Below are 57671 nucleotides of genomic sequence, written 5' to 3'. Positions count from 1 at the left end.
AGCACGTAGTAGTCGCGACGCCATGTTCGATATCAATCGCTCCGACGATCACGATTCCGACTACGAGGCCGCCAGGCGACGGATGGTCGAGACCGTCGCGCCGCGCGTGGACGACGAGCGCGTGCTCGAGGCGCTCGAGTCGGTGCCGCGCCACGAGTTCGTCCCGCCGGACCGCCGGGACAGCGCCTACGCCGATCGGCCGCTCCCGATCGGAGACGGCCAGACGATCAGCGCCCCGCACATGGTCGCGATCATGGCCGATCTGCTCGAGCCGGATTCCGGCGACGAGGTCCTCGAGATCGGCACCGGCTGCGGCTATCACGCGGCCGTCACGGCCGAGTTAGTCGGCGACGAAAACGTCTCCACCGTCGAGTACAGCGGGAGGCTCGCCGGCCAGGCGCGCGATCAGCTCGCGGAAATCGGCTACGACGAGATTGCGGTTCGCGTCGGCGACGGCCGCGAGGGCTGGCCCGACCGTGCGCCCTACGACGCCGCCTACTTCACCTGCGCCGCGGCCGAGTTCCCCGATTCGGTCGTCGGTCAGGTCCGGACCGGCGGGCAGTTGCTCGCACCGATCGGAGCCGGTCACCAGACGCTCGTCGAGGCCACGAAACGGGCGGACGGCTCGCTCGAACGGCGCACGCACGGCGGCGTCCGGTTCGTTCGGATGCGCGGGTGATCGACGAGCGCGATCGAGACCGTGCATAAAAACGGCCGCGGGAGCGGAGACGACGACTCCGCGCAAGCGCGCCATTCATAACCACCGGTGCGATAGCTGGCGTATGGATCCCGCGGTGCTGCGAGAGGACATGGTCGACGGCCTCGAATCCGCACCCAAGGAGGTGCTCGCGGACGAGGCCGTCTCCGTCGCGATGCGCGACGTCCCTCGCCACGAATTCCTCGACGACGAGCGGTCGGCCTACGCGGACCGTGAACACGAGGCCCTCGGTACCCGCGTCCTCGCGCCGAGTACGGTCGCGCGGCTGTTCCAGGCGCTCGCGCTCGAGGACGACGACGCCGTGCTGATCGTCGGCGCCGGCATCGGCTACACGGCCGCCGTCGCGGCTGAAATCGTCGGCGAAACCAGCGTCCACGCCGTCGACATCTCCCGCCCGCTGGTCATCGAAGCGCGTCGAAACCTCGCCGAGGCGGGCTACGAGGGCGTCCTCGTCGACCGCCGCGACGGCGAGAACGGCCTCCCCGAGTACGCGCCCTTCGATCGCATTCTGCTCGAGGCCGCCGCCGTCGAACCGCCGCGCGCGCTGCTCGACCAGCTGGCCGCGGACGGTCGCCTGGTCTTCCCGCGTGGCACGCAGCGCCAGCGGCTCGCGGCCGTCTCGCCCGACGGCGAGATCGACCGGTTCGATCCGGTCGCGTTCGATCCGCTGCTGGTCGAGGGCGAACAGTCGGGGGCCGTCGAACGCAACCGGATGACGCGCGAGGATCGCGAACGCGCTCAGCGACGCGCCGAGTCTCGCCGCGGATGGGAACAGGACTGGATCGAGTGGGACGAAGCCATCGACCGGCAATCGCAGCCTCGATCCCGACGGCGCCGATCGCGATAGCACGTTCCGGGTAGCCGAACTCGGCGGCTCTCGGCTCTTATTTCCGCACCGGTATCCGGTATGCCGTTCCGATAGTCGTCACTGGTGAACTGATAGCAACTGAAAGAGATGGGGTGGGGATTGGGGGTGGCGACAGTCTGTCTTTGATCGCCGGTTACGGATACGACTCGATGGGGGTTAAATATACTCTCTAATCATTTGCCCGTTTCAGTGATCTGTCTCTAAGTAATTAGTGTCGGATTGGGCCGCCGCGATGTGAACCCCCGCTGCGTCTGCCCGAGAGAACGCCGCCCGTCCCCGTCGACGACTGGCTTCGAGCGCGCCGCAACCGGCGAGGACGTCGCGGTCCGACCGAGAGCGTTCCGAGACGCTCCGTGTCGAATCGATCGCGACCCAGAGGAAGAGCCGTCGCTGTGTCCGAACGTTGTGGGAAAGCGATGGAGGCGTTCGCTACCTGCGTAGACCGTTCGAACGGAACACGCTACTCCTTCGATCCGCCCTCGAAGGCCAGGCCGACGAGCTTCCGTTCGGCCGCCCGCAAGTGGTAGTGATACGTCGGCGGCGACACGTCGAGCGCGTCCGCGAGGTCCTCCCCGGTACTCTCTCGGGGCCACTCGAAGAATCCGCTATAGTGAGCCGCCTGCATGGCCTCGAACTGCTTGTCGGTGAGTCGCTCCGCGAGGTAGGTATCGAGCTGTCTGGCCGTGCGGGTGTGTGTCGTCTCCCGCTTGGCGACCAGGTCAGTCTCGGGGTACTCCTCCCTGATCGCGTCGATCAATGATCGGGTTTCGACCCCTTGGGGGACCTCGAGGACGACCGTCGACGTCCCGTTCTCTGCCGTAGCCATCCGGACTTGAACGTCGTAGGTCCGAAGGACGTCGAGAAACGAGGTTGCCGTCACCGTCAGTTCGAAGAGCGCCTCCTCCTCGCCCTCGGAGATGACCGAGAGCGACTCGATCGACGCCCACTCCGTCGCCAGCGACGTGAGCGCCGCCGTCTCCGGTGCCCTGACGAACAGGACGATACCCGCCTCACCGCGGTCGACGACGCCCTCGAGCGTTATCGGTGCTGCATCCGGAATCCGACCCGAGAGCCGGTTGAACAACAGCCGCGAGTCCTCGACGGCGAGCTCGAGTTCGAGCCGGCTGTCGGTCACCATCGCCCGCGTCCGCTCGACGGATCGGATCGCGTGGCCGATCGTCTCCCCCAGTTCGGCCACCACGTCGCGTTCGCGCTCGCCGACCGAGTCGGTCCCCGTGATGTGGACGACCAGCACGCCGTACCGCCGGTCGTCGGCGACCAGCGGAACACCGAGTACCGTCTGGAAGCCGTAGGTCAACGCCTCCTTCCGCCGTGTGGTCCATCGAGCGTCTTCCAGGACGTTTCGAACCAACCGTATCTCGGCCGATTCGAGCGTGTCGCGGACCAGTCCGATTTCCGGCGCGCAATCGCCGTCATCGCGGATCCCGTCGATGTAAGCCGCGTCGATGCCGGCCCACGCGGTCGGTGCCGGCGGCTCGTCGTCGCTCGCGGCGATCCAGGCGAACCGGTATCGATCCGTCTCGGCCAGGCGGTCACACACCGTCTCCTCTATTTCCGCCCGCGTCGACGCCTGTGCGATGCCGTGGTTGATCTCGCGGACGATCTCGTTCGTGTGGTTGAGTCGCGTCAGCTCCTCGTTTTTCCGAGTGAGCGTCCGATCGTGATCGCGGAGTAACTGTTCGCGTTCGGCCCGATCCAGAGCGGCCTCGGTGTTGGCCGCCAAGATATGCACCAGCTCGATCATCGTCTCGTCGAACCCGTCGACGGCTTCGGTTCCCGTGAGTAACACGCCGTGGGTCCCCAACGGGACGATCAGTTCGCTTCGGCTCAGCGTCTCCGCAGCGTCGAGTCCATTCCCACACGTCACGTCCTCGTAGTAGGCGCTGTCTCCCTCCGAAAACACACCCCAGACCAGGCCGTCGCCCCGCTCGAACGTCAGCCTCGGATCGGCACGATCGGGCGCTCGCTGTACCGAGGCCGCGTGTTCGAGGACCCCGGCTGTTGGCTCGAACGCGTAGGACGCGGCGACCGTCACGTCGAGGATGTCGTCCGCCGTCTCGGTCGCAGCGCGATAGATTTCGTCTTTCGTCTCGGCGCGCATCAGGTCTCGCGTCGTCTCGTGTAACGCCGTCAGTATTCGCTCGTAGCGGCGCTCGCTCTCCCGAAGCTCCGATTCTGTTCGATACTGGGTGACGGCGTTCGTGATCTGATTCGCCAAGAGCGCGTACTGCTCCTTCCCAGACCCCTTCTGGAGATACTGGGTCACGCCCGCCGCGATCGCCTCGCTGGCGATCTCTTCCGACCCGCGTCCCGTAAAGAGAATGAAGGGGAGATCGGGATCGTCTTCGCGAACCTGCTCTAACAGCTCCAAGCCCGTCATCTCCGGCATCTCGTAATCGCTGACGATACAGTCGACGTCGCGACGCTCGTGAACCGATAGCGCTTCTCGGCCATCCGTCGCCGAAACGGCGACGATCGAGTCGCGCTCGCGCTCAAGCATCTCTCCGGCGAGATCCGCAACGCCCGGTTCGTTATCGACGACGAGTACGATAATCGACTGTGTCATGATCTACCCTTCGAGCGGTGTCCGTCGCTGATCGCACTACGACGACCAGAGGTGTCGATAACGTTACGAGTGAGACACGATCACTAAAGAATTCGGATCATTCGGATTCGACCGATTCGGGAGCGGATCGGTCGCGCGATTCACCCCGAAACACATTCGCGAGGAACACTGTTTTCGGACGCAGACCCTTGGGGTTACGCCCGGAACATACGCCTCCGCTGGAATCAGCGTGTCACTGCCTCAGCTGTTCGATTTCCGCCTCAACTCGGAACCGTGTAGAGCCATGGCCGTCGGTCGCTGGCCGATGTCCGTCTCGGATCGCGAGTGATCCATTCCCCCTGTCGACCGGTCGTCTCGCTCCGATCTCTTCTACTGGGGTACTGATCGCGGGCCAAATACCTCGTTTCGACGGCCGATACGCCGCAATACTATAACTGATCTGGCAATTATGTCACTTAAGTAGTACTCGGCCGTCTGGATTCCAGATAGAGCTGTAAATTTCAGTGAACTCGGGGCAAATTATGATATGTATCAAGAGATGGAGTCGGAAAATAACACCCTATATGATATTCTGAAACCCGCGTATATCGGCCTAATATCCCTTCTCGATCGGTTATAAAATATCATGAAATCATTCTCGTGCCTATGAATCCGAGTGAAATGGGCTGATCCAAGATAGACGGTTTCCACCCTTTAATACGACCTCGGCTCTGGAGCCGACTGTTCAATGAAATCGACACAACTCAGCGGTGGTGAGACCGAGGCGACCGCGATCGACGACGATGCCGATGTCGATCCGAACGCCGACACCGCGACCGAGGACGCTCTCCCAGCCGACGAAATCTTCCATCTCCTCCAAAACGAGCGCCGTCGCCTGGTCCTCAGATATCTCAGCGGCACCGAAGAGACCGTTCGCATGCGCGATGTCGCGGAGCAGGTCGCGGCCTGGGAACACGACACGACGGTCGCGGAGCTCACGTCCGACCAGCGTCAGCGCGTCTACATTCCGCTGTATCAGTCTCATCTTCCGAAGCTGGACAAGGCAGGCGTCATCGACTACCAACAGAGCCGCGGGCTCGTCGAGCGCAAACCGTTGGCCGACGAACTCGATCAGTATCTCGAGCCCGCGCCGACTGCGGACGCGGACACGGATGCGTCGGCCGAGCAGCCCTCTGGGAGCGTTACGTGGGACGATTACTCGATCGCTGTGACTGGACTCGGCGGTCTCCTGCTACTCGGATCGGTGCTCGAACTGCCCGGGATTTCGGTTCTCTCCGGGCTCAGCCTGAGTGCCGTTATTCTGCTGCTGTTTACGCTGCTGACTGCCGGCCGGTATATCGATTGAATCGAGACGGACCGCCGACCGCTCCCCGTGGCCGGGAGAGCGATCACGGGACGATGAACGCCGCCACCGCGGCTGTCACGATCACTGCGGTCGTGATCGGCGGCACTAGTTCGGCAAACAGTGCGATCGACAGAGCGAGCGAAACGCCCACGAACGCGGCCCGTGTTAGCCAGCCGCCGCTGGCAGGATTCGTGGCCGAGCGCTTCGACGGGGCGGTTACGACCCCTTGCGTCGCGTCGAATTCGACAAGATCCGCGGCGTCGAGCGCGGGAAGTCGCTGTTGGTGCAATCGTTCGTGGACTTCGGCCCACGTCTCGAGCGGCGGGCGTCGCGGTCGGACCAGTTGATCGGTGATTTCGTCGACGGTTACGGGTGTCTCCAACTGTGCAATCGTTTCGGCGAGTTCCGAATCGGAGTCGGGAATGAACTCCCCGACCGTGATTCCGTCCCCCCGTGAACTACTGATCGATGGCTCGTAATCGATCGTGATCTCAGAGAGAGGGTCAGGCTCCCCGTTTTCGCCTCGCTCGTCGGCCCCCTGACCCGACGAGCGAAACCATGACGGCGTCAGACGCATATTCCACGCAAGCCGGTTGTGGGATATAAGTATTGTCTCGGTTGACGGGTGTCCAACGGTATAAATGGATCTTATATTGGATTCAAAGCGCGAACGGCGATGATCGGCAGTCGTTGAGTCGTTGCAGTTTCGGAACGCAGGTACATTGATTATTAAATACCAGCAGAGCGGGGCTATAGCAGTCGAACTCCACCGTGTCACGCAACCTGACAATAGACGGGCGACGGCTGGGTACGCTACCTTTCACCTTGGTGAATATTGATCGCATCCCGACAGACAAGCGTGTCCCGAAGAATTGAATCGTGAGAAAGCGCCCGAGGCGGGATTTGAACCCGCGTCACGACCGTGACAGGGTCGTATGATGGGCCACTACACCACCCGGGCTTCCAACGCATTTCATCGTTTCTCGGTGATAGTATTAAGGATTGTGTTCTCCAGCGGTATCGAGTCGTGTTATCGTGCCGGTTCGTTCGATGGAATTTCAGTTCCACTGTAGTGCGCTGATCGGCCGCTACTACTCCGTCGAGCTCACCGCATCCGACGTCGGGCCACCGATTCCGTTTCCCTTCTCGATCAGATTTCGTTCGCGCGAATCTTTGCGAGCGCCTGTACTCATCACTCGTGCGCTTCGCGGATCGTTCCGAATCACTCGCTATTTTCTGTATTTCACAGCGGCCAGAATGAACACGTCGCTCATGAATTCGAGGTATAGAAACCGTTCGAAGTTGGAGTTTTCGCTAGCGACGGTGTGTTGTTTCCGGTATGCGCTGCGCTCGCGGATTACCGTCAGCAGAAAGCGCCCGAGGCGGGATTTGAACCCGCGTCACGACCGTGACAGGGTCGTATGATGGGCCACTACACCACCCGGGCTTCCAACGCATTTCATCGTTTCCCGGAGACGGTATTAAGGCTTTTCAATCGGAGATCGTCTGGTACGTTGGGACGCGCCACGAACGTCACTCGGAGACGCGCACAGACGGTATCGTGATATCGGATCACACGACCCACAAGGAATATAACCGATAACCGGCTACTCTCACGTGTGATCGTCCGCCCCGGTCAGGTTCGCCAGGCCGGATAGCCCTGCTTGTGCGTCGAGTTAGTAACCGTTAAATGGTTCCCGCCGCTATCTACCTGTAGTATCTCGTGACAGCCGCTTCTCTCCCGATAGCCGACACGCACACCCACATCAACCCATGGTAGACGTAAGCCAACACGAACTGGTTCCGGAGCATACCGTCCTTGAGGACGACACACTCGAGGAGGTGCTCGAGGAATACAACATCGATCGTACAGATTTACCGAAGATCAAGCGTAACGATCCTGCCCTGCCGGACGAGGCGGAGATCGGCGACGTCATCAAAATCGTCCGAGACTCGCGTACAACCGATCAAGCAGTCGTATACCGACTTGTGGTGGAATAAATGGCAATGGAACTCAATCGCGACGAACGGCGAGAGATCTCGCGCGAATACTTCTCGAAGGGACGGATCGCCGAACACCACTACCGCTCCTTCAACGCCTTCCTCAACCGGGGGATGCAGGAAGTCGTCGACGAGAAGGAAACGATCGACACGGACATCGGCGACAAGGAAGGCGAGGAGCCGGTCCACGTCGAACTGGGCGACGTTCGAGTCGTGACGCCGCGCGTTCGGGAGGCGGACGGCTCCGAGGAACTGCTCTACCCGCAGGAGGCGCGTCTTCGGAACATCACCTACTCCGCGCCGGTCTTCATGGAGATGTCCATCGTCAAGGGCGAGGAAGGCGACCAGCGGGTCGTCGACTCGACCGAGACGAAGATCGGTCGCATGCCGATCATGGTCGGCTCCGAGAAGTGTAACATCGCCGGCTTCTCCGACGAGGAACTCGTTGAGATCGGCGAAGACCCCGCCGACCCCGGCGGCTACTTCATCGTCAACGGCTCCGAGCGGGTGCTGATGACCAGCGAGGACCTCGCACCGAACAAGATTCTCGCCGAGTACGACACTAAGTACGGCGACGAGATCCAGGTCGCCAAGACCTTCTCGCAGCGCCGTGGCTACCGCGCGCTCGTCCTCTGTGAGCGCACCCGCGACGGCCTGCTCGAGGTCTCGTTCCCCTCGGTCTCCGGATCGATCAACTTCGTGACGCTCGTGCGTGCGCTCGGGCTCGAGTCGGACGAGGAGATCGTCCACAAGGTCTCGAACGACCCCGAAGTGGTCAAGTACATGCTCGAGAACCTCGAAGCGGCCGAGGTCCAGACCGAGGAGGAGGCAATCGAGGCGTTGGGTAAACGCGTCGCCTCCGGCCAGGGGAAGAACTACCAGCTCAAGCGGGCCAACTACGTCATCGATCGGTACCTCCTGCCGCACCTCCACGAGGACGGCGTCGAGGAGGAGGACGTCCGAATCAACAAGGCCCACTACCTCTGTCGGATGGCCGAGGCCTGTTTCGAACTCGCTCTCGGACGGCGCGAGGCCGACGACAAGGACCACTACGCGAACAAGCGGCTCAAGGTCTCGGGCGACCTGATGAGGGACCTGTTCCGGACTGCGCTGAACAAGCTGGCCCGCGACGTGAAGTACCAACTCGAGCGCGCGAATATGCGCAACCGTCAGCTGTCCGTGAACACGGTCGTTCGCTCTGACGTGCTCACCGAGCGCCTCGAGCACCCAATCGCGACGGGCAACTGGGTCGGCGGCCGTTCCGGCGTCTCCCAGCTCGTCGACCGAACCGACTTCATGGGTGTTCTCTCGCACCTGCGCCGACTCCGCAGTCCGCTCTCGCGGAGTCAGCCCCACTTCGAAGCACGGGACCTGCACGCGACCCAGTGGGGTCGCATTGGCCCCTCCGAAACGCCGGAGGGACCGAACTGTGGGCTGGTGAAGAACTTCGCGCAGTCGATGGAGCTATCCCAGAACGTCGAAGACGAACAGGAACTCAAGCGCGAACTAGCATCGATGGGGGTCGAGGGCATTCCCGGCCTCGAAGGGATCGAACGATCGACGTCGACCGCAGACGACTAATCTACTATGAGCAGCCAAGAACGAGAAGCCAAAGTCTACGTCAACGGGTCGCTGGTGGGGACACACCCGGACCCGCACGAGCTAGCCGAACAGATCCGCGAAGCGCGACGCATCGGCGACATCTCCGAGATGGTCAACGTCTCGGTGAAAAACCGCACTCGCGAAGTGATCGTCAACGCCGACGCCGGCCGTGCGCGGCGACCCCTGCTGGTCGTCGAAGACGGAGAGCCGCGCATCTCCGAGCAGGAGATCGAGGCGCTTCAGGACGGCGACCTCGAGTTCGAGGACCTGGTCGACCACGGCTACATCGAGTTCATCGACGCCGAGGAGGAAGAGGACATCCTCGTGGCCGTCGACGAGGACGACCTCACCGAGAAACACACCCACCTCGAGATCGACCCGTCGCTGATCTTCTCGATCGGTGCGGGGATGATCCCCTACCCCGAGCACAACGCCAGCCCGCGCATTACGATGGGGGCAGGGATGATCAAGCAGTCGCTGGGGCTGCCGTCCGCGAACTACCGAATCCGGCCGGACACGCGCCAGCACCTACTGCACTACCCGCAGCTCTCGATGGTCAAGACCCAGACCACCGAACAGATCGGCTACGACGAGCGTCCGGCGGCACAGAACTTCGTCGTCGCCGTGATGAGCTACGAGGGGTTCAACATCGAGGACGCGCTGGTCCTGAACAAGGCCAGCGTCGAGCGCGCGCTCGCCCGCTCGCACTTCTTCCGCACCTACGAGGGCGAGGAACGGCGCTACCCCGGCGGTCAGGAGGACCGCTTCGAGATCCCCTCTCAGGACGTCCGCGGAGCCCGCGGCGAAGAGGCCTACGCCCACCTCGACGAGGACGGCCTGGTCAACCCGGAGACGGCGGTCGACGAGAACTCCGTCCTGCTGGGCAAGACCTCGCCGCCGCGGTTCCTCGAGGAACCCGACGACATGGGCGGTCTCTCGCCCCAGAAGCGGCGTGAGACCTCCGTCACCATGCGCTCGGGCGAGTCGGGGATCGTCGACACCGTCACGCTCATGGAGGGCGAGGACGGCTCGAAGCTCTCGAAGGTCTCCGTGCGCGACGAGCGGATCCCCGAACTCGGGGACAAGTTCGCTAGCCGCCACGGTCAGAAGGGAGTCGTCGGCCACCTCGCACCCCAGGAGGACATGCCCTTCACCGAGGAGGGCGTCGTCCCCGACCTCGTTCTGAACCCCCACGCGCTGCCCTCGCGGATGACCGTCGGGCACATCTTGGAGATGATCGGCGGCAAGCTCGGTTCGATGGAGGGCCGCCGCGTCGACGGGACACCGTTCCTCGGCGAGGACAAAGACGAGCTCCGGGAGGGGCTCGAAGAGGTCGGCTTCGACTCCGCGGGCAAGGAGACCATGTACTCCGGGGTCACCGGCGAGAAGATCGAGGCGGAGATCTTCGTCGGCGTGATCTTCTATCAGAAGCTCTACCACATGGTCTCGAACAAGCTGCACGCCCGCTCGCGCGGGCCGGTGCAGGTGCTGACCCGCCAGCCGACGGAGGGTCGCGCCCGCGAGGGCGGCCTCCGTATCGGGGAGATGGAACGCGACGTGTTCATCGGCCACGGTGCGGCGATGACGCTGAAGGAACGACTGCTGGACGAGTCCGACCGCGAGTTCATCCACGTCTGTGCGAACTGCGGGATGAGCGCGGTCGAGAACGTCGAACAACGGCGTGTCTACTGTCCGAACTGCGACGAGGAGACCGATATCCACGAGATCGAGATGAGCTACGCGTTCAAGCTCCTGCTCGACGAGATGAAGGCGCTGGGTATCGCACCGCGACTCGAACTGGAGGACGCCGTCTAACCTGTCTATACCATGCAAGATACGACACCCAAAGACATCGGCTCGCTCTCCTTCGGGCTCATGGAGCCCGAGGAGTACCGAGAGATGAGCGCGACGAAGATCATCACCGCCGACACCTACGACGACGACGGGTTCCCCATCGATATGGGGCTAATGGACCCGCGACTCGGCGTGATCGACCCCGGACTGGAGTGTAAGACCTGCGGGAAGCACTCCGGGTCGTGTAACGGCCACTTCGGCCACATCGAACTGGCTGCCCCGGTCATCCACGTCGGCTTCACGAAGCTCATCCGGCGACTCCTGCGCGGTACCTGTCGGGAGTGCTCCCGGCTTCTCCTGACGGAGGACGAGCGCGACGAGTTCCGCGGACAGCTCGACCAAACCCGCAATCTCGGTCGGGATCTCAACGACGTGACCAAGGCCGCGATCCGCCAGGCCCGCAAGAAGGACCGGTGTCCGTTCTGCGGCGAAATCCAGTACGACATCGACCACGAGAAGCCGACGACCTACTACGAGGTCCAGCAGGTCCTGACCAGCGAGTACTCCCAGCGCATCGCGGGCGCGATGCAGGGCGACGAGGAGGCCGGTGTCGAGCGAACGACGCCGGACGAACTCGCCGAGGAGACGGACATCGACCTCACCCGGGTCAACGAGATCCTCTCGGGTTCGTTCCGTCCGCGAGAGAATCAGCGCAAGGCCATCGAGAAGGCGCTGGACATCGACCTCACTGAAGAGGACACGAACAAGCTGATGCCCTCGGACATCCGGGACTGGTTCGAAAACATTCCGGACGAGGACATCGAGGTCCTGGGAATCGATCCCGAGAAGTCTCGACCCGAGTGGATGATCCTGACGGTGCTGCCGGTCCCGCCCGTGACGGCGCGGCCGTCGATCACGCTCGACAACGGCCAGCGCTCGGAGGACGACCTCACCCACAAGCTGGTCGACATCATCCGGATCAACCAGCGGTTCATGGAGAACCGCGAGGCTGGCGCGCCCCAGCTGATCATCGAGGACCTCTGGGAACTCCTGCAGTACCACGTCACCACCTTCATGGACAACGAGATCTCGGGCACGCCGCCGGCGCGCCACCGCTCCGGCCGGCCGCTCAAGACCCTCTCTCAGCGACTCAAAGGCAAGGAGGGTCGCTTCCGTGGCTCGCTGTCCGGGAAGCGCGTGAACTTCTCCGCCCGGACCGTCATCTCCCCGGACCCGACCCTCTCGCTGAACGAGGTCGGCGTCCCGGACCGCGTCGCCAAGGAGATGACCCAGACGATGAACGTCACCGAGCGGAATCTAGAGGACGCCAGGCGGTTCGTCTCGAACGGCCCCGAGGGCCACCCGGGTGCGAACTACGTTCGGCGTCCCGACGGCCGTCGGCTGAAGGTGACCGAGAAGAACTGCGAGCAACTCGCCGAGAAGGTCGAAGCGGGTTGGGAGGTCAACCGCCACCTCATCGACGGCGACATCGTCATCTTCAACCGCCAGCCGTCGCTCCACCGGATGTCGATCATGGCCCACGAGGTCGTGGTCATGCCGTACAAAACCTTCCGGCTGAACACCGTCGTCTGTCCGCCGTACAACGCCGACTTCGACGGCGACGAGATGAACATGCACGCGCTCCAGAACGAGGAGGCTCGTGCCGAGGCGCGCGTGCTCATGCGCGTGCAGGAACAGATTCTCTCGCCGCGCTTCGGTGAGAACATCATTGGGGCCATTCAGGACCACATCTCCGGGATGTACCTGCTGACCCACGACAACCCTCGGTTCAACGAGACCCAAGCGCTGGACCTGCTGCGGGCGACTCGGATCGACGAACTGCCCGAACCCAGCGGCATCGACGACGAGGACGAGCCGTTCTGGACCGGCTACGACGTCTTCTCCGAGCTGCTGCCCGACGACCTCAACCTCGAGTTCACGGGGACCGTCGGCGACGAGGTCGTCATCGAGGACGGTCAGCTCATCCAGGGGACTGTCGCCGAGGACGAGGTCGGCGAGTTCGGCGGCGAGATCGTCGACACGATCACGAAGGTCTACGGCAACACCCGCGCCCGGATCTTCATCAACGAGGTCTCGACGCTGGCGATGCGTGCCATCATGCACTTCGGGTTCTCGATCGGCATCGACGACGAGACCATCCCGGAGGAAGCACAGGCCCGCATCGACGAGACGATCGAGGACGCAAACGACCGCGTCGAGGAGTTGATCGAGGCCTACGAGAACAACGAACTCGAGAGTCTGCCAGGCCGGACGATCGACGAGACCCTCGAGATGAAGATCATGCAGACGCTCTCGCGTGCGCGTGACAACGCCGGGAACATCGCCGACGAGCACTTCCAGGACGACAACCCTGCCGTCGTCATGGCGAACTCCGGTGCGCGTGGGTCGATGCTCAACCTGACCCAGATGGCCGGCGCAGTCGGCCAGCAGGCGGTTCGGGGCGAGCGCATCAACCGCGGTTACGAGGACCGCACCCTCAGCCACTACGAGCCCAACGACCTCTCGGCCGAAGCGCACGGCTTCGTCGAAAACTCCTACACCAGCGGCCTGACCCCGCGGGAGTTCTTCTTCCACGCGATGGGTGGCCGCGAGGGCCTGGTCGACACGGCAGTCCGGACGTCGAAGTCCGGCTACCTGCAGCGCCGGCTGATCAACGCCCTCTCCGAACTGGAGACCCAGTACGACGGCACCGTCCGCGACACGTCGGACACCATCGTCCAGTTCGAGTTCGGCGAGGACGGCACCTCGCCGGTCAAGGTCTCCTCCGACGACGACAACACCATCGACGTCGCGCAGATCGCCGACCGCGTGCTCGACTCCGAGTTCGACTCCGAGGAAGAGAAACAGGAGTTCCTCGGCTCCAGACCGCGGCCGACGAACCTCTCGGAGTACGCCGACGATCGCCTCGCCGGCAGCAGCACGGAGGTGAGCTCCGATGACTGAGGTCGACTACGACGTCACCGACGACACGATCGCCGTCGTCGAGGACACCGACCTTCCCCGCCGGCTCAAGAACGAGGTCTACGCGGAACTCGAGGGCCGCGCCGATGCGACCGTCGAGGACGCAGACGAGCTCGCAAAGGCCGTCGAGACGCGCTATCTCGACACGCGCGTCGACCCGCTCGACCCCGTCGGGACGGTCTCGGCTCAGTCGATCGGCGAACCCGGGACCCAGCTGACGATGAACACGTTCCACTACGCGGGGGTCGCCGAGATCGACGTGACCCAGGGGCTGCCGCGGCTGATCGAGCTGGTCGACGCCCGGAAGACCCCGGACACGCCGATGATGACCGTCTACCTCGAGGGCGAGTACGCCACCGAGCGCGAGAAGGCCCACGAGGTCGTCTGGAACATCGAGGCCACCAAGATCCTCGCGCTGGGCGACGTCTCGACGAACGTCGCGGACATGCGCGTCCAGATCTCGCTCAACGAGGACACTCTCCGCGAGCGGATGATCACTCCAGAGGAGGTCGCCGAGATCATCGAGGACTCCCTGGGCGTCCAGACGGTCCAGCAGGGCACTCAGATCGAGTTCGGCCCCGAGGAACCGTCCTATCGCGACCTGCTGCAGCTTGTCGAAGAGCTTCGCGACATCACGTTCAAAGGGATCGAGGACATCTCCCGGGTCGTCATCCGCCGCGAGGAAATGGACGACGGCAGCGAGGAATTCGTCCTCTACACCGAGGGATCGGCCTTCGGGGACGTCTTGGAGATCGAGGGCGTCGACGCCTCGCGGACGACGTGTAACAACATCCACGAGATCCGGCGCAACCTCGGCATCGAGGCGGCTCGCGAGGCCATCATCGAGGAGACGAACAACACGCTGGCCGAACAGGGTCTGGACGACGTCAACGTCCGGCACCTGATGCTCGTCTCGGACATCATGACCAACCGCGGCGAGATCGAGTCGATCGGTCGCCACGGCATCTCCGGCTCGAAGGAGTCCGTGCTCGCCCGCGCGGCGTTCGAGGTGACGGTCAACCACCTGCTCAACGCCGCGATCCACGGCGAGATCGACGACTTAGACGGCGTCACGGAGAACGTCATCGTCGGCAAACCGATCAAGCTCGGCACCGGCGACGTCGACCTCCGGATGGGATCGACCAGCCCCGGCGGCAGCCAGGCCGACTGATCGATGGGCGTTACCCTCGACGACGACGCTCGGCAGTACCTCGGCGCATTCGAGGACGTGACTGGCGTGGACGGTCGGGACTGTCTCGTTACCGAGGGCGGCGACAAGCTGCTCATCGTCGTCGAAGCCGGCGAGATGAGCGAGGCGATCGGCCCCGGCGGCCGGACGGTCAAGCGGTTCGAGGATCACGCCGACGCTCGGGTTCGCCTGGTCGAGGACGCGGACGATCCGGAGGCGTTCGTCGCGAACGCGCTCGCGCCGGCGGCGGTGTACAACGTCACGATCAGCGAGAACAACGATACGGTCGCCTACGTCGAGGTCGCGGAGGACGACCGCGGCGTCGCGATCGGGTCAAACGGGCGGACGATCGACGCCGCGCGACGGCTCGCCAACCGTCACTTCGGGATCGACGACGTGCAGCTCATCTGACCGCTGACCGTCAGTTCGCCGTTCCGTGTCGGTGTTTCCGACCGAACTCACTGTCGGTCGAGCAGTTCTCTTTCGGTAATCGGTACGACTTGCATACGCTGGCTGACGCCGTACGCATTTCCCAGTGGAAACAATGGCCAGTTTGTCGTCCAGCCGGCGTCGGCAACTGAGACGCCATCGCGTAGCTAGGTCTGAACTTTGTTCTGAAATATGATGTATAACGCGAACGCTGACTGACGAAAAAACAGCGCGCTCAACCTTGCTACGGCCATAAGATGCGTCGACTAGTTCTCAGCCGTGAATTTCATAACCAAACCAATAAGCGGAGTCCACCGCTAGGGAGGGTCGTATGACGGATGCAAGTACGTTATCTGCCGAAGAGATAGACGTGGACGCGCTCGACATCGCGCCGGAAACCGGGTGGAACGGCCTGTATCTCGATGGAGAGTGGGTTCCTGCCGGCGACCGGGACCTGATCGACGTCGAAAACCCCGCGACGCGGACGACCCTGGCGTCGGTTCCCTCGGGGACCGAGGACGACGTCGACGAGGCGTACGCAATCGCAGAGGAGGCCCAGTCGGAGTGGGCGGAGCGACCGCCACAGGAACGGGCCGCGATCGTGTCCGAGGCCTGCGAGCTACTCGGCGAGTACGCTGACGACCTCGCGACGCTGTTCGCGGTCGAATGTGGCGGCGTGCAGCTGAAAGCCGATTTCGAGATCCAGCTCGCACAAGGGACGATGGAGGTCGGCGCCGGCCTGGCGATGCGCGACGGCGGTCGCCGCAAGGATTCGGTCACGCCGGGCAAGGAGAACCTGCTCGTGCGCGAACCGGCCGGCGTCGTCGGCGTCATCACCCCCTGGAACTTCCCGCTGTACCTCTCCAGTCGAGTCGTCGCGCCCGCCATCGCGCTGGGCAACAGCGTGGTGTTGAAGCCCGACGAACACACCCCGCTGACGGGCGGGCTCGTGCTCGCGAAGATCTTCGAGGAGGCCGGCCTTCCCGAGGGCGTCCTGAACGTCGTCCCCGGCTACGGCCACGAAATCGGGGATCACTTCTCGGGGCACTCGGTTCCGTCGGTGATGTCGTTTACCGGTTCCTCGGAAGTCGGACGGGGCGTCGGCCAGCGCGCCGTCGGTTCGTACACGGAACCCGCGCTCGAACTGGGCGGGAACAACGCGCACGTCGTGCTCGAAGACGCCGACCTCGAACGCGCGATCGACGCCGGTGCGTTCGGGTCGTTTACCCATCAGGGTCAGGAGTGCATCTCGATCAACCGTCACCTGGTCCACGAGTCGCTGTACGACGAGTACGTGGCGGGCCTGGCCGACCGCGCCGAGCAGCTTCCCATCGGTAATCCGCTCGAGGAGGGGACCCTCGTCGGTCCGGTCATCAACGAGAGCCAGCGTGACAAGATCGTCGGGTTCGTCGAAGAGTCGGTTGAGCGCGGCGCGACGGTCGAGACCGGCGGCGACCACGACGGCCTGTTCATCGAGCCCACGGTGCTGTCGGACGTCACCAGCGACATGCCGGCAGCCTGCAACGAGCACTTCGGGCCGGTCGCGCCGGTCATCCCCTTCGAGACCGACGAAGAAGCGATTCGGATCGCCAACGACACCGAGTACGGCCTCTCCGGGTCGGTTCACTCGACGGACGTTGCCCGGGCGCGCGACGTGGCCGACGCGATGGAGACGGGCATGGTCCACATCAACGATCAGCCGTTGAACGACGAACCGCACGTCGCGTTCGGCGGCGTCGGCGCGTCGGGAATGGGTCGGTACAACGACGAGTGGATCCTAGAAACCTTGACGACGGTGAAGTGGATCTCGATCCAGCGCGAGCCCCGAGAGTATCCGTACTGATCCGGGCGTCGCTCACGGCTTCGAATCGTTTTGAAGGTAACTGACGCCTGTCACGTTGTGGACGCGATCAGAACCACTCGATGCGATACTCGCAGCGGTGATCGCCGTCCGCTCGGCACTGGTCGCCGACTTCCTCGACCTGCACGGGGTTGTCTGCGAACTTCTTCGCGACGCCTCTGATGAGTCCCTTATCGAATTCACACGGGTAGGGGTTTTCACAGATCATACTGGCCTCGTTCGGCCCTTCTTTTTTGAACTCGTAGGAACCGATTTCGCCGCCACGGTGGTTCTGGTGGTATGCCTGATCGATCGCTCGTAACGCGTTGTCGACCTCGGAAAGCTCTGGCGGGAATTCGACGTTTTTGGGGACGTTCTGTCCCATATTCCGCATTCTGACGCCGCCGTACTCGTCGCGCATATCGTACAGCATGGCGAGCGGAATTGCGAGTGGATACCAGTCTTCGGGCTCGATGTCCTCGAGTCCGTATTCGGCGAGTTTACTGGTGATCTCTTTCCCCACGAACGACGAGACCGATTCGCCCGCAGCGATGTACGAGAGGGGACTCCGACCGATCACTTCCGACCCCTCGAGTGACCCTTCGAATCCGGTTCGATCGTCTACCGACGGCAGTTCGTTGACGGAATGGGACTCTCCGTCGGAACGGCCGATGAATCGCTTGAACCAGGAAGTAGTGATGAACACCGTATTGACTATCGCCATAACGAGTGCAGAATGCGACCCATTTGACTAATAACTTCTAGGTGATTATAAGCTCTGATAGCGGGGGTCGAATCGCCGTTTCTGGATCAAAATAGCCGGGAAGCGTCGGGATCGTCCCAACAAGCCCTCCGATGCCTGCCCGCCGTTTCATCGTATCCTTCACATGTCTCGGTAACTCTAATGCCGCGTCAAAGCGTTCGTCACCATCCATAGAGAGAGTGACGGAGTAGCTACCGTGTTGAACCGTGGCGGACGGCCCGAGAACTGTTATTTGGAGGTGAAACCCGCTCAGATTCCTTCGTCGACCCCAATCGAGCGCTCTCGCGCCGTAACGCCGACTCGAAACGGGTCGCTTAAGTGCCTTCGTCGGATAGCGACGGGTACTATGGCAAACGGCAAGTACGCCGCGCGCAAGCTCAAGAAGGACCGCCAGGAGCAGCGGTGGTCCGACTCGGACTACGCGCGCCGCGCCCGTGGACTTCGCGAGAAGTCCGACCCTCTCGAGGGGGCGCCCCAGGCTCGCGGTATCGTACTCGAAAAGGTTGGCATCGAGGCCAAGCAGCCCAACTCGGCAATCCGGAAGTGCGTCCGGGTGCAGCTGATCAAGAACGGGAAGCAGGTCACCGCGTTCTGTCCCGGTGACGGCGCCATCTCGTTCATCGACGAACACGACGAAGTCACCATCGCCGGTATCGGTGGGGCGAAGGGTCGTGCGATGGGCGACCTCTCCGGCGTCAACTACAAGGTCGACAAGGTCAACGGCGTCGCGCTCAAGGAACTCGTTCGCGGGAACGCGGAGAAACCGGTGCGCTAACCATGGCTGCAGAAGATCAACCTGACCCGGACGCTCCGGCCGGCGGCGCTGACGTCTCGGCGAAGCTCTTCGGTGAGTGGGAAATCGGCGAAATCGAGTACGCCGACCCCTCGACCGAGCGCTACATCACGGTGACCCCCGTTGCACACACCGCGGGTCGCCACGCCAGCAAGCAGTTCAAGAAGTCCCAGGTCTCCATCGTCGAGCGGTTCATCAACCGTCTGATGCAGACCGAGGAGAACACGGGCAAGAAACAGCAGACGCTCAACTACGTCCGTGACGCGTTCGACCTCATCAACGAGCGCACCGAGGAGAACCCGATTCAGGTGCTCGTGACGGCCGTCGAGAACGCGGCCCCGCGGGAGGAGACCGTTCGTCTGAAGTACGGTGGTATTTCGGTCCCGAAGGCCGTCGACGTCGCCCCGCAGCGCCGGGTCGACCAGGCCCTGAAGTTCCTGGCGGAAGGCGTCCAAAACGCCTCGTTCAAGACGGCGACGCCCGTCGAAGAGGCCATCGCCAGCCAGCTCATCGGCGCGGCCAACTACGACGTCCAGACCTACGCGGTCAGCCAGAAAGAAGAGAAAGAGCGCGTCGCGGCAGCCGCACGCTAACGCGAACCGCCGATTCTCGAGTCGCCGAGTTCCGATTCTGTCGGTTCGGCGTTCGATTCCCTCTCCGTTCTCTTCGGACTCGATACCGGTATTCCTATTCCTATCCCTATTGCTAGCGGTTAGCAGTCGTTTCCGCGTCACGCCATGACCCAGTCGAGTCCGCTCGGAACCGTCCAACGAGTTGTCCGTCCGTAGTCTGCGGTCCGATCGACGGATCGAGAGCACACGGTGACGAACCGGTCGGAGTGAAACTACCGACGGAGCCGGGACTAGTCCGGGCCGACCGAGAGCCAGCCGGAACAGTGATCACCGTCGCTGACCGTCCACCGTTCCTGGGAAACCCCGTTCCGTTCTCGGAGTTCGACGATGACGTCGAACAGCGGCGAGAGGGTCGGGACGGTCCGATCGTCTCGCTCGACCGGGAGGTGATAGTGGGCCAGGCCGTTGGCGGCTCGCGTGCGTCCGTTGATCAAGTGGAGGAACTTGAACACCGGTTGCCGGCCGTATCCCTCGAGCAGCGGGAGCAGCGAGTCGACCCCCACTCTAAGCTCCGCGGGCTCGAGGCCGCTCGCGTCGCGCTCGAAGGATTCGATCGCACGCGAGATGGCGATGCCGAGGTCCGCGAGAGTGGTGACCTCCGCGGTGACCGCCGACCCGATCGACGGGTCGGTCGATGGGGCCGCCGATCCCGTGCGCGCAGTGCTGCGGGGCTGACCGTCGTAGCTGATGACCGACAGCGTTTCCGTCTCGGCATCGGCGTCGATATCGACGAACGGCGAACTGTGTCCGTGGTCGTGGTCGCCGGTCGTCGTGACGAGGACGCGGCGGCGGGTCGCGTCTGCCGTCTGCCCCATGAGCCGCCGACAGGCATCCCACTGCTGGGCGGCGGAGACGGGACCGACCACGAGCACGCTCGCCCCCTGGCGTTTCAGGCGCGCTAGCTCGTCGGCGAACCCGTCACCGCTCGCATCCACGCGCTCCATTCCCGACAACATCCCTTGTATGTTCCACCGATTTATGATCTCAAACAATAAGCGTTCGGGTTGAACTGTACTGCCTCAGGGGCCGTCGCCTGAAACGAGGCGCTACAGCGGTGGTCGGTCGTGCCGAGTCAGTCGGCGGCGCGAGTTGCGCCGCCGCCGACGTACGACCGGGTCGCGTCGACTAGCACCTGCCGGTAGGTGCTCGCGTCGGGTTCCCGGGCGAGTTCCCGGAACCGGCGTTTGAACTCTTCGAAGTCGACTTCGGGCGCGTCCATCGCGGCCGCGTACGCGAGGTCGTACAGGCGGTGGTCCTCGTCGACGAGGTCGTGTCGCTCCGCCAGCGCCAGCGCGAAGGCCGCGTTCACCGCCGTGATCTCCGGATCGGCGCTCGCGGAGAGTCGCTGCAGGCCCGGTCGGGACGGTGTCTCGGGCCGATCCGCGACGGCTGCCGCCAGGCCGGACTCGAGAAACGAGAGCAGTTTCTCGCCGGGGCCGACCGAGAGCGTGATGTCGTCGGCGTAGATGTCTTTCATGTGGTTGGCGATCTGGTAGCAGTGCGAGAGTTTTCGCCGCTCGACGCTCTTGCCGGCCAGCGCCAGATAGAGCACCTCTTCGGTCGACTGCGTGTGGGAGGGGTGTTCCTGTTCGTGGCGGGCCATGTGGGCGAACTCGTGGAGGGCGAGTTCGCGGGCCATCGCCGACGAGGCGGCCTGGCGGGAGATGTTTAGCACGTGGCGATCGTCGTAGTGGGCAGCCCAGGTCCGTTCGTCGGGATCGTCCCGCAACTGGACGTGGACCGGTAGTGAGAGGTCGTGTTCGGTCTCGAAGAGGTCGCGGGCGCTGAGGAATGGAGAAGTTGGACCCGGACCGAGTACGCGTATGTCCATGTGTTCTGATACCAAGGGCTGTTGCTGTATGGCTCTTACGCCTGGCCGCAGTTCGGGACGCGGCCGGCCGCCGATCGGTCGCGACCGAGGTTTGGGCAAGGGATTCCGGGACCGATAGCGGCCGTCGGGACACCTACTGCGTGGCATTCACTCACGCAAATTGGACATTCAAGCGCGCGAGCCGGGAAATGCGACGGATTCCGGCGGCGACGAAACACTACCCTTTTGACCCCGCTGGCGGTAATGGGGGGTATATGGGCCGACGCAAGAAGATCGTCCAAGAGTGTGAACGGCTGATGGACGAACCGGAGAACATCCGGAACATCGCCATCGCCGCTCACGTCGACCACGGGAAGACGACGCTCTCCGACAATCTGCTGGCTGGTGCCGGCATGATCTCCGACGAGACCGCGGGCGAACAGCTCGCGATGGACACGGAGGAAGACGAGCAGGAACGTGGGATCACCATCGACGCGGCGAACGTGTCGATGACCCACGAGTACGAGGGTGAAAACCACCTCATCAACCTCATCGACACGCCGGGCCACGTCGACTTCGGTGGCGACGTGACCCGCGCGATGCGCGCCGTCGACGGTGCGCTGGTCGTCGTCGACGCCGTCGAAGGGGCCATGCCCCAGACCGAGACGGTGCTTCGCCAGGCGCTCCGCGAGGGCGTCAAGCCGACCCTGTTCATCAACAAGGTCGACCGCCTGATCTCCGAGCTCCAGGAAGGTCCCGAGGAGATGCAGAAGCGACTCCTCTCGGTCATCCACGACGTCAACGAACTCATCCGCGGCATGACCGAGGACATGGACGACATCGACGACTGGACCGTCTCCGTCGAGGACGGCACCGTCGGCTTCGGCTCCGCGCTGTACAAGTGGGGCGTCTCGATGCCCTCGATGCAGCGCACCGGAATGGACTTCGGCGACATCATGGAGCTCGAGCGCAACGACAAGCGCCAGGAGCTCCACGAGCGCACGCCGCTGTCGGACGTCGTGCTCGACATGGTCTGTGAGCACTTCCCGAATCCCGTCGACGCACAGCCCCGCCGTATCCCGCGCATCTGGCGCGGCGACGACGACACCGAACTCGCCGAGGGCATGCGCCTGGTCGACGAGGACGGCGACGTCGTCTTCATGGTCACGGACATCTCGATGGACCCCCACGCGGGCGAGATCGCCTCCGGTCGCGTCTTCTCCGGAACGCTCGAGAAGGGCCAGGAGCTGTACGTCTCCGGGACCGCGGGCAAGAACCGCGTCCAGTCCGTCGGGATCTTCATGGGCGGCGAGCGCGAGGAGGTCGACGAGGTTCCCGCCGGGAACATCGCCGCCCTCACCGGTCTCAAGGACGCCATCGCCGGTTCGACCGTCTCGAGCGTCGAGATGACGCCGTTCGAGTCGATCGAGCACATCTCCGAGCCGGTGATCACGAAGTCCGTCGAGGCCCAGAACATGGACGACCTGCCGAAGCTGATCGAGACGCTGCGCCAGGTCTCCAAGGAGGACCCGACGATCCAGATCAACATCAACGAGGACACCGGCGAGCACCTGATCTCCGGGCAGGGTGAGCTTCACCTCGAAGTCATCACCCAGCGCATCGAGAAGAACCAGGGCATTCCGGTCAACACCGGTGAGCCGATCGTCGTCTACCGCGAGCAGCCCCAGCAGCCCAGCGACGAGGTCGAGGGCATCTCGCCGAACCGCCACAACCGGTTCTACATCTCCATCGAGCCGATGACGGACGAACTCGTCGAGACGATCAAGCTCGGCGAGGCGTCGATGGACATGCCCGAGCAGGAACGGCGCGAGGCCCTGCAGGAGGCCGGCATGGACAAGGACACGTCCCAGAACGTCGAGCACATCCACGGGACGAACATCCTCATCGACGACACGAAGGGTATCCAGCACCTGAACGAGACGATGGAACTCGTCATCGAGGGGCTCGAGGAGGCTCTGGACAACGGTCCGCTCGCGAACGAGCCGGTTCAGGGGACGCTCATCCGCCTGCACGACGCCAAGCTCCACGAGGACACCATCCACCGCGGTCCGGCGCAGGTCATCCCCGCGACCCGCGAGGCCGTCCACAAGGCGCTGATCGACGGCAAGATCAAGATGCTCGAGCCGATGCAGGACGTCCGCATCGACGTGCCCAACGACCACATGGGCGCCGCCTCCGGCGAGATCCAGGGTCGGCGTGGCCGCGTCGACGACATGTACCAGGAGGGTGACCTCATGGTCGTCGAAGGCATCGCGCCCGTCGGCGAGATGATCGGCTTCGCCAGCGACATCCGCTCCGCGACCGAGGGTCGCGCGTCGTGGAACACGGAGAACGCCGGCTTCGAGGTCATGTCCGACTCGCTCCAGCGCGAGAAGATCATGGAGATCCGCGAGCGCAAGGGCATGAAGCTCGAACTGGCCGAGAGCATCACCTACCTGTAAGCGACCGACTCGCCGAACCCTCGCGTTCGGTTTCTCTTCGCTTTCCTTTCGTGCCAGCGCCGCCAGTGGTCGGCGAAGCGATCGCTCAGGACCGTACCGACGCGGCCGTAGCCGTCGCTTCGCTGTCGGTCGACGAGCACAGACAGAGAACGGACCGGAACGAAACGCGGTCGAGCGTATCAGCAGTCGCGACGGAAAGCGCGCCCGCCAGGCGAGAACAACGAGAACGCCTTCACGTGCAGCGGGACGGAATCGGCGACGCTACTCGCGCTCGCCCGCACCTAACGCGCTTTCGCCGACCTTTTCGTGGCCCTCGATGACCTCCTGGCCGCCCATGTACGGCCGGAGGGGCTCGGGGACCGTCACCGTGCCGTCCTCGTTCTGGTAGTACTCGAGGATCGCCACCATCACGCGCGGAACCGCGAGCCCGGAGGCGTTGAGCGTGTGGAGGTACTCCGCCGATTCGTGGCGCTCGGGTCGGTAGCGCAGGCCGGCCCGTCGCGCCTGATAGTCCTCGAAGTTCGAGGCCGAGGAGACCTCGAGCCAGCGCCCGCCCTGCTCGGGGCCGTCCTCCATGTCGTCGCCAGGCGCCCAGACCTCGATGTCGTAGGTCTTCGCCGAGGCGAAGGTTAGGTCGCCGGTACAGAGTTCGAGGATGCGGTAGGGGAGATCGAGCCGCTTGAGAATTTCCTCGGCTTCGCCGAGCAGTTCCTCGAGGCGGTCGTAGCTGTCCTCGGGTTCGACGAAGTTGACGAGTTCGACCTTGTTGAACTGGTGGACGCGGACGATCCCGCGGGTCTCGGTGCCGTGCTCGCCGGCCTCGCGCCGGAAGTTGGGCGTGTAGGCCTGGTGTTTGAGCGGGAGGTCGTCCTGCAGGAGGATCTCGTTGGCGTACATGTTGGTGACCGGCACCTCCGCGGTGGGGCAGAGCCAGAGGTCCTCATCGTCGTACGCCTCCTCGTTGTTGCCGCCCAGGCGGTAGGCGTCGTCGGCAAACTTCGGGAGCTGGCCGGTGCCGCGCATGGACGCGCTCTTGACCGGGATCGGCGGGAAGAGATCGACGTACCCCTGTTCGCGGTGGACGTCCAGCATAAACTGGATCAGGGCGTGTTCGAGGCGCGCGCCCTCGCCCTTGACGAAGTAGAAGCCGGAGCCGGTGACCTTGGCGGCGCGCTCCTCGTCGATGATGTCGAGGTCCTCGCCCAGATCGTAGTGGGGGGTCACTTCCGCGGGAAGGTCGCGCAGGTCGTCGAAGCCCCAGCGACGGTCTTCGACGTTGTGGCGCTCGTCGACGCCGAGCGGGACGCTCTCGTGGGGGACTTGGGGGATCTCGAGCAGCCGATCCTGGAGCTCCTCCTGGAGGTCGTCGGCCTCCGCTTCGACGTCCTCGATCTCGTCTTTGAGCTCTCTGGACTGTTCGATCGCTTCCTCGCGTTCCTCGTCTTTCCCCTGGGCGACGAGTTCCCCGATCTGTTGGGTGATCTGGTTGCGCTCGTGGCGGAGTTCGTCGCCGCGGGCCTTCAGTTCGCGCCACCGTTCGTCGATCTCGAGCACCTCGTCTATGTCGACGTCGGCGCCCCGGTTGTCGAGGGCGTCGCGCACCTCGTCGGGATTCTCGCGCAGGTAGGTCCGGTCGAGCATTGGTATTGCTCGTGCGTTCTTTGCGCCCCGGCAAAACCGTGTCGGAAGGCGGACTCGCCGTCGGAGCCGACCGTCGGCGGGAAACGTTTTTTTCGTCGGCGAGTCGACTCTCGGGTATGGACCCGCTCGAGGGCGAGACGTCGTCGGCGCCGATCGAGTACGAGCCCGTCAGCGTCAAGGACGTGCTGGTCGAGATGAAAGACACCGCGGAGCTGCTGATCGACCTCTCCTATTCGGCGGTCCTCCACCGCAGCGAGGAGCTCGCGACGGAGGTGCTCCGCTTGGAGGAGCGAATGGACGTCCTCGAGTTGCGCGCGCGAATGAGTCTCCTGATGGCCGCCCGGAAGCCGGCCGACGCGGAACAGCTCGCGCCGGTGCTGGGCATCGTCGGCGCCGCGGACGGCATCAGCGATGCCGCCGGCGACATCGCGAAGATCGTCCTCGAGGACATGGGCCTGCCCGAGGCGATGCGGGCGGCCCTGCCCGACGCCGCCGAGAGCCTGCTCCGGGGCGTCGTCTCGGCGGACTCGTCGTACGCCGGCCGGACTCTCCAGGATATCGACCTCGAGTCCGAGACGGGCGTGCGCGTGATCGCGCTCCGCCGGGGTAGCGACTGGTTGCTCAACCCGGGCCCGACGACGCGCATCGAGGCCGACGACGTCGCCTTCCTCCGTGGCCCCGACGCGGCGATCGGCGACGTCTGCGAGATGCTGACCGGGGACCCCTACGAGGCACCCGCCGTCGCGACGCCCGATCTCGACGACTTAGAACGGGCCGTAGACACGATCATCCACATGAAGGACTTCTCCGAGCTGGCGGTCGACCTAGCCTACAGCAGCGTCCTCTTCGACAGCGAGGAACTGGCCGAAGAGGTCCGCAGCCTCGAGGTCGAAGTCGACGCGATGCAGTCGCGGTTCGAGGCCTGGACGCTCCGGGCGGCCGCCGACGCGGACGATCCGATCGTCCTGCGCGGACTGATTCAACTCGGCAGCAGCACGGAGCGGATCAGCGATACCGCGATCGAGATCAGCGAGGGCGTCCTCCGGGACATCGACGTCCACCCGGTCGTTCAAGTCGCGGTTCAGGAGAGCGACGAGATCATCACTCGCGTCGAGGTCGACGAGGGTAGCGGCCTCGACGGCACGTCGGTGACCGAGGGCGTGCCCGACGCCGATTCGACGATGTCGGTGATCGCCATCCGCCGGCCAGGCGAGGGCTGGCTGCTGGTTGCGGACGCCGACGCCGAACTCCGCGGCGGCGACATGCTCATCTCGAAGGGGACCCGGACGGCCGCGGCCGCCTTCCGCGACCTCGCGTCCGGGTCGGCGAGCCAGTAGCCGCACTCGTATCCGGTGGTCTCTCCTCCCGTTCGTCGTTTAAGTATCTCTGGTCACAAGATAGAGCTATGACGGGAAGTCGTCCGTTCTCACGCACTCACGTTCGCCAGTTATATCGATAGCGCTCGATCGCCTCGCCTGACGGCGCTGCCGATCTCGGCTCGAAGTATCTTTTACGTGGTTCTGGTCACAAGGTGAAGCTACGACGGGAGATCGGTTCTTCTCGCGCTTCTCGAAGCTCCGGAGGCCCACTCGCGACCTGCGGGTCTACGGTTCTCGCTCGCGACCATTTCGCGGGTCGGCTTCAGTTCAGGACGACGATCGCGACTCCCGAGAGGACGATCACGCCGAGGATGTCACAGACGTTTGTAACGACCGGAATCGTCGTGTCGTCCGGGTCCAGCCCGTACGCGTAGGAGACGTAGGTCGCGACGAGGCTGAGCACGATCGCCAGGCCCGCGAGCAGCATGCCGCTGATGACCGAGATGAGAAACAGGTCCGCCAGCGGCATCGGATGAGCGATGAGTCGACTGACGAGCCAGGCGATGACGCCCAGTGCCGAGAAGATCGTCGCCGCCAGGCCGAGGATCGCGACGATGTTCGTCCACAGCACCGTGTCCCGGGGATCGAACTCGAGGAGACCGAGGTGGAGCCGCGTCGAGAGTCGCGAGGCGAGGATCGCGCCGAGGTTACCGCCCATGCCGATCATCACGGGGACGAGCACCAGCAGCGTCGGGTTCCCGAGGTAGGTTTCCTCGAGTTCTTCGAGGACGTACCCCGACCCCATCTCGAGGACCGAGAGGGCGATCAGGATCGGAAACATCGTCCCGACGATGCTGCGGATCGACCAGGCGTCGAGCGACTCGTCGGGGTCGGTGCCCCCCATCAGAACGCCACCCCCACGACGGTGACGGCGACGAACAGGAAGACGACGCCGAAGATGTCTCCGAGCGTGGTCACGATTGGGCCGATCAGGTTGTCCGGATCGAGCCCGTACTCGTAGCTCGCGAAGACCAGCGCCAGCAGTCCGAAGATCAGTGCGGCGGACGTCAGGACCCCGGAGACCAGCATGATCCCGAGGAGTTCGATCAGCCTGGCCGATTCGCGGCCGAGGACCTCTAAAATGGCCCACGAGAGGACGGCGATAAACACCGAGATTCCGATCCCGTTGATGAACGACGCCGCGACCGCGTTGACCAGGCGCCGATCCCACGAGAACGACGGGTCGATCATCCCCTGATGGAGACCGCTTGAGATGCGCGCTCCGAGCGCGCCGTAGACGTTCCCTCGGGTCGCGAGAAACGCCGGAAGCAACAACAACAGCCCGGGGAACCGTTCGAATCCCGCCGTCATCCCGTCCGAACTGAGCACCGTCCCCGAGAAGATCCCACCAGCGAGGCTGACCGCGAGGATCGGCAATGACTCGCGGTAGATGCGCCACGCCTCTTGGCGAGCCTCCATAGCGGCATATAACCCAGTCTGGACATAAACCTACCGTGGGTCGAACGCGAACGGATCGCGCGATGCCGTGCGGGTTGGTACCGTTCCTGATCGTTCGCTAATGTATCGAGGCCGTCGCCGATGTGACCGCGACTCGGCGCGCTCGCAGCGCTCAGAGGGACCCGACGGCGACGAGGCTCCACGCCAGGCCGATCGCCGCGAGCGAGGCGAGGAGGTTGGCTGCGGCGTTGGCGACCGCGAGGGCGCGGTCGCCGCGTTCGTAGCGTCGCACCGTCTCGACCGAGAACGAGGAGAAGGTCGTAAACGAGCCGCAGATCCCGGTGCCGACCAGGCGAAGCGTCGACTCGCCGGCGCCCGCGAAGACGGCCAGGCCGAAGACGAAACTGCCGACGACGTTGACGAGGAACGTCGACAGCGGAAACCCGTCGCCGGCCACTCGTTGGGAGACCCAGTACCGGAGGAGCGCCCCGATCGCGCCGCCCGTGCCGACGACGTGGGCCGGGTCGGGGTCGAACGTGACGAGTGCCGCGAGGTGCCACGCGGTCTCGCCCGCGCTCGCACTCCAGCTCACGCCGTCTCACCGCCAGCGGCTGGCACGTGACTGAGCCGGCGTGCGAGCCCGCGTCCCGCGAGGACCCCGGTGAACCCGAGCCCGTAATTGGCGGCAACGATTCCAAGCATCGCGAGCGGGGACGACGCGAACGCGGTCTGGAGCGCGAACGTGCTGTAGGTCGTCAGCGACGAGAGGAATCCGGTGGTAAAGACCAGGCGGCTCCGCGAGCCGACCAGGCCGGTGTACTCGGCCTCGTAGACCAGCAGTCCGAGGACGGCGCTCCCGACGGCGTTGACGAGGACGATCGAGGGAACGTCCGGGAGCAGGTCCATCGCGAACAGGCGGAGGTTCGAGCCGGCGAAGCCGCCGACGGCGATCAAGGCGAGCGTTTCGAGTCGAACGAGCGGGTGATCGGCGGTCATGGTCGTGACTGGGTCGTCACAGGGACCGTCAGCCGACTTCCGCTCGGCGCGGACGGCGAGACGACGATACTGCCGTCGTCCTCGCCCGGCCGGCGGTCTCGTCCGGCGGTTGGAGCAGGCGGGCCCCATCGCCCGATCGCGTAATTGCGGTCGTATCCGTCCTCTCGCGCGGTCGCAATGAGCGTTGCGAAAGCTGGTCCGATTCGCTCGCCGGCGCCGAGCCGCGGAAGGAAAAGACCCAAGTTTAGACTGCCTCTAAACCGACCTATGTCCGACGACGTCGCCGCTGACGGCGGCCGGAGCGCGTTCACACGAGCCTCGTGGGTGAACGTCGTCGGCAACATCGCCAAGATCATCGTCGAGGGGGGCGCGGGCTACCTCTTCGGGAGCATCGCCCTGCTCGCGGACGCGGCCCACTCGTTGGCCGATCTCGTCGCCAGCGTCGTCGTCCTCGTCTGGGGCCGGAGCGCGTTCGACGAACCCGACGCCACCCATCCCCACGGCCACGACCGGATCGAACCCCTGACGGCGCTGTTCGTCGGGGCCATGATCGCGCTCCTCGGGTTGTATCTGCTCTACGACTCCGGCCAGAGCCTGGTCGACCGTGCATTTCCCACGGCCAGTCCCCTGTTGCTCGCGGCGCTCGGGTTCGCAATCGTCGATATGTACGCGGTCTACCGCTACACCGTGGGGATCAACGACCAGTTGCAGTCGACCGCGCTCGCGGCGCTCGCGAAGGACTGCTTGAACGACATCTACACCTCGATGGCTGCCATCGTCGGCGTCCTCGGGGTGGTCGCGGGCTACCCGCTACTCGATCCTCTCGCCGGCGGCCTGGTGAGCGTGCTGGTCGTCTACCAGGGCGTCGAAATCGCCAACGAGAACGTCGACTACCTGATCGGCGCCGCGCCGGGCACCGAGAAGCGCGCGCAGATCACCGACGCCTTACGGAGCCATCCGGCGGTGGAAGGCGTCCACGACCTGGCGGTCTTCTACGACGGGACCGTCCTCGAGGTCGAGGTCCACGTCGAGGTCGACGGCGACATGCCGTTCCGGGAGGCCCACGACATCGAGTCGGAACTCGTCGAACGCCTCCGGAGGCTCGACGACGTAGGAGACGCGCACGTCCATCTCGATCCGTCGGGAATCGGGGAGTGGAAGGAGTCAGCCGACGAGTACTGACGGACGTTCCGACGAGCGCCGGGCCTCAGATGGCCGTCTCGAACTCGTCCCGTTCGTCCGGTTCGTCGGCATCTGGCGACGCGTGCGGCAACGTCACGACGAAGACGCTGCCGTCCGGGCCCGTCTCGTCGAGCTCGACGGTCCCGCCGTATCTGTCCGCCAGGATGCGCGAGAGGTAGAGCCCGAGCCCGTGGTTCTTGGACTTGCGCTCGAACAGCGTTTCCCTGGTCTTCTCGGGGATACCGGATCCGTTGTCGGCGATCGTGACGGTCACGGTTCCCGTTTCGGGCTTGGTCTCGGCCGCCGACGCTGTCTCGACGGTCACGCGAACGCGAGGCGACTCGCTGTCGTTGTGCTCGATCGCGTTCTCGAGGAGGTTGGCGAAGACCCACGTGAGCCCTTCGTTTCCGCTGACGGGTGCCGAATCGGGAAGCTCCGTCTTGAAGACGGCGTCGCCGAATCGGGCGCGATACGCCGCCACCTGATCCTCGATGACGTCGGTGAGGTCGACGACGGCGGCGGTTTCGGGGCCGCGATTCGCGTTCAGCATCGCCCGGACGTCCTCGATGACGTCGATGAGGTCGTCGCTCTTGCGTTCGATCGTCGTCAGCCGATTGCGGACCCGGTCGTCGTCGCACTCCTCGCGCAGCAGCGTCGCGTGGCCGCCGATGATCTGGGCGGAGTTCAGCACCTCGTGACGGAGGAGATCGTTCAGGTAGGTCAGCAGTTCGCGTTCGTCCTCGAGCTGATTGGCGCGGACGGTAGCGGCCGTCGCCTCGACTTCGCGCTGGATCGCCCGCGCTTCGACGTAGCCGACGGCGAAGCCGCCGACCGCGCCCGTCGTCACCGCGAAGTGAGCCCACGAGATGGTCCCCGCGAGGTCGTACCAGGGGAAGACGATCATCGTCGGGAGGTTGATTGCCAGGAAGCCGATCGCCCCGCCGAAACACCACTTGCAGACCCGCGCGTACCGGTGGGCATCGACGTCGCTTCGCGCGAGTCGAACCCCGCCCCAGCCCAGTCCGAGCGACGGAATGCCGGTCGAGACGATGCTGAGGGCGAACCCGGTCGCGGTGTGCTGATCGGGAAACGCGAACCACCAGGCGACCAGCACGCAGACCGAGAGGCCGCCGAACCCGCTGACGAACCAGGGACCGCACTCCCGGCGACGCCGCGACCCGGACGGAGACGACTGGTCCCGGTTCCGTTCCGACGCGGTGCGATCCGGATCCGACGTCTCGTGGCTCATCTCGGATCGTCCGAGGGGATTCGGCCGGAGACGATTCGAATCATCTACTAGATGCAAGAGAGTTGGGCGTAAAGTCTGTACCGGCTGCCCGCTCGTTTCCCGGCGTCGGTCTCGGCGTCAGGCTCATCTCGAGCGTCCTCGACGGACGCGATCGCTCGAGGTCGCCGGGACGCGAGCTTTTATCTCACGTGGTGACGGGCTACCGATATGGCCATGGAAGTCGGAGACGTCCGCGAAGTCACGACCGGTGACTGTTCGGACCTCTACTACCTCGACACGGGGATGTACGGGACGAACGAGTACGGCGCCGTCTACATCATCGACGACGAGCGACCCGCCGTCGTCGACACCGGCATCGGGTCCAACTACGACCTGCTTCGTCAGGCCCTCGACGAGGTCGGTATCGGCGAGGACGACCTCGAAGTTATCGCGGTGACCCACATCCACCTCGACCACGCCGGCGGCGCGGGCTTTCTCGCCGCCGACTACCCGAACGCCGACGTCTACGTCCCCGCGATCGGCGCCGACCACCTGGTCGATCCCTCGCGCCTGGTCGCGGGGACGAAGCAGGCCGTCGGCGATCAGTGGGAGTACTACGTGGAACCGGAGCCGATCCCCGAGGAGCGGATCGTCGAAATCGGAGACGGTGACGTCGTCGACCTCGGCACGCACGACCTACGCGTCCACGAAGCGCCCGGCCACGCGCCCCACCAGGTGGTCTTCGAGGATCCGGCGAACGACGCGGTCTTCACCGCCGACGCCGCCGGGATCTGGGTCCCAGAGACCGAGGAGATCAGGGAAACGTCCCCGCCGTCGCAGTTCGACCTCGAGGCGTGTCTCGAGGACGTCGAGACGCTCAAGGATCTCGACCCGGACGTGTTCTGCTATCCCCACTTCGGTCCGCGCGAGGTCGGCGACGACGCCGCTGCGGCGCTCGACGAGTACGCGACCGTTCTCGAAGCGTGGGTCGAGGCGGTCGCGGAGAAGCGCGCGGAACTCGAAGACGACGCGGCCGTGATCGGCCACTTCGCCGAGACGTCGGAGATGACCGACGTCTGGGGCGAGGAGAAAGCCGCCGCGGAGGCAGCGATGAACGCGCGCGGCGTTCTGGGCTACCTGGACCGGCGCGAGTGACCGAGGACGGCCGGCCACGGCCGCCGGTCGGATCGCCGCGCATCGACTTCGCGAAACGGCGCTCGCGCTTGCTTGCTCCGTTTTCCCCCTGCGCGGCGGTTTGCGGCTTCGATAAACGGTTGTGCGTCTGAAACCAGTTTCATCATATTTTATCGCACGGGAGATGCTCTCACACGCATATGGACTGGCGGGACGCCGAACGAGAGTACGAGGACGCGGTCATCGGGGAGACGACCCTCGCACGGCTGTTTGAGGAGTCGGCCGATCGGAACAAAAATCGGCCGGCGCAGCAGTACAAGGGTGGCATTTACGAGCGGTCACTGACCGAGTCCGTCCTGCCCGCCGCGACGCCAGGCGAGTTCCGATCGCTCTCCTACGCCGAATTGCGCGATCTCGTCCGGACGCTCTCGGCCGGCTTTCGCGAGTTGGGCATCGAGCACGGGGATCGGGTCGGTCTCTTCTCGGCCACTCGGATGGAGTGGGCCCAGTCCGACTTCGCCCTCCTCGCGGCCGGGGCCGTCGTTACCACCGTTTACACGAGTTCCTCGCCCGACCAAGTTCGGTACCTGCTCGACGATCCCGGCGCGACCGGCGTCATCGTCGAAAACCAAACGCTCCTCGAACGGGTCCTCGAGGTCGAGGACGACCTCGACCTCGAGTTTATCGTCTCGATCGACGCCCTCGACGGCTACGACGACCGCGACGACGTACTGACGCTTGCCGACGTCTACGCCCGCGGCGAGGAGACGTTCGACCGCGAAACTTACGAGGCGCGGCTCGACGAAATCGACGTGGACGACCTGGCGAGTCTGGTCTACACCAGCGGGACGACGGGCCAGCCGAAGGGGGTAAAACTCACCCACTGGAACTTCCGGTCGAACGTCAACGCGATCCGGAAGCGGTTCGCGCCGCGGCCGGACAGGGACGACGACGCGCCGACGCTCGACGAGGAGTCGCTGGCGATGTCGTACCTGCCGCTGGCCCACGTCTTCGAGCGGACGGCGGGCCACTTCGCCCTGTTCGCCAACGGGGCCTGCGTCGCGTACGCGGAGAGTCCGGACACGCTTCAGGAGGATTTCGGCATCGTGCAGCCGACGACGACGACGAGCGTTCCCCGCGTCTACGAGAAGATCTACGACGCGATCCGGGACCAGGCCGGCGAGTCCCCGGCCAAGCGGCGGATCTTCGAGTGGGCCACGGACGTCGGCGTCGAGTACCAGCGGGCCGACTCGCCGGGCCCGGTCCTGAAAGCCAAGCAGGCGCTGGCGGACAGACTCGTCTTCTCGACGGTCCGCGAGGCCTTGGGCGGCGAACTCGAACTCCTCATCAGCGGCGGGGGGAGCCTCTCGCCGGAACTGTGCCGGCTCTACCACGCCATGGGCCTGCCCATCCACGAAGGGTACGGCCTGACCGAGACCGCGCCGGTCGTATCGACGAATCCGCCGGAGGCGGTGAAGATCGGGACCATCGGCCCCTCGCTTTCCAACGTCGATATCGCGGTCGACGAGTCCGTCGCCGACCAGGCGGCCTTCGCCGACGACCCCGGCGAGGTCGGCGAACTCCTCGTGAGCGGGCCGAACGTCACCGAGGGCTACTGGAACCGGCCTGGCGCGACCGAGAGCGCCTTTACTGAAGACGTCCCCGGGCGCGAATCGACCGGCGGATCGGACGACGAGTCGGCCGGCCGGTGGTTCCGGACCGGCGACATCGTCCACGTCCGGCCCGACGGCTACCTCGAATTCCGCGACCGCGCTAAGCAGCTCATCGTGCTCTCGACGGGGAAGAACGTCGCGCCTGGTCCGATCGAGGATGCCTTCGCCGCGAGCGACGTCGTCGAGCAGTGCATGGTCGTCGGCGACGGCGAGAAGTTCATCGGGGCGCTGATCGTGCCCAACACGGACCGGGTTCGCGAGTGGGCCGACGGGGAGGGGATCGACCTCCCCGACGATCCCGAGGCGATGTGTACCGACGACCGCGTCCGCGAGCACATCCAGCGGGAGGTCGACCGGGCCAACGAGACCTTCGAAAAACACGAGCGGATCAAGCGGTTCGAACTCGTTCCACAGGAGTTCACCGAGGAAAACGACATGCTGACGCCGACGATGAAGAAGAAACGCCGCGTCATCCTCGACGAGTTCGCGGATCGGGTCGACCGGATCTACGACGACGCGTAATCGCCGGGGACGGGGAACGTCGGAGTCCGTCACGTGGCGCTTTCGGGGCTGCGTTCGGCCGATCCGCAACGACCGTCTCCGACCGTCGTTCACCGCGTTCTCGCAGGAGTTAACAGCGTGGAGTGACTGCAGTGAGGACAATGGCCGTTCCAGTAACGTCGTGCCGACCGCGCGTCGACCGCCGATCGCGACGATGACCGGGGCGGAGGCGAGCGGCGACCTGCTCGTGTTGGTCGCGGCAATCGTCGGGCTCGGCGTCGTCTCGCAGCTTCTGGCGGAGCGGTTTCGCGTTCCGAGCGTTCTCTTTCTCATCGTCGCCGGGATCGCCATCGGGCCGGAGGGCCTCGGCGTGTTGACCGTCGAGTCGTTCGGCGGGAGCAGCGGCCTCTCGACGATCGTCGGCCTGAGCGTCGCGATCATCGTCTTCGAGGGCGCGTTCCACCTCAAAGTCGAGAAGATCAAGGAGGCTCCGGCGGCCGTGTTGCGGCTGACGACGGCCGGCGCGGCGATCGCACTGCTCGGGACCGCCGGCGCGGTCCGGGTCTTCCTCGGGGCCGACTGGGATATCGCGCTGTTGATCGGCGCGCTCCTGGTTGCGACGGGACCGACGGTCGTCACGCCGATCCTGAAGGTCGTCCCCGTCCGCGACCGGGTCGCCGCGACCCTCGAGACCGAAGGGATCGTCAATGACGTGACGGCGGCGATCCTGGCGATCGTGCTGTTCAAGGCGATGACCGTCCGGGAACTGACCGCCGACGTCTACCTGCAGCTGTTCGCCGAGCGGCTCGGAACGGGGCTGCTCGTCGGCGTCCTCGTCGCCGCGGTCGTCTGGTCGGTGCTCCAGTACGTCGACATCTCGCCGGACGACGCGCCGCGGAACGCGCGGCTGCTGACGCTGGCGGGCGCGATCGTCGCCTTCGGTACGGCCGACTACGTCTTCGCCGAGGCGGGGGTCGCGGCCGCGGCGACGGCCGGACTGATCCTGGGCAACGCCAACCTCCCCTACGAGGAGGAGATCGAGGCGTTCAAAGGCGACGTGACGCTGCTCGTCCTCTCGTTCGTCTTCATCACGCTCGCGGCCCTGCTGGAGTTCGACCAGCTGTTCGCGCTCGGGCTCACCGGCCTGGCCGTCGTCGCAGTTATCATGCTCGTCCTCCGACCTCTGTTGGTCTTCCTCTCGACTCGCGGCGATCGCTTCACGTTCCGGGAGCGACTCTTCATGAGCGCCGTTGGCCCGCGGGGGATCATTCCGGCATCGGTCGCGACCCTGTTCGCGATTCGGTTGCAGACCCCCGCAGCGCCGACGAACGAGGCCGGCGCGGACCTGCTCGTCGGGACGGTCTTTCTCGTCATCTTCGTGACGGTAGTGCTGGAGGGCGGGTTCGCCAGGCAGATCGCGGAACGACTGGACGTGATACCCATGCGTGTACTCATCGTCGGCGGCGGCCGGGTCGGTCGCTCGCTGGCAGAACGACTGGAAGCGCGCGGCGAAAACGTAGTCATCATCGAGGAGGACCGCGCGGTCCTCGAGGACCTTCGCAACGAGGGCTTTACCGCCCGCGACGGCGACGGGACCGACGTCGAGGTGTTGCGCGGGGCGGGCGCGGAGAACGCCCGGACCGTCGTCGCGGCGACCGGCGACGACGACGCGAACCTCCTCGTGGCCCAGCTCGCGAAGTCGAACTTCGACGTCGAGAAGGTGATCGCGAGAGCGAACGAGCCCTCGAACGCGGCGGCGTTCAAAGAACTCGGCGTCGAGACGATCTCGGCGGCCGAGTCGACCGCGTGGGCGATCGACAACGAGATCGAGCGCCCGGCGCTGTCGAACTGGATGTCCGAACTCGGCCGCTCTGGCGACGTCCAGGAGATCGAGGTGACCGACAGCGCGCTCGCCGGTGAGCGGATCGCCGACGTCGGGAGTGAGCTCCCGAACGGCGTCCTCATCGCGCTGGTGAGCCGGAACGGAACCAGCGAGGTGCCGACCCCGGACGTCGAACTGCAGCGAGGCGATCACGTCACGCTCATCGGGCGGACCGAAGCGGTCGACGAGGCGATCGAGCGGTGCGGGAAACCGGTGTAGCGTCACAGCGGACGGTCCCGAGCGTTGCGACGCGGCCGCGTCACAGCACGACCGCGACCACCGCAAAGAGGATGAGCACGCCGGTGATGTCACAGACGTTCGTGACCACCGGGATCGTCGTGTCGTCGGGATCGTAGCCGAGCCGGTAGGAGGCGTAGACCGCGGTCGAACTGACGATGACGACCCAGACCGCTAGCAGCATACCGCTGACGATCGTGATGACCAACAGCCTGGGGAGTCCGAGGGTCCCGCCCAGGGCGCGGCCGATCGCCCACGAGGCGATCCCCAGTAGGACGAACACCGTCGCCGCCAGGCCCATGATCGCGCCGACGTTGGCCCGGACGTTCGGGTTCGACGGCGAGAACTCCAGGGTTCCCAGGTGCAACTGCGTCGAGAGCCGCGCGCACATGATCGAGCCGAGGTTGCCGGCGGTGCCGATCATCACCGGGACGAGCACGAGCAACGACGGGTTCTCGAGCAACTGCTCCTCGAAGCTCTCGAGGACGGCCCCCGAGACCATCTGCAGGACCGAGAGGACCGCCAGCAGGGGCACGAGCGTCGTGACGATGTTCCGGACTGCCCACTCATCGCTGATCTCGTCCTCGAGCTCCTCCCCGTGCAGGAGGTCGCCGCCGGCGCTCACAGGATCACCCCCGCGACACCGATGCCGATCAGCAGGAAGACGACCCCGAACACGTCACCGACGGTCGTCACGACGGGCCCGATGACGTTGTCCGGATCCAGGCCTCGTCGGTAGCCCTTGAAGATCACGGTCAGCAACACGCCCAGCATCGCGACGGCGCTCAGCAGGGCCGCGACGATCAGGACGATGACCAGTTCGGCCAGGCTCGCCGAGCGCCCGAGGACGAGCATGACGCCCCAGGCGAGCACGGCGATGAAGACGGAGACGATCATCCCGTTGAGGAAGGAGGCGACGACGGCGTTGCGCAGCCGCTCGTTCCACTCGAAGCGGGGGTCGATCAGGCCCTGGTGGAGCCCGCTCGAGAGCCGCGCGCCGAGCGATCCGTAGACGCCGCCGCGAGTGGCCAGGAACGCGGGCAGCAACAGCAGGATTCCGGGGACGCTCTCGATCCCCTCGCGCATCGTCTCGGTGCCTAACAGCGTGCCGGCGAACAGGCCCGCCACGAGGCTGACGAGGATAACCGGCAGCGCCTGGCGGTAGACGTCGAGGGCGGAATCGTGGCCACGCATCTAGCCGATGGTCCCGGTCCGATACATTAAGCGTTGGTCCGACGGCGGCCGGCTGGTCGCTCTCCGGGCGTTGCGGGCCCGATCCGGCCAAATCTTGATTACGACCGCACGCGACGGGAGGGGTGATGCGGGAAATCGCCTACGAGCCCCGGAACGTCCGGGAGATTCTCGTCGAGCTCAAGGACTCCCCCGAGCTCGCGGTCGACCTCGCCTACTCCGCCGCACGCGACGACGCGGCGCTGGCCGACGAGGTGCTCGAACTCGAGTCGCGGGTCGACTACCTCCAGTATCACGCGCGCAGCAGGTGCACGCGCTGGAGGACGAGTCCGACGACCAGAAGACGCGCCTCGAGACGTGGGTGATCGAGGCCGGCGACGACGTCGGCAGCGCCGACCAGCTCCGGGGGTTGCTTCACCTGACGGCGGCCTCCGAGGCGATCTGCGACGCCGCGGCCGATATCGCCGAGGTCGTCCTCCGCGAGGTCGAACTCCCGCCGGTGTTCGGCCAGGCGCTCGAGGACAGCGAGGAGGCGATCGCGGCCGTCGCGGTCGGGTCGGGTAGCGACCTCGACGGGACGACGGTCGCCGGCGGCGTCGAGGAGCTCTAGCCGCGAGCGCCGCCCCGCGAGCCAGATCGGAGGCCGCTACCAGCGCGCGGCGATCGCGGTGTTCCACTGACACGGATCACAGGGACCGTCCTGTCGGCGGCCGAACCTGCTCGAAAAACCGGTACCGTTTTGCGACAGTGACTCTCACAGTGGTACTATGAGACACGTACGGGGGCCGCTGTGTTCGATCGACGTCGGCGAGCGCACGGCTGAGACCGAAGAGATCGACGACGTCCTCGAGTCGTACGTCGGGGGCCGGGCGCTCGGGACGAAACTCGCCCACGACCGGATCCCGTTCGACGCCGATCCGCTGGGGCCGGACAACCGGCTGTACTTCGCGACGGGGCCGCTCCAGCACTCCACGATGAGCTTTACGGGCCGGATGTCGGCGACCGGTATCTCGCCGCTGACCGACGGGCTGCTCTCCTCGAACGCCGGCGGGTTCCTCTCGCGGAACTTCACCGGAACGGGCTACAGCGCCGTCGAGATCACCGGCGCGAGCGACGAACTCGTCATCGTCCACGTCACCGACGACGGCGTCGAGTTCGAAGCGGTGCCGGACCTCGCCGAGGCGACCGTCTCCGAGACCTGCGAGTACATCGAGGACGAGCACGATCTGGGGTCGGAACACACCACGGTCATCGGCCCGGCCGGCGAGAACCGGGTCCGGTTCGCTTCGATCATGACCTCGAAGGAGCGGGCCTTCGGCCGCGGCGGCCTCGGCGCCGTCCTCGGCGCGAAGAACGTCAAGGCGATCACCTTCGACGGCGACTCGACTCACGAAGTCGAGATCCCGCCGATCCAGATGGAGATCCATGGCGAGGCCGCCCAGTCCGACAGCCCGATGAAAGATCAGGGGACGACCTCGGTCGCGGAGTACGCGAACATGGTCGAGGCCCTGCCGACGCACTACTTCTCGGAGCTGTCCTTCGAGGGCATCGAGGGGGTTAACGGCGACCGCGTCGAGGAGAAGAAGTACAAGAAGGGGACCTGCTCGGCTTGCGCGTTCGCCTGCAAGCTGCCGACCCGCGACGAGGAGACGGGCCTCGAAACCGAGGGGCCGGAGTACGAGACGCTGATGGCCTTCGGGCCGAACTCGGGCGTCGACGACATCGTCGATGTGATGCAGTCGAACAAGCTCTGCGACGAACTCGGGATGGACACCATCTCCTGTGGCGACACCGTCGCGGCCTACCTCGCCAGCGAGGACGAGTTCGGCAACGTCGAGCTGATCCACGACCTCGTCGAGAAGATCGCCTACCGCGAAGACGTCGGCGATTCGCTCGCCGAGGGCGTCGACCGCGTTCACGACGAACTCGGCGTCGAGAACTGGTCGGTCAAGGGTATGGAGTTCGCCGCCCACGACGGCCGCACCCTGAACGGCCAGGGCCTGGCCTTCGCCACCTCGAACCGCGGGGCCGATCACATGTACGCCGAGTTCTACCCCTACGAGTACCCGCTGGTCGACGCCGAGGACGCCTTCGACAAGGAGGGACTCGAGGGCAAGCCGCCGAAAGTGGTCGAACTCGAGAACGTCAACGCGATCAAGGACAGCGCCGTCGTCTGCAAGTTCTCCCGGGACTTCATGACTCCGGAGCGCATTTCGACGCTGCTCGACGCCGACTACGAGGACCTGCTCGGAGTCGGCGCTCGGGTCGTCTCGATGGAGCGCCACTTCAACAACCAGCGCGGCTTCGACCGCGGTGACGATCAGCTTCCCTACGAGATCCCGGACTTCGAGCGGGGGCTCGACGAGTACTACGCGGAGCGCGGCTGGAACGACGACGGGACGGTCCCCGAGGAGCTGCTCGAGACCGAGAGCAGCAGTCCCGCGCCGGCCGACGACTGAGTCCGTCGACCGCCGGTCCCCGTTTTTCGATTCTCCGTCTTCGGTCTCGTTCTGTGCGTTTCCTGCGAGTTAGTCCGACGCCATCGTAACCGTCGGCGCCGTCGCCGTCCCGGTCCACAGCCAGGTGCCCGCGATCGTGACGAACAGCACGCCGGCGATGGCGACGGCCAGCCACAGCGCCTGGCCGATACCGTATAGCTCCGCGAGCACGCCGACGACGGCCGGACCGACGGCGATCCCCGTGTAGGTCGCGCCGGTCGTCAACGCGTTGAGCGGCCCGGTGTACGCCGGGGCGGCCTCGACGGCGTAGGCCGACAGGATCGGGAACCCGCTCGAGAGACCCGCACCGGCGACGAAGACGGCGAGGAAGAGGACGGGACCCGCCTGGCCGGAGACGGTGAGGACGACGACCAGCGCCGGAATCGCGGGGAGAACGACGGCGAGCACCAGCGCGAGGTACGGAACGCGATCGACGGCGAGCGTGTACCCGAATCGGGCAGGGATGTACGCGAGCAGGTACGCCGAAAGCAGGAGGTTCGCCGTCGTCGTCGCGGCGAACTGGCTGGCGTAGTAGGAGAGCCAGGTGAACATGATTCCCTCGACGGCGCCGAAGAGCAACAGCCCGGTACAGGAGCCGACGACAGACGGCCGTCGGAGCAGGGTCCCGAACGCGCTCAGGGAGAGCGACCGCTCGGCGGTCATCTCGGGCAGGTCGACGCGGCCGGCGACGACGGCGGTCGGCACGAAGCTGAAGACGAGGACGAGGAAGACGGCCCGCCAGTCGGCGACCGCCAGGACGGCGCTGACGAGCTGGGGTCCGGCGACCGCGCCGACGGCCCACATGAGCGCGTACGCGGTGTACACCCGTCCGCGACGGCCGGCGTAAAGGTGGCTCAACACGACGCGGTCGACGCCGCGGAACGCGCCGGCCGCGGCCCCCTGGGCGAGCAACGCGAGCAGGAAGACGACGTACAGGGGCGCGGCCGCCATCGCGACGAGCGCGACGGCGACGGCGACGACGCTGACCAACAGCGTCCGCTGAACGCTGATCCGACCCGCGAGCAGCCCCGTCGCGACCACCACCACGACGAAGCCGGCGGTCCCGGCGGGCGCGACCAGGCCGAGGACGCTCTCCGAGACGCCGAACGTGCGCTCGAGCGGTGCGAGAATCGGGCCGCGCGCCTGCATCGCCATCGCGTCGCCGAAGACGAACAGGAAGATCGCGGCCGTCCAGAGACGGACCCGGTCCATAGTCGGGCTCCAGTCGCCCGGCTAAAAACCCTACCCGTTCCGGTAAAACGCCGGTCGCGTCGTCAGAGACGCCGCCGGCGTCTCCGATTCGCCGACCCGAGAAAACGTATCATCTATAATTTAGTTCAGGCGTCGTCTCCGTCTCCCTCCTCCCGCCCGTCCCCCGCCGAGCCCCGGTCGTCCTCGCGGGACGGCAGCGACGTGTCGTCGGCCCGGGAGGGATGGATGTTGACGTTGTGTCCTCGGTAGGGATCGCTCTCCGGGTCGTAGGAGAGTTCGCTGCGCTCGAACAGGTAGATGAAAAAGCCGATCAGCGGGAGACAGAATGTGATCGCCGCCCATTTCCACGGCGGCTCGAGGCCGACCCGCCCGGCGTCGTAGTAGGCCACCGCGGTCAGCCCGAGGTGCCAGGCGATCGGAATGCCCACGATCACCGCCAGTAGGTGTCGGCTCATGCCACGTCGTACGGCCCGCCGATATAAAACGCCGACACCCGCGGCCCCCATCCGGTGACCGCTCGAGTCCGAGATCGGGCGCTGATGGATAGGTGAGTCTCCGTCGCTCGTAACCGGTTCGACACGATCGGTCGGTAGGGTCGCAATACGGCCATCCGGACCCGTCTCTAGGCGCGGGCTTTCGATCCGTTGCCGGTCGCTACGCTCGTTCGCTGTCCCGGTCTTATCGCCGAAACCTGCCGTTCGATCGGTGAACGGTTCTGTCAATTTATTGCCGCTACTGCTGGCAACTGTCATTGCCCATCGTGGCAGAATACCAATGAATCGGATCGGAACACTCCTCGTCGCGATTGCGGTCTGCCTGCTGGCGATCAGCGCCGGCGCAGGCACAGTCGCGGCCCAGTCAACGACCGAAACGGACCAGACGACCGAAGAAGTAGACTCGGAAACGATCGAACGCGAATCGGTCAACGAAGTCTCCCAGGATTCGACCGACGTGTCGGAAGAGTTCGTCGAGGACGAGCTCCCGATTGATATCGAGCTCCCAGACGAACCAACCGACGAACCAGCTGACGAGCCGTCCGACGAACCAGCCGATGACCCGTCCGACGAACCTGCTGACGAACCCGACGAACCTGCTGACGAGCCGTCCGACGACTCCGACGTGCCCGTCGATCTGATCAACGAGCTCGTCGACATCCCCGAGGATCCGCTCGGTGACGTCCTCGACGGCAGCCTCGGGGACCTGCTCTAACGCGCCCTACCGCTCTCGTACCGTGTTTCACCGCACGGCGACGGTCGTGCTCGGCCCGATTGCAGTTCGTCCGGGCCGACCGAGCAGTCGGCGCATCGTCGACGACCGCCGCGCGCTCTCCGACGGGGTCGATCGGAGGAGCGTCGAACCGAGTAGAATGGGGCGGGTGGGGCGGACGGACGCCCCACACCGCGCTGCTTCTCGCTTCCGAACGCGGTACCGTGCCCGCGCTCGATGCCTCAGTTGACGTCGAACTCGATCGCCGCGCCCTGACCGAAGCCGACACAGAGCGTCGCCAGGCCGAGGCCGCCACCGCGCCGCCGAAGTTCGTTGATTAGCGTCACCGGCAGACGAGCGCCAGAGGCGCCCAGCGGGTGGCCGAGCGCGATGGCGCCGCCGTTGACGTTGAAGATCTCGGGGTCGACCCCGAGCTGGTCGCGCGAGTAGATCGTCTGGCTGGCGAAGGCCTCATTGAGTTCGACCTGGTCGTACTCGTCGATGTCGCGGCCGTTGCGCTCGAGCAGCCCCTCAGTCGCCGGGACCGGGCCGATCCCCATGACCGTGGGGTCGACGCCGGCGACGTTGTTCATGCCGACCTCGGCCATGATCTCGAGGTCGTGCTCCTCCGCGAAGGCCTCGCTCGTGACGAGCAGGGCGGCAGCGCCGTCGGAGATCTGGGAGGCGTTGCCGGGCGTGACGGTGCCGTCGGACTTGAACACGGTCGGCAGTTCGGCGAGCTTCTCCGTCGTCGTGCCCGGTCGGATGCCCTCGTCCTCGGAGACGGTGCCGTCTCCGGTCTCGATAGGGACGATCTCGTCGTCGAAGCGGCCCTCCTCAGTCGCCTCGGCGGCTCGCTGTTGACTGCGGGCGGCGTACTCGTCCTGTTCCTCGCGGCTGACGCCGTACTCCTCGGCGACCTTCTCGGCGGTCATCCCCATCTGGAGCTCGCCGATGTTGTACAGTTCGGCCAGGCGCGGGTGGACGTTCTGGGTGTTCTCGCCCATCGGGACGCGGCTCATGCTTTCGACGCCGCCGGCGATGACGGCGTCGCGGTTGCCCGCCGCGATGGCGTCGGACGCGGAGATGACCGACTGCATCGAGGACGCACACCAGCGGTTGATCGTCGTTGCGGGGACGTTCTCGCCCAGTTCGGAGAGCAGGGCGATGACCCGAGCCAGGTTGTTCCCCTGCTCGCCGCGCTGCTGGGCACAGCCCCACATCAGATCGTCGATCTCGTCGCCGGAGAGCCCCGTCTCGGCCAGGATCTCGTCGATCAGCGGCACCGAGAGGTCCTCGCTTCGCAGATCGGCGAACACGCCGTCTTCTTTCCCCTGGGGCGTCCGTACTGCCTTCACCACGACTGGCGTCTGTGACATATACTACCGAAGGTCCCTCACGAACTTAAATCCGATACAACTGCCAGGGGTAGAATAGCCGTTTATACGACCGCCGAGCGGCCGATCGTCCGGTATTCGGTCGGTGAAAGCCTCGTTTCAGCTAGCGCCGACGCCTTAGTACAGTCCCATGTCTACGCGGACATGACAGCACGAACTGAGCGGACCAGGCTGCTCGCGGTCGCCCTCGCGGCGCTGCTCGTGGGGGCGGCCGTCGGCACCGGACTGACGGGACTGTTCGACGGGCACACTGCCGACGCCGTCGACCGGGAGGCCAGGCCGATCGAGGGCGTGAGCGATCCCGAGTTGGTGACCTTCGAATCGGACGCGGCCTTCGCCGAGTACCTCGACGGCCGGCCGGACGACGCGTGGACCGGGCCGGCTACAACCGCTCTAACCGGCGGCGACGACGCGGCGGTCGAGGAGGACCTCGACGACACCGAGACGGCCGCGGACGGGTCGGCTGCCGTCGAGTCGGACGCGGCGACGGCACCGTCGGGCGGCGACGGCGGTTCCGCTCCCGACTCCGAACCGCGACACTCCGAGACGAACGTCCAGGAGGCCGCTCTCGACGAACCGGCCGTCCTGAAGACCGACGGCGAGTCGGTCTACTACGCCGACTACCGGTACACCTCCCGGTGGGCCGAGACGTCGGTCGTCGACGTGAGCGATCCCGCGAATCCGACGGCCGTCGGCTCGATCCCGCTCTCGGGCGACCTGCTGTTGGCCGACGACACGCTCGTCGTCCTCGGCGACGACGAGGCCGCCGGCTACGACGTGAGCGACCCCGCCGAGCCCGAAGAACGGTGGCGAACCGACCTCGCAGCGGACATCGACACCGCCCGCCTCCACGACGGCGACCTCTACCTGATCCTCGTCGATCGGCCAGGCGGCGATCCGTGCCCGATGACGCCCTACGGCGACGACCCGGTCGAGTGCACGGACGTCGTTCGCCCCGCGACGCCCGCGGACGCCGACGCCGTCTACACAGCCGCCCGCGTCGACCCCGAGACGGGGGCCCTCGAGAGCCGAGAGAGCGTCGTCGGCTCGCAGTCGCTGTCGGCGACCTACGTCTCCGAGAACGGGATCTACCTCTCGTACATGCGGTCGACCTCCGGGTACGAACTCCGGCGGTCGTTCCTCGGGACCGAAGCGGGCGCCGAACTGCTCGACGCTCGGGCCCGCGAGCGCGTCGCGGCGCTCGACGACCTCGAAATCTCCGATCGGGCGAAACGCGTCGAACTGCGCGAGATCCTCCGGGCCTGGTACGACCGAATGGCCGACGACGAGCGCCGGGAGGCCCGCCAAGCGTTCGAGGAGGGCGTCCGGGAGCACGCCGCGGCCAATCATCGGAATCTGACCACCACGGGAATCGTCAGGATCGACATCGAGGGCGACCTGGCCGCCGACGCGAGCGGCGAGGTGCCCGGGACGCCGCTCAATCAGTTCTCGATGGACGAACACGAGGACCACCTCCGCATCGCGACGACGATCCCTCGGACTCACGGGGTCGACTCCGAGAACGACGTCTACGTCCTCGACTCGGACCTCGAGACGGTCGGCTCGGTGACCGGCCTGGGCGTCGATGAACGGATCTACTCGGTTCGCTTCGAGGGCGACGAGGGCTACGTCGTCACCTACCGCGAGATCGACCCGTTTTACACGCTCGACCTCTCGGAGCCGACGGACCCGACTGTCGACGGCGAACTCAAACTACCCGGCTTCTCGGAGTACCTCCACCCCCTCGAAGACGACCTGGTGCTCGGCGTCGGTCAGGAGGATCGCCATCCCAAAGCCACGCTCTTCGACGTGACCGATCCCGAGGACCCGATCGAACTCGACTCGGAGATCTTCGCCGACGAGCGATACAGCGACGTCAGCCGAACGCACACCGCCTTCCTCCAGGACGAGGCCCACGGCGTGTTCTTCATGCCGGGGAACGAGGCCAGCTACGTCGTCGACTACGAGGGCGGCGAACTCGAAGAAGTCGCTCACGTCGACGTCGGCGGGCCGGGCGCCCGCGCGATGTACGTCGGCGACTCCCTCTACGTCTTCGGCGAGGACGAGGTCGTCGTCCTCGACGAGCGGACCTGGGACGAAACGACGCGACTCGACCTGTAACGCGTCTCCGCCGCGCTCTCTGACGGACCGATCGCGGCCCGTCGCGGGGGAGGGGAACCCTTTTGCCCGCCGTTTGGCAATGGCCCTCCATGGACGGCAACGAGACGGTCGATCGGTCCGACGCCGACCGCGCCGACCGTACCGATCGCGACGGTGCGGCCGACACCGACACGGACGCAGACGTGAGCGACACGGACACCGCGACGAACGGCGACCAGGCGGCGGCCGCCGGCGACAGCGACGGCGACGGAACGATGCCCGGCGTCCCGGACCCCGAACCGCAGGAGTCGGACGTCCCCGAGGACGTGCGGAAGTACGCCCGCTTCAAGAAGATGGACGGCGCCCAGTACGACCGGGTGAACGACTTCCTGCGCGACCGGACCTACATCACCGCTCGCGAGTGGGCTATCGCCCGCCTCTGTTCGGACTTCCGGACCGAGACCGGCGTCGAGATGACCAAGATCGGCGAGAACCTTCCTGAACTGGTCCCCTTCATGACCGACACCTACTCGCCCCAGGCGGTCAACCAGGCCCGATCGTCGTTCGAGGACAAAGTTCGCACGGCCGGCGCGACGTTTCTCTACGGCGCGATGTGCGACTTCTTCACCGCCGAGGAGCTCGACGACGTGATGTACGAGGCCACCGAGGTCGCGAAGTTCCTGCTGGAAGTCGAGGGCGTCGACCTCTCCGTCGAGGAGGAGTTAGAGGCCGAAGAGCGGATCTCGAGCGTGATGCGGGAGGTCCGAGAGGCCAGCGAGGAGCTCCGCGCGGAGGAAGAGCTACAGGACGCGGAGTAGACCGGATCCGAGCCGGGATCGCCGAGCGAATTTTTCCGTTCGAGCGACGAGTATCGGTAAACCCGTGACCGATCCCGTTCGCACCTGCGACGACCACGGTGCGTTCGTAGCCGACTGCGAGCGGTGTCCCGCCTGCGACGCGCCAGGCGCGCGACTGCTGTCGGGCGAGCGGCGCCGCCGCCTCTCGAAGTTCCTGAGCGGCGCGCTCCGGCATTTCCCCAACGACGTCGGCCTCGAACTCGACGAGCGCGGCTGGACGGCCTTCGACGACCTGATCGACGCCGTCGAACGGACGTACGATTGGGCCACCGCAGAGCACGTCGCGGCCGTGATCGCGACGGATCCGAAGGGGCGGTTCGAGCGGACCCGAACTGATACGGCTGCGGAACACGACGACGCCGGTAGTCGCGTTCGCGTTCGCGCGTCGTACGGCCACTCCGTCGACGTCGACCTCGAACCGACTGACGCGCCGGTCCCGGACGACCTCTACCACGGGACCGCGCCGGCGACCCTCGATTCGATCCGCGAGGAGGGGCTTCGTCCGATGAACCGCCAGCAGGTCCACCTCTCCGGGAGCCGGGCGGCGGCCCGCCGCGTCGGACAGCGCCATGCCGACGATCCCGTCCTGCTCGCCGTCGACGCCGCGGCGATGCTCGCGGACGGCCACCGGATCGCGAAACGGGGCCGGGAGACGTACACGACCGACGCCGTCCCGCCCGAGTACCTCTCGCGGGTCGACGACGGCGACGGCGATTCGACCGGAAACGGATCCGGCCAGGCGTGATCGCAGCCAGGCGACGCGATCCCGCAAGGCAACGCACAGGCGCATGACAGAGCGGTAATAAACCTGGGCCGTCTCGGATCGGACACGTATGAGCGGTTCATCTGACGCGGGCGCGGAGTCGGACGGCGAAGCCGGACTGTCGCCGAACCTCATCGCGCTCGCCGTCGGCGCCGTCGACGTGCCGGTGTTCGCCTACGTCGGCCTGGTCCTCTTCGGCGAGGCGGCCTTCGGCGCGGCCGTCGGCCTCGTGATCGGACTCGGGATGTATCTGTTCCTGCCGGCGGTCATCGCGGACGACCAGGCGTCCGCGGACGACGGCGACGAGTTCGAACCGATCGCTCCGAGCGAGCGGGTCCGCACGTTCCACCGGACGGCGGCCGGGCTCGCGCTCCCGCCGGCAGGCATCCTGCTGCTCACCTGGCGGTTCGTCTCGGATAGTCTCCTGATCGGCGTCCTCGTGACGCTGGTGTTGACGACGGTGATCTACCTCTCGCTGGCGGTGTTGCTGCCGCGGCGGCTCTCCTAACCGACGGCGACGGCGCGAGCCCGGAGTCGGTGCGGTCCAGTTGCGAGTGCGCGGGTGTTCCTTTTCCATGAGCGCGGGATAGCCCGCCGTATGTCCGAGTCGGACTTGCCACTCGCCCCCGAGAGCGGCTGGAACTCGCTGTACCTGGCCGGCGACTGGACCGACGTCGGCGGCCGGGAGCCGCTGTCGGTCGAGAATCCGTACACGCGCGAGGAGGTCGCGACCATCCCGGCGGGAACCGAGGACGACGTCGACGCGGCCTACCAGGCTGCAGCGGCGGCGCAGGAAGCGTGGGCTCAGCAGCCACCGCAGGCCCGAGCGGGCGCGGTCAACGCCGCGATCGAGTTCGTCGGCGACCACCGCGAGGAGATCGCCGAGTTGTTGGCCGTCGAGGCCGGCAGCGCGCAGGTCAAGTGCGAGGCCGAGTTGCAGACCGCGCGCGGAATGATGCAGCAGGCGGCCAGCTATCCCTTCCGGATGGACGGCCAGCACATGGACTCGATCACGCCGGGAAAGGAGAACGTCGCCGAGCGGGTGCCCGTCGGCGTCGTCGGCGTCATCTCCCCGTGGAACTTCCCGCTGCACCTCTCGATGCGGGCGGTTGCGCCGGCCATCGCGGCGGGCAACGCCGTAGTGCTCAAGCCCGCCTCGAACACCCCGATCACCGGCGGCCTGCTGCTCGCGCGGATCTTCGAGGAAGCGGGCGTGCCCGAAGGCGTGCTCAGCGTCGTCCCCGGTCGCGGCTCGGAGATCGGCGACGCCGTCGCCGACCACGAGGTCCCCCGCGTCCTCGCCTTCACGGGCTCGACCGAGATCGGACAGCGAGTCGCGCAAAAGGCGGCGAGTAACTGCGCCCTGCCCGCGCTCGAACTCGGCGGCAATAACGTCCACGTCGTCACCGAGCACGCCGACCTCGACCGGGCCGTCGACGGCGGTATCTTCGGCTCGTTCCTCCACCAGGGCCAGGCGTGCATCTCGATCAACCGTCACCTCGTCCACGAGAACGTCGCCGACGAGTACGCGGACGCGCTCGCCGATCGAGCCGCCTCGCTGCCGACCGGCGATCCGACCGACGAGGACACGATCATCGGCCCGATCATCGACGAGAGCCAACGCGATCAGATCCTCGACTACGTCGAGCGGTCGGTCGACGAGGGCGCGACCGTCGCGGCCGGCGGCGACCACGACGGCCTGGTCGTCGAGCCGACGGTGCTCGTCGACGCCGACAACGACATGGCCGCGGCGGAAAACGAGCATTTCGGGCCGATCGCGCCGGTGATCCCCTACTCGAGCGACGAGGAGGCGATCGAGTTGGCCAACGATACGATCCACGGGCTGTCGGGGTCGGTCCACAGCGAGGACCTCGGCCAGGCCCGCGCGATCGCGGACGGGATCGACACGGGCATGATCCACATCAACGACCAGCCGATCAACGACGAGCCCCACGTCCCCTTCGGCGGGATGAAACAGTCCGGGATGGGTCGGTACAACGGCGAGCAGATTCTCGACGAGATGACGACCACGAAGTGGGTCTCGGTCCAGCACGAGCCGCGGGAGTATCCCTTCTGATGCGCCGTCCGCGCGTACTTGTCCGGATCCGACCCGGACCGCTCACTGGAGCAGCGACACCAGGCGACCCCAACTCCAGACGACGAGCCACCCCGCGGTGAGTACGAACAGGAGGACCAGCGGCAACGTGTCGATCGCGACGGCGTAGACGATCAGGTCCCCGAGGAGGCCGCGTCGGACGACGACCCAGAGGGCGACCGCGAGCACCACCGAGGCGGCGGCGATGGCGACCGCCGTTCGGTTGGTCGCGATGCGAGAGCCGCTTTCGTTGCCGTGCCGTTTCCCGTCCGCGTCACTCATCGTTCGCGATACCGCACGAACCGCCGAAACGGTTCCACCTGCACCATCTGGCCGCCGAGACGCCGATCACCGGTAGAGGTTCGCCCGCCGGAAGACGGTTCCGAGCAGCACGGCGACCGGAATGATCTCGAGCCGTCCTACCCACATGTTGACGATCAGCATCGCCTTCGCGGGGTCGGGCATGTTCGGGCCGGTGATCCCGGAATCGAGCCCGACGTTGCTCTGTGCGCTCATCACGTCGAAGATGACGTACTCCAGCGGGTGTTCGGGCGAGAGCGTCCGCAGGAGAACGGCCACGCCCACGGCGAGGAAGGCGACCCACAGGACGAAGACGACGGTCGCCTCGGTGTACTCCCGCTGGACCTGCGATTCGCTGAGACTCCGTTCGCCGATGCGGAGGCGTCGGACCGCGCTGTCCGGCTGGAAGACGTCGGCGATCTGCCAGGCCGTCCCTTTGACGAGCGTGATGACGCGGATGAGCTTGAGGCCGCTCACCGTCGACCCGGCCGCCGCACCGGTGAGCATCCCCAGGCACGTCACCAGCGTCGCGCCGGCCGTCCAGACCCGGTCCGTGCCGTCGCCGATCGTCGCCGTCCCGAAGCCAGTGTTCGACGTGGCGGAGACGAACTGGAACAGCGCGGTTCGGAAGCTCTCCTCGAGCGTCTCGTACTGCCCGTTGAACCCCAAGATCAGGGTCAGCGCGAGCGATCCGATTCCGAACCAGAGGAACACCCAGCGGGTCTGGATATCCGCGTAGAAGTTCTCCAGTTCGCCGTTGACGATGAGGTAGTGGATCGGGAACGCTATACTCCCGGCGACCATGACCGGCACGACCGCGTACTCGATGAGGGGGCTGCCGTAGTGGCCGATCGACGCCGCGTGGACGGAGAACCCGCCGGTGGCGATCCCGGTCATCCCGTGGTTGATCGCGTCCCACAGCGGCATGCCGACCACGAGGAACAGGCCGATCGAGGCGAGCGTGAGGCCGAGATAGATCTTCCAGATCTCTTTGACCGTGGCGACGATGCTGGGGTGGATCTTCTCGGAGCGCGCCTCGCTCTCGTAGAGCGTAAAGGAGCCGCTGCCGGGCCGCGCGAGGATGGCGACGGTCAGCACGATCACGCCGACGCCGCCGATCCACTCGGTGAACGACCGCCACCAGTGCAGCGACCGGGGGAGTTCCTCCTCGACCGCGGCGACCGTCAGCCCGGTCCCGGTAAAGCCGCTCACGCTCTCGAAGACGGCATCGAGCGGGGAGAGGAAGACGACCGTCGTGTCGTCCATCGGCGGCGCGTTCGCCCACGCCGGGAACGGATCGAGCGCGATCGACCAGGCGACGAGCAGGAACGGCAACCCACCGAGCACGCCGACCAACGCCCACGCGCTGGCCGCGGTGATCATCGCCTCGAGTTTTCCGGCCGGCGGCGCGTCCCCGTACCGCCGCGCTAGCGCGGTCCCGGCCCCGCCCATCGCGACGGCGGAGACGACGAAGGCGGGGACGGCGAAGAACTCGCGGGTGCCGACGGCGATCAGGACCGACACGACGAGCATCAGCGAGACGGCCTGGAGGATGCGGCCGACGTCCCGTCCGACCGTCGGATACCGCGCCCTCATGGCTCGCTGTCGGTAGCGGTAAACGCCGCGACGGCGTCGGCCAGCCTGGCGTCGTCGGTGAACACCGTCACCGTGTCGCCCGTCCGGATCGTCGTCTCCCCTCTCGGCGCGCGAATCTCCCCGTCGCGTTCGAGCGCGACGACCAGACTCCCCTCCGGAAGCGTGCCGGACTCCGTGGCCGTCTCGAGGAGTTGGCCGCTCATCGGTGCCGTTTCGGTGACGGTCAGTTCCACCAGTTCGGTCTCGTCGTCGAGGTCGACGAAGTCGCCGACGTTCGGATACCGGACCGTGTGATAGAGGTGGTCCGCGATCAGCTGCTGCGGATTCTCGATCAAAGTGACGCCGATCTTCTCGAACACGGGGAGGTTCTCGGGGTCGTGAACCACGCTGACGAGGTTTGGCACGTCGTGTTCCTGCGCGAGCAACATCACCATGATGTTGGTCGCGTCGACGTCCGTCGTGGAGATGACGGCGTCCGCGCGCTCGATCCCCGCCTCTCTGAGCGTGTCGTGGTTCGTCGCGTCGGCGTTGAGGACGAGGCAGTCGTATTCAGCGGAGGCGGCGTTCGCTCGCTCGTCGTTCCGCTCGATGACGACGACGTCGTTGCCGTCGCCCACTGCGCGCTCGATCAGGTTCGATCCGATGTCTCCGGCACCGACGATGACGAGATACATCGTTAGCGATCACCCTCCTCGTCTGTGGAAAACGCCACGACGGGGTGGTGGCTCTCGGTGAGCAGTCGGTACGCCGGATCGCCCGTCAGGAACTCGCGGATCCGCCCGCCCGGGCGGGGCGTAAAGCCGATCGCCGAGACGTCGAACTCCTCGGCCGCCGCGACGATCTCGTCGACGACGTCGGTACCGTATCGCAGTTCGCGCCGGATCCGAGGGCCGTCGTCGAAGTAGTCTTCGACGATCGAGAACACGGTTTCGGCCTGCCGTTCCCGCGCTTCGAGCGGCGCCTTGTCCATGTACCCCTCCGCCTTCTCGATCACGTGGGTGACGATGATCGTCTCCGTCTCGTCGTCGATGTACGAGTCGAGCTCTCGACACGTCGCCTTCGCATCGTCCTCGTTCGCAACCGGAACGAGTAGATGCGCGAGGATCGTGTCAGTCATCGCTCCCTCCGGCGGGATTGCAGCGTTTGGGCCGATTCGTGTTGGCTATCATACGTCTCTCGGGCAATTTTTCATTCGAAAACTTAAACCTGTCTTATCTACTGAATCAAAAGCAGACTTAACTAGGATATACCGATACCAGATTACCGATCGATGGGGCCGCCGGCTCGGCCCCACCGTCCGGAACGTCGAAACGAACAGACCCTTTTACTACAGGAAAGAAGCGCTCCTATGGGAATTCGGCTCGACGAAGTGAACCGACGCATCATCCACGCCCTGATGGACGATGCCAGAAATACCTCCGCGCCGATGATCGCCGACGAGGTGGGGGTCTCGCCGGCGACCGTCAGGAACCGAATCGAGCAACTCGAGGAGGCGAACGTCCTCCAGGGATACCACGCGAACGTCAACTTCGAGGCGGCGAACCGCCACTTCAGGAACCTGTATATCTGTCACGCACCGGTCGACTCCCGCGAGCGACTCGCCAACCAGGCTAGGCTCATTCCGGGCGTCATCAACGTGCGCGTGCTGATGGCCGGACGTCGGAACCTCCACATTCTCGCCGTCGGCGAAGACACGAGCGATCTCCGCCGCGTCGCCCGCGAGATCGCCGCACTCGGGATCGAAATCGAGGACGAGGACCTCGTCCAGTCCGAGGATTACCAGAGCTACCAGCCGTTCGGCCCCGACAACGAGGCGCCGTACGCGCTCTCCGATTTCATCAGTCTGACCGGAAACGCCGAGGTCGCGGAGGTCACGATCGAAGACGACGCCCCGATCGCCGGCATGACGCTCGCAGAGGCCGGCGACGACGATGTCCTCGATGATCAGTTGCTCGTCGTTTCGATCGAACGCGACGATAAGGTGGTCACGCCGCGCGGTCAAACTCGCATTCGAGCGGACGACCTCCTCACGATCGTCTCGCGCAACGGTATCGCCGAGCCGTCGCTCGACGCGTTTCGGGCCGAATCGTAGCCGGCACCGTAGTCGTAATCGTAGTCGTAGCCGTATCCGCGACTCACCGTCGGGCCGCCGTTCTCTGCGGCCTCGTCGCGCAGGACCGCCTCCGATCCGATCGCGCTCTCGGTTTCGAGTCAGTAGACTTAATTCGGATTGGGATCGCAGTAGTCACATATGAATAGCGTTCCCGATTCCGGAACGCGTCGGTGGACGACTGACTACGACCCGGCGCCGGCCGTCGGGGAGAGGTGGACGTGACTATGGCCGAGTCCGATCAGGAACTCGCACGCGATCTCGGCTTCCTCGAGGCGTACACGCTCGGCCTCGGGACGATGATCGGCGCGGGGATCTTCGTCCTCCCCGGGATCGTCGCCGCGAGCGCAGGGCCGGCCAGCATGATCTCGTTCGTCATCGGCGGGCTCGTCGCCCTCCTCGCGGCGCTCTCGCTCTCGGAGCTGGCGACCGGAATGCCGAAGGCCGGCGGCAGCTACTACTACGTCAACCACGCGCTGGGGAGTTTCTTCGGGACGATCGTCGGCTGGGGGATGTGGGCCGGACTGATGTTCGCGACGGCGTTCTACATGCTCGGTTTCGGCCAGTACCTGCTCAGCCAGCCGTCGGACGCCATTCCCGTCGTCCTTGCGGCAGTCGCGATGGCCTCGCTGCTCGTCGCGGTCAACTACCGGGGCGTCAAGGAGACCGGCTCGCTACAGAACGTGATCGTGATCGCGCTCATCGGCCTCATTCTCGTCTTCATCCTCGTCGGGCTGTTGAACCTCGATCCCGAGTTGCTCAGCCCGTTCGTCCGCGAAGGGCGTGGCTGGCCGGTCGTCGCCGCGACCGCGGGGACCGTCTTCGTGACGTTCATCGGCTTCGAGGTGATCGCGACCAGCGCCGAGGAGATCAAGGACCCTGGGCGGAACCTCCCGCTGTCGATGATCGCGGCGGTCGTTACGCCGACGATCCTCTACGTCCTCGTGATGCTCGTCAGTACGGGGACGCTTCCCGTCCCCGAACTGGCCGACTCGAACGTTCCGGTCGCGACCGTCGCCGCCGAGACCGCCGGCGCGTTCGGGACGGTCACCGTCGCCGGATTCACGCTCGAGTTCGCCACCGTCGGCTCGCTCGTCATGATCGCCGGCGCGATGCTGGCGACCATCTCGTCGGCGAACGCGTCGATCCTTTCGGCGGCGCGGGTCAACTTCGCGATGGGCCGCGACGAGATCCTCACCGACTGGCTCAACAAGATCCACGACCGGTACCAAACGCCGTATCGGGCGATCCTCGCGACCGGCGTCGTCATCCTCGCGCTCATCGCCGGTCCGCTCCCGATCGACACGCTGGCGGACGTGGCGAGTTTCATGTTCCTCATCACGTACGCGCTCGTCCACGCCGCCGTCGTCGTTCTGCGGCGCGCGGATCCGGACGAGTACGAGCCCGACTTCCGCATCCCCTCGGCGCTGTATCCGATCGTCCCGATCGTCGGCTTTCTCGCCTGCCTGGCGGTCATGCTCCAGATGGCCCGAACGGTGCAGGTGATCGGTCTCGTGATCGTCCTCGTCGGCGTCCTCTGGTACCAGTTCTACGCGAAGGACCGGGCAATCTCGACGACGTTGATCGGCGAGGCGGTCGCACCGACGCCCGCAGTGGACGTCGAGGAAGACCGATTCCGCGTCGTCGTCCCGGTCTCGAATCCGGAGACCGAACGGCCGCTGATCAAGTACGCCGCGGCCAGCGCCGCGAGCCGCGCCGAACCGGCGGAACTGGTCGCCGTCAACGTCATCGAGGTTCCGCCCCAGACCTCACCGGCGCAGATCGAATTCGAGGAAGAACGCGTCGAACGCCAGCAGCACCTCCTCGAGAACGCGCGTGACGTGGCCGACGACCTCGACGTGCCGCTGCGGACGCGGGCGATCGTGGGCCGCGACGCGGGCGAAACGCTCCTGTCGGTGATCGACGAGGAGGATGCGGACCACGTCCTCCTCGGCTGGCGTGGCGAACGCCGTCGGCGAGACGTGCTGTTCGGCTCGACGATCGATCCGCTCCTCGAGCGGGCATCCAGCGACGTCACGCTGGTGAAAGATCCGACCGAGCGACCAGGCGATATCGTCTCGCTGGCTGGCCGCGGCCCCCACGCGTCGGCGTCCGCGCGACGCGCCGGCGAACTCCACCGCGCCTTCCCCGACAGCACGTTGACCCTCCTGAACGTGCAACCCGAACCCGACTCCGAACTCGATACCGATGCGGACGAGGATGCCGACCCCGAAACGATCGGCCGTGCGCTCATCTCGGACGTCTCGTCGGACGCCGACCTCGCCGACGACGAGTACGACTCACGGGTCGTCGTCGCCGACGACGTCCGCGAGACGCTCATCGAAACGGTGACGGAATACGATACGGTCTGCGTCGGCGCGACGGGCACGAACCCAGTCGCACAGGCACTCTACGGCTCGATCCCACAGAGCATCGTCGACAACACCGAGGGCCCCGTCGTGATGGCCCGCGGCGAACAGCGGTCCCCGCGGACGCTCCGCCAGGCGCTGGTCCAGCGACTCGGCCAGGCGGAGGAGACGGCGCAGGCGGAGTGAGAGCGACCCGCTGTTCGAACCCTCGTTCGAGCCGTGACGATCGGGTCGGTCGGCGCAGCGTCGCGTCGACTTTCGGCCGCGGGCTTTTCCTGTTCGGCGGCGAACCGGCCGTATGAGCATTATCGCGGAATTTTCGGTCAAATCCGACGACTTTGCATTGAATCACGCGCTCACCGAAGCGCCGCACATGGTCGTCGAGATCGAGCAGGTCGTGGCGACGATGGAAGACAGGGTGATGCCGTACTTCTGGGTGACCGGCGGCGATCACGCGGAGTTCGAAGCGGCGTTCGAGGACGACGACTCCGTGACGAACATCGTCTCGATCGACGAAGTGGACGAGGCCAGATTGTACCGCGCCGAGTGGACGAAAAACGTCGAGACGATCGTCTACGCGTACGTCGAACTCGGGGCGACGATCCTGCAGGCGATCGGTCGGGACAAAAACTGGGAACTACGAATTCGGTTCGACGATCGGGACGGCCTCTCGAAATTCAGAGCGTATTGCGAGGAGAACGGGATTTCGTTCGTACTCAACCGAATGCGGGATCAGGAACAGCCGATGGCGAGCGCCCAGTACGATCTCACGACGAAGCAACGCGAGACGCTGGTTACTGCGCTCGAAGAAGGCTACTACGAGGTGCCTCAGTCGGTAACGATGAGCGAACTGGCCGACCGAATGAATATCTCCCAACAGGCGCTCTCGAAGCGATTCCACGCCGCCCACG

At 65.6% G+C, this 57671-nt stretch carries 50 protein-coding genes and 2 tRNA genes (1 of these 52 only partly in view); 30 read left to right on the top strand and 22 right to left on the bottom strand.

From position 1 onward, the window contains the following. Positions 1–22: 22 nt before the first annotated feature. Complete coding sequence (locus tag BMY29_RS15985) at positions 23–679, top strand: protein-L-isoaspartate(D-aspartate) O-methyltransferase (protein WP_049992186.1); 657 nt, start codon at positions 23–25, stop codon at positions 677–679. A gap of 103 nt (positions 680–782) precedes the next feature. Further along, entirely contained in the window at positions 783–1565 is a 783-nt protein-coding gene (locus BMY29_RS15980) for a protein-L-isoaspartate O-methyltransferase family protein (RefSeq protein ID WP_049992187.1), read from the top strand. A gap of 481 nt (positions 1566–2046) precedes the next feature. On the opposite strand, the gene BMY29_RS15975 is transcribed toward BMY29_RS15980, so the two are convergent. Beyond that, positions 2047–4173 carry a bacterio-opsin activator domain-containing protein gene (locus tag BMY29_RS15975; RefSeq protein ID WP_049992188.1) on the bottom strand — a complete coding sequence of 709 codons (2127 nt, stop codon included), beginning with the start codon at positions 4171–4173 and terminating at the stop codon, positions 2047–2049. A 727-nt stretch (positions 4174–4900) separates the two neighbouring features. On the opposite strand from BMY29_RS15975, the gene BMY29_RS15970 reads away from it, so the two are divergent. Next, a complete protein-coding gene (locus tag BMY29_RS15970; RefSeq protein ID WP_049992189.1) occupies positions 4901–5518 on the top strand; it encodes a DUF7344 domain-containing protein in 618 nt (205 codons plus the stop codon). 43 nt (positions 5519–5561) lie between these two features. Here the strand turns inward: BMY29_RS15970 and BMY29_RS15965 are convergent, their stop codons facing one another. The 3 genes from BMY29_RS15965 to BMY29_RS15955 all read right to left on the bottom strand — a co-directional run bounded on the left by BMY29_RS15965 (position 5562) and on the right by BMY29_RS15955 (position 6965). After that, complete coding sequence (locus tag BMY29_RS15965) at positions 5562–6095, bottom strand: DUF7344 domain-containing protein (protein WP_074854818.1); 534 nt, start codon at positions 6093–6095, stop codon at positions 5562–5564. Positions 6096–6406: 311 nt separating this feature from the next. Beyond that, positions 6407–6479 (bottom strand) — tRNA-Asp (locus BMY29_RS15960). A gap of 413 nt (positions 6480–6892) precedes the next feature. Then, positions 6893–6965: transfer RNA gene (locus tag BMY29_RS15955), tRNA-Asp, on the bottom strand. A 326-nt stretch (positions 6966–7291) separates the two neighbouring features. Here BMY29_RS15955 and BMY29_RS15950 point away from each other — a divergent pair. The 7 genes from BMY29_RS15950 (at position 7292) to BMY29_RS15920 (ending at position 17358) form a co-directional block, all read left to right on the top strand. Continuing rightward, positions 7292–7519: a DNA-directed RNA polymerase subunit H gene (locus BMY29_RS15950; protein ID WP_049991247.1), complete on the top strand. Its 228-nt coding sequence runs from the start codon at positions 7292–7294 to the stop codon at positions 7517–7519. Next, positions 7520–9100, top strand: coding sequence for a DNA-directed RNA polymerase subunit B'' (locus BMY29_RS15945; RefSeq protein WP_049991246.1), 1581 nt, complete (start codon positions 7520–7522; stop codon positions 9098–9100). It abuts the gene before it with no gap. Between the two features lie 6 nt (positions 9101–9106). Beyond that, positions 9107–10936 (top strand): DNA-directed RNA polymerase subunit B, encoded by a 1830-nt coding sequence (gene rpoB, locus BMY29_RS15940; protein ID WP_049991245.1) that lies wholly within the window; start codon positions 9107–9109, stop codon positions 10934–10936. A gap of 12 nt (positions 10937–10948) precedes the next feature. Beyond that, complete coding sequence (locus tag BMY29_RS15935; protein WP_049991244.1) at positions 10949–13879, top strand: DNA-directed RNA polymerase subunit A'; 2931 nt, start codon at positions 10949–10951, stop codon at positions 13877–13879. After that, the gene (gene rpoA2 / locus BMY29_RS15930; protein ID WP_049991243.1) at positions 13872–15068 is read left to right on the top strand and encodes a DNA-directed RNA polymerase subunit A''; all 1197 of its coding nucleotides are present in this window, start codon (positions 13872–13874) and stop codon (positions 15066–15068) included. The genes BMY29_RS15935 and rpoA2 overlap by 8 nt, the downstream gene beginning before the upstream one ends. A 3-nt stretch (positions 15069–15071) precedes the next feature. After that, complete coding sequence (locus BMY29_RS15925) at positions 15072–15497, top strand: NusA-like transcription termination signal-binding factor (protein ID WP_049991242.1); 426 nt, start codon at positions 15072–15074, stop codon at positions 15495–15497. Between the two features lie 349 nt (positions 15498–15846). Next, the gene (locus BMY29_RS15920; protein WP_049991241.1) at positions 15847–17358 is read left to right on the top strand and encodes an aldehyde dehydrogenase family protein; all 1512 of its coding nucleotides are present in this window, start codon (positions 15847–15849) and stop codon (positions 17356–17358) included. A gap of 67 nt (positions 17359–17425) precedes the next feature. Here BMY29_RS15920 and BMY29_RS15915 read toward each other — a convergent pair whose 3' ends face one another. Continuing rightward, positions 17426–18079, bottom strand: a complete 654-nt coding sequence (locus BMY29_RS15915; RefSeq protein WP_049991240.1) for a 4-vinyl reductase — start codon at positions 18077–18079, stop codon at positions 17426–17428. A gap of 385 nt (positions 18080–18464) precedes the next feature. Between BMY29_RS15915 and BMY29_RS15910 the strand changes: the two genes are divergently transcribed. Beyond that, positions 18465–18893 carry a 30S ribosomal protein S12 gene (locus BMY29_RS15910; protein ID WP_049922332.1) on the top strand — a complete coding sequence of 143 codons (429 nt, stop codon included), beginning with the start codon at positions 18465–18467 and terminating at the stop codon, positions 18891–18893. A gap of 2 nt (positions 18894–18895) precedes the next feature. Next, positions 18896–19504 carry a 30S ribosomal protein S7 gene (locus BMY29_RS15905; protein WP_049991239.1) on the top strand — a complete coding sequence of 203 codons (609 nt, stop codon included), beginning with the start codon at positions 18896–18898 and terminating at the stop codon, positions 19502–19504. Between the two features lie 269 nt (positions 19505–19773). Here the strand turns inward: BMY29_RS15905 and BMY29_RS15900 are convergent, their stop codons facing one another. Together BMY29_RS15900 and BMY29_RS15895 are read right to left on the bottom strand one after the other, a co-directional pair. After that, on the bottom strand, positions 19774–20487 hold the full coding sequence (locus tag BMY29_RS15900; RefSeq protein WP_241471309.1) for a DUF7504 family protein: 714 nt from the start codon (positions 20485–20487) through the stop codon (positions 19774–19776). Positions 20488–20615: 128 nt separating this feature from the next. After that, a complete protein-coding gene (locus BMY29_RS15895; RefSeq protein WP_049991237.1) occupies positions 20616–21374 on the bottom strand; it encodes a DUF5781 family protein in 759 nt (252 codons plus the stop codon). Positions 21375–21628: 254 nt separating this feature from the next. Between BMY29_RS15895 and BMY29_RS15890 the strand changes: the two genes are divergently transcribed. Then, entirely contained in the window at positions 21629–23815 is a 2187-nt protein-coding gene (locus BMY29_RS15890; RefSeq protein ID WP_049991236.1) for an elongation factor EF-2, read from the top strand. A gap of 261 nt (positions 23816–24076) precedes the next feature. Here the strand turns inward: BMY29_RS15890 and serS are convergent, their stop codons facing one another. Beyond that, positions 24077–25456, bottom strand: a complete 1380-nt coding sequence (serS, locus tag BMY29_RS15885; protein WP_049991235.1) for a serine--tRNA ligase — start codon at positions 25454–25456, stop codon at positions 24077–24079. A gap of 116 nt (positions 25457–25572) precedes the next feature. Between serS and BMY29_RS15880 the strand changes: the two genes are divergently transcribed. Further along, the gene (locus BMY29_RS15880; RefSeq protein WP_049991234.1) at positions 25573–26793 is read left to right on the top strand and encodes a potassium channel family protein; all 1221 of its coding nucleotides are present in this window, start codon (positions 25573–25575) and stop codon (positions 26791–26793) included. Between the two features lie 304 nt (positions 26794–27097). On the opposite strand, the gene BMY29_RS15875 is transcribed toward BMY29_RS15880, so the two are convergent. The 4 genes from BMY29_RS15875 to BMY29_RS15860 form a co-directional block, all read right to left on the bottom strand. Further along, positions 27098–27679: a magnesium transporter gene (locus BMY29_RS15875; protein WP_049991233.1), complete on the bottom strand. Its 582-nt coding sequence runs from the start codon at positions 27677–27679 to the stop codon at positions 27098–27100. Further along, positions 27679–28254, bottom strand: coding sequence for a magnesium transporter (locus BMY29_RS15870; RefSeq protein ID WP_049991232.1), 576 nt, complete (start codon positions 28252–28254; stop codon positions 27679–27681). Before BMY29_RS15870 ends, BMY29_RS15875 begins: the two co-directional genes overlap by 1 nt. A 151-nt stretch (positions 28255–28405) precedes the next feature. Further along, a complete protein-coding gene (gene crcB / locus BMY29_RS15865) occupies positions 28406–28825 on the bottom strand; it encodes a fluoride efflux transporter CrcB (RefSeq protein ID WP_049991231.1) in 420 nt (139 codons plus the stop codon). Then, complete coding sequence (locus BMY29_RS15860) at positions 28822–29229, bottom strand: CrcB family protein (protein WP_049991230.1); 408 nt, start codon at positions 29227–29229, stop codon at positions 28822–28824. The genes crcB and BMY29_RS15860 overlap by 4 nt, the downstream gene beginning before the upstream one ends. A gap of 267 nt (positions 29230–29496) precedes the next feature. On the opposite strand from BMY29_RS15860, the gene BMY29_RS15855 reads away from it, so the two are divergent. Further along, positions 29497–30411: a cation diffusion facilitator family transporter gene (locus BMY29_RS15855; protein ID WP_049991229.1), complete on the top strand. Its 915-nt coding sequence runs from the start codon at positions 29497–29499 to the stop codon at positions 30409–30411. Positions 30412–30436: 25 nt separating this feature from the next. On the opposite strand, the gene BMY29_RS15850 is transcribed toward BMY29_RS15855, so the two are convergent. Continuing rightward, positions 30437–31660, bottom strand: a complete 1224-nt coding sequence (locus BMY29_RS15850; RefSeq protein WP_049991228.1) for a sensor histidine kinase — start codon at positions 31658–31660, stop codon at positions 30437–30439. A gap of 213 nt (positions 31661–31873) precedes the next feature. On the opposite strand from BMY29_RS15850, the gene BMY29_RS15845 reads away from it, so the two are divergent. The 3 genes from BMY29_RS15845 to BMY29_RS15835 all read left to right on the top strand — a co-directional run bounded on the left by BMY29_RS15845 (position 31874) and on the right by BMY29_RS15835 (position 37048). Continuing rightward, complete coding sequence (locus BMY29_RS15845; protein WP_049991227.1) at positions 31874–32794, top strand: MBL fold metallo-hydrolase; 921 nt, start codon at positions 31874–31876, stop codon at positions 32792–32794. A gap of 179 nt (positions 32795–32973) precedes the next feature. Beyond that, positions 32974–34968, top strand: coding sequence for an AMP-dependent synthetase/ligase (locus tag BMY29_RS15840; RefSeq protein ID WP_049991226.1), 1995 nt, complete (start codon positions 32974–32976; stop codon positions 34966–34968). A 193-nt stretch (positions 34969–35161) separates the two neighbouring features. Beyond that, positions 35162–37048, top strand: a complete 1887-nt coding sequence (locus BMY29_RS15835) for a cation:proton antiporter domain-containing protein (protein ID WP_049991249.1) — start codon at positions 35162–35164, stop codon at positions 37046–37048. Positions 37049–37088: 40 nt separating this feature from the next. Here the strand turns inward: BMY29_RS15835 and BMY29_RS15830 are convergent, their stop codons facing one another. Both BMY29_RS15830 and BMY29_RS15825 read right to left on the bottom strand, forming a co-directional pair. After that, a complete protein-coding gene (locus tag BMY29_RS15830; RefSeq protein ID WP_049991225.1) occupies positions 37089–37691 on the bottom strand; it encodes a magnesium transporter in 603 nt (200 codons plus the stop codon). Continuing rightward, complete coding sequence (locus BMY29_RS15825) at positions 37688–38260, bottom strand: magnesium transporter (RefSeq protein WP_049991224.1); 573 nt, start codon at positions 38258–38260, stop codon at positions 37688–37690. The genes BMY29_RS15830 and BMY29_RS15825 overlap by 4 nt, the downstream gene beginning before the upstream one ends. Positions 38261–38385: 125 nt before the next feature. Here BMY29_RS15825 and BMY29_RS21205 point away from each other — a divergent pair, with 125 nt between their 5' ends. From BMY29_RS21205 to BMY29_RS15810, 3 genes are all read left to right on the top strand, one after another. Next, positions 38386–38622, top strand: a complete 237-nt coding sequence (locus BMY29_RS21205) for a hypothetical protein (protein ID WP_049991223.1) — start codon at positions 38386–38388, stop codon at positions 38620–38622. Beyond that, a complete protein-coding gene (locus tag BMY29_RS20445; RefSeq protein ID WP_177179248.1) occupies positions 38565–38867 on the top strand; it encodes a hypothetical protein in 303 nt (100 codons plus the stop codon). The genes BMY29_RS21205 and BMY29_RS20445 overlap by 58 nt, the downstream gene beginning before the upstream one ends. Before the next feature lie 157 nt (positions 38868–39024). Then, entirely contained in the window at positions 39025–40716 is a 1692-nt protein-coding gene (locus BMY29_RS15810; protein ID WP_049991221.1) for an aldehyde ferredoxin oxidoreductase family protein, read from the top strand. A 69-nt stretch (positions 40717–40785) separates the two neighbouring features. Here the strand turns inward: BMY29_RS15810 and BMY29_RS15805 are convergent, their stop codons facing one another. Both BMY29_RS15805 and BMY29_RS15800 read right to left on the bottom strand, forming a co-directional pair. After that, positions 40786–41967 (bottom strand): MFS transporter, encoded by a 1182-nt coding sequence (locus BMY29_RS15805; protein ID WP_049991220.1) that lies wholly within the window; start codon positions 41965–41967, stop codon positions 40786–40788. Positions 41968–42092: 125 nt separating this feature from the next. After that, on the bottom strand, positions 42093–42422 hold the full coding sequence (locus BMY29_RS15800; protein WP_049991219.1) for a hypothetical protein: 330 nt from the start codon (positions 42420–42422) through the stop codon (positions 42093–42095). 319 nt (positions 42423–42741) lie between these two features. Between BMY29_RS15800 and BMY29_RS15795 the strand changes: the two genes are divergently transcribed. Continuing rightward, complete coding sequence (locus BMY29_RS15795; protein WP_049991218.1) at positions 42742–43176, top strand: hypothetical protein; 435 nt, start codon at positions 42742–42744, stop codon at positions 43174–43176. A gap of 239 nt (positions 43177–43415) precedes the next feature. Here BMY29_RS15795 and BMY29_RS15790 read toward each other — a convergent pair whose 3' ends face one another. After that, positions 43416–44552 carry a thiolase family protein gene (locus BMY29_RS15790; RefSeq protein WP_049991217.1) on the bottom strand — a complete coding sequence of 379 codons (1137 nt, stop codon included), beginning with the start codon at positions 44550–44552 and terminating at the stop codon, positions 43416–43418. Positions 44553–44714: 162 nt separating this feature from the next. Between BMY29_RS15790 and BMY29_RS15785 the strand changes: the two genes are divergently transcribed. The 5 genes from BMY29_RS15785 to BMY29_RS15765 all read left to right on the top strand — a co-directional run bounded on the left by BMY29_RS15785 (position 44715) and on the right by BMY29_RS15765 (position 50367). Beyond that, complete coding sequence (locus BMY29_RS15785; RefSeq protein WP_049991216.1) at positions 44715–46691, top strand: beta-propeller domain-containing protein; 1977 nt, start codon at positions 44715–44717, stop codon at positions 46689–46691. An 89-nt stretch (positions 46692–46780) separates the two neighbouring features. Next, the gene (locus tag BMY29_RS15780; RefSeq protein WP_049991215.1) at positions 46781–47488 is read left to right on the top strand and encodes a DUF5806 family protein; all 708 of its coding nucleotides are present in this window, start codon (positions 46781–46783) and stop codon (positions 47486–47488) included. A gap of 64 nt (positions 47489–47552) precedes the next feature. Then, positions 47553–48272 (top strand): RNA 2'-phosphotransferase, encoded by a 720-nt coding sequence (locus BMY29_RS15775; RefSeq protein WP_049991214.1) that lies wholly within the window; start codon positions 47553–47555, stop codon positions 48270–48272. An 88-nt stretch (positions 48273–48360) separates the two neighbouring features. Then, positions 48361–48798: a hypothetical protein gene (locus BMY29_RS15770; RefSeq protein ID WP_049991213.1), complete on the top strand. Its 438-nt coding sequence runs from the start codon at positions 48361–48363 to the stop codon at positions 48796–48798. Positions 48799–48888: 90 nt separating this feature from the next. Further along, complete coding sequence (locus BMY29_RS15765) at positions 48889–50367, top strand: aldehyde dehydrogenase family protein (RefSeq protein ID WP_049991212.1); 1479 nt, start codon at positions 48889–48891, stop codon at positions 50365–50367. A gap of 42 nt (positions 50368–50409) precedes the next feature. Here the strand turns inward: BMY29_RS15765 and BMY29_RS15760 are convergent, their stop codons facing one another. The 4 genes from BMY29_RS15760 to BMY29_RS15745 form a co-directional block, all read right to left on the bottom strand. Beyond that, positions 50410–50667, bottom strand: a complete 258-nt coding sequence (locus tag BMY29_RS15760) for a hypothetical protein (RefSeq protein WP_049991211.1) — start codon at positions 50665–50667, stop codon at positions 50410–50412. Between the two features lie 66 nt (positions 50668–50733). After that, positions 50734–52281, bottom strand: coding sequence for a TrkH family potassium uptake protein (locus BMY29_RS15755; RefSeq protein ID WP_049991210.1), 1548 nt, complete (start codon positions 52279–52281; stop codon positions 50734–50736). Next, the gene (locus BMY29_RS15750; protein WP_049991209.1) at positions 52278–52955 is read right to left on the bottom strand and encodes a potassium channel family protein; all 678 of its coding nucleotides are present in this window, start codon (positions 52953–52955) and stop codon (positions 52278–52280) included. Before BMY29_RS15750 ends, BMY29_RS15755 begins: the two co-directional genes overlap by 4 nt. 2 nt (positions 52956–52957) lie before the next feature. Continuing rightward, entirely contained in the window at positions 52958–53398 is a 441-nt protein-coding gene (locus tag BMY29_RS15745; RefSeq protein WP_049991208.1) for a universal stress protein, read from the bottom strand. A 231-nt stretch (positions 53399–53629) separates the two neighbouring features. On the opposite strand from BMY29_RS15745, the gene BMY29_RS15740 reads away from it, so the two are divergent. From BMY29_RS15740 to BMY29_RS15730, 3 genes are all read left to right on the top strand, one after another. Continuing rightward, the gene (locus tag BMY29_RS15740) at positions 53630–54373 is read left to right on the top strand and encodes an Lrp/AsnC family transcriptional regulator (RefSeq protein ID WP_049991207.1); all 744 of its coding nucleotides are present in this window, start codon (positions 53630–53632) and stop codon (positions 54371–54373) included. Positions 54374–54618: 245 nt separating this feature from the next. Then, entirely contained in the window at positions 54619–56946 is a 2328-nt protein-coding gene (locus BMY29_RS15735) for an amino acid permease (protein WP_049991206.1), read from the top strand. 112 nt (positions 56947–57058) lie between these two features. Beyond that, positions 57059–57671 carry the 5' portion of a helix-turn-helix domain-containing protein gene (locus tag BMY29_RS15730; protein WP_049991205.1) on the top strand. The gene runs 50 nt beyond the window's last position, so 613 of the gene's 663 nt are visible here — the first part of the coding sequence; it begins with the start codon at positions 57059–57061; its stop codon lies off the right edge, out of view.

It is taken from the genome of Natrinema salifodinae (assembly GCF_900110455.1).
GTDB lineage: Archaea > Halobacteriota > Halobacteria > Halobacteriales > Natrialbaceae > Natrinema > Natrinema salifodinae.
Note: the sequence above shows the minus strand (reverse complement) of the source record. Positions and strands in the feature narration are given on the sequence as shown.

Excerpts from the sequence above, each read along its gene's own strand:
- BMY29_RS15985 (WP_049992186.1), top strand. The coding sequence starts at position 23 with ATGTTCGATATCAATCGCTCCGACGATCACGATTCCGACTACGAGGCC.
- BMY29_RS15980 (WP_049992187.1), top strand. The coding sequence starts at position 783 with ATGGATCCCGCGGTGCTGCGAGAGGACATGGTCGACGGCCTCGAATCC.
- BMY29_RS15975 (WP_049992188.1), bottom strand. The coding sequence starts at position 4,173 with ATGACACAGTCGATTATCGTACTCGTCGTCGATAACGAACCGGGCGTT.
- BMY29_RS15970 (WP_049992189.1), top strand. The coding sequence starts at position 4,901 with ATGAAATCGACACAACTCAGCGGTGGTGAGACCGAGGCGACCGCGATC.
- BMY29_RS15965 (WP_074854818.1), bottom strand. The coding sequence starts at position 6,095 with ATGCGTCTGACGCCGTCATGGTTTCGCTCGTCGGGTCAGGGGGCCGAC.
- BMY29_RS15950 (WP_049991247.1), top strand. The coding sequence starts at position 7,292 with ATGGTAGACGTAAGCCAACACGAACTGGTTCCGGAGCATACCGTCCTT.
- BMY29_RS15945 (WP_049991246.1), top strand. The coding sequence starts at position 7,520 with ATGGCAATGGAACTCAATCGCGACGAACGGCGAGAGATCTCGCGCGAA.
- rpoB (WP_049991245.1), top strand. The coding sequence starts at position 9,107 with ATGAGCAGCCAAGAACGAGAAGCCAAAGTCTACGTCAACGGGTCGCTG.
- BMY29_RS15935 (WP_049991244.1), top strand. The coding sequence starts at position 10,949 with ATGCAAGATACGACACCCAAAGACATCGGCTCGCTCTCCTTCGGGCTC.
- rpoA2 (WP_049991243.1), top strand. The coding sequence starts at position 13,872 with ATGACTGAGGTCGACTACGACGTCACCGACGACACGATCGCCGTCGTC.
- BMY29_RS15925 (WP_049991242.1), top strand. The coding sequence starts at position 15,072 with ATGGGCGTTACCCTCGACGACGACGCTCGGCAGTACCTCGGCGCATTC.
- BMY29_RS15920 (WP_049991241.1), top strand. The coding sequence starts at position 15,847 with ATGACGGATGCAAGTACGTTATCTGCCGAAGAGATAGACGTGGACGCG.
- BMY29_RS15915 (WP_049991240.1), bottom strand. The coding sequence starts at position 18,079 with ATGGCGATAGTCAATACGGTGTTCATCACTACTTCCTGGTTCAAGCGA.
- BMY29_RS15910 (WP_049922332.1), top strand. The coding sequence starts at position 18,465 with ATGGCAAACGGCAAGTACGCCGCGCGCAAGCTCAAGAAGGACCGCCAG.
- BMY29_RS15905 (WP_049991239.1), top strand. The coding sequence starts at position 18,896 with ATGGCTGCAGAAGATCAACCTGACCCGGACGCTCCGGCCGGCGGCGCT.
- BMY29_RS15900 (WP_241471309.1), bottom strand. The coding sequence starts at position 20,487 with ATGGAGCGCGTGGATGCGAGCGGTGACGGGTTCGCCGACGAGCTAGCG.
- BMY29_RS15895 (WP_049991237.1), bottom strand. The coding sequence starts at position 21,374 with ATGGACATACGCGTACTCGGTCCGGGTCCAACTTCTCCATTCCTCAGC.
- BMY29_RS15890 (WP_049991236.1), top strand. The coding sequence starts at position 21,629 with ATGGGCCGACGCAAGAAGATCGTCCAAGAGTGTGAACGGCTGATGGAC.
- serS (WP_049991235.1), bottom strand. The coding sequence starts at position 25,456 with ATGCTCGACCGGACCTACCTGCGCGAGAATCCCGACGAGGTGCGCGAC.
- BMY29_RS15880 (WP_049991234.1), top strand. The coding sequence starts at position 25,573 with ATGGACCCGCTCGAGGGCGAGACGTCGTCGGCGCCGATCGAGTACGAG.
- BMY29_RS15875 (WP_049991233.1), bottom strand. The coding sequence starts at position 27,679 with ATGGGGGGCACCGACCCCGACGAGTCGCTCGACGCCTGGTCGATCCGC.
- BMY29_RS15870 (WP_049991232.1), bottom strand. The coding sequence starts at position 28,254 with ATGGAGGCTCGCCAAGAGGCGTGGCGCATCTACCGCGAGTCATTGCCG.
- BMY29_RS15860 (WP_049991230.1), bottom strand. The coding sequence starts at position 29,229 with ATGACCGCCGATCACCCGCTCGTTCGACTCGAAACGCTCGCCTTGATC.
- BMY29_RS15855 (WP_049991229.1), top strand. The coding sequence starts at position 29,497 with ATGTCCGACGACGTCGCCGCTGACGGCGGCCGGAGCGCGTTCACACGA.
- BMY29_RS15850 (WP_049991228.1), bottom strand. The coding sequence starts at position 31,660 with ATGAGCCACGAGACGTCGGATCCGGATCGCACCGCGTCGGAACGGAAC.
- BMY29_RS15845 (WP_049991227.1), top strand. The coding sequence starts at position 31,874 with ATGGAAGTCGGAGACGTCCGCGAAGTCACGACCGGTGACTGTTCGGAC.
- BMY29_RS15840 (WP_049991226.1), top strand. The coding sequence starts at position 32,974 with ATGGACTGGCGGGACGCCGAACGAGAGTACGAGGACGCGGTCATCGGG.
- BMY29_RS15835 (WP_049991249.1), top strand. The coding sequence starts at position 35,162 with ATGACCGGGGCGGAGGCGAGCGGCGACCTGCTCGTGTTGGTCGCGGCA.
- BMY29_RS15825 (WP_049991224.1), bottom strand. The coding sequence starts at position 38,260 with ATGCGTGGCCACGATTCCGCCCTCGACGTCTACCGCCAGGCGCTGCCG.
- BMY29_RS21205 (WP_049991223.1), top strand. The coding sequence starts at position 38,386 with ATGCGGGAAATCGCCTACGAGCCCCGGAACGTCCGGGAGATTCTCGTC.
- BMY29_RS15810 (WP_049991221.1), top strand. The coding sequence starts at position 39,025 with ATGAGACACGTACGGGGGCCGCTGTGTTCGATCGACGTCGGCGAGCGC.
- BMY29_RS15805 (WP_049991220.1), bottom strand. The coding sequence starts at position 41,967 with ATGGACCGGGTCCGTCTCTGGACGGCCGCGATCTTCCTGTTCGTCTTC.
- BMY29_RS15800 (WP_049991219.1), bottom strand. The coding sequence starts at position 42,422 with ATGAGCCGACACCTACTGGCGGTGATCGTGGGCATTCCGATCGCCTGG.
- BMY29_RS15795 (WP_049991218.1), top strand. The coding sequence starts at position 42,742 with ATGAATCGGATCGGAACACTCCTCGTCGCGATTGCGGTCTGCCTGCTG.
- BMY29_RS15790 (WP_049991217.1), bottom strand. The coding sequence starts at position 44,552 with ATGTCACAGACGCCAGTCGTGGTGAAGGCAGTACGGACGCCCCAGGGG.
- BMY29_RS15785 (WP_049991216.1), top strand. The coding sequence starts at position 44,715 with ATGACAGCACGAACTGAGCGGACCAGGCTGCTCGCGGTCGCCCTCGCG.
- BMY29_RS15780 (WP_049991215.1), top strand. The coding sequence starts at position 46,781 with ATGGACGGCAACGAGACGGTCGATCGGTCCGACGCCGACCGCGCCGAC.
- BMY29_RS15770 (WP_049991213.1), top strand. The coding sequence starts at position 48,361 with ATGAGCGGTTCATCTGACGCGGGCGCGGAGTCGGACGGCGAAGCCGGA.
- BMY29_RS15765 (WP_049991212.1), top strand. The coding sequence starts at position 48,889 with ATGTCCGAGTCGGACTTGCCACTCGCCCCCGAGAGCGGCTGGAACTCG.
- BMY29_RS15760 (WP_049991211.1), bottom strand. The coding sequence starts at position 50,667 with ATGAGTGACGCGGACGGGAAACGGCACGGCAACGAAAGCGGCTCTCGC.
- BMY29_RS15755 (WP_049991210.1), bottom strand. The coding sequence starts at position 52,281 with ATGAGGGCGCGGTATCCGACGGTCGGACGGGACGTCGGCCGCATCCTC.
- BMY29_RS15750 (WP_049991209.1), bottom strand. The coding sequence starts at position 52,955 with ATGTATCTCGTCATCGTCGGTGCCGGAGACATCGGATCGAACCTGATC.
- BMY29_RS15745 (WP_049991208.1), bottom strand. The coding sequence starts at position 53,398 with ATGACTGACACGATCCTCGCGCATCTACTCGTTCCGGTTGCGAACGAG.
- BMY29_RS15740 (WP_049991207.1), top strand. The coding sequence starts at position 53,630 with ATGGGAATTCGGCTCGACGAAGTGAACCGACGCATCATCCACGCCCTG.
- BMY29_RS15735 (WP_049991206.1), top strand. The coding sequence starts at position 54,619 with ATGGCCGAGTCCGATCAGGAACTCGCACGCGATCTCGGCTTCCTCGAG.